This is a genomic window from Pedobacter terrae (assembly GCF_900100705.1).
Lineage (GTDB): Bacteria > Bacteroidota > Bacteroidia > Sphingobacteriales > Sphingobacteriaceae > Pedobacter > Pedobacter terrae.
This window is the reverse complement of record NZ_FNCH01000031.1, coordinates 1-52,809: the sequence shown is the minus strand read 5'-3', so window position 1 is coordinate 52,809 and position 52,809 is coordinate 1. Positions and strand designations below refer to the sequence as shown.

General features: G+C 39.1%; 37 protein-coding genes and 2 tRNA genes. 16 read left to right on the top strand and 23 right to left on the bottom strand.

Features of this window, described 5'->3' with window-relative positions:
- Window positions 1-263 precede the first annotated feature (263 nt).
- Both BLR60_RS23380 and BLR60_RS23375 read left to right on the top strand, forming a co-directional pair.
- Window positions 264-896, top strand: coding sequence for a nitroreductase family protein (locus BLR60_RS23380; RefSeq protein ID WP_090504586.1), 633 nt, complete (start codon window positions 264-266; stop codon window positions 894-896).
- 408 nt (window positions 897-1,304) lie between these two features.
- A complete protein-coding gene (locus BLR60_RS23375; RefSeq protein ID WP_244155735.1) occupies window positions 1,305-4,031 on the top strand; it encodes an alpha-2-macroglobulin family protein in 2,727 nt (908 codons plus the stop codon).
- Window positions 4,032-4,100: 69 nt separating this feature from the next.
- On the opposite strand, the gene BLR60_RS23370 is transcribed toward BLR60_RS23375, so the two are convergent.
- The 11 genes from BLR60_RS23370 to BLR60_RS23315 all read right to left on the bottom strand — a co-directional run bounded on the left by BLR60_RS23370 (window position 4,101) and on the right by BLR60_RS23315 (window position 25,265).
- A complete protein-coding gene (locus tag BLR60_RS23370; RefSeq protein ID WP_090504583.1) occupies window positions 4,101-5,060 on the bottom strand; it encodes a 2-hydroxyacid dehydrogenase in 960 nt (319 codons plus the stop codon).
- Between the two features lie 43 nt (window positions 5,061-5,103).
- The gene (locus BLR60_RS23365; RefSeq protein WP_090504581.1) at window positions 5,104-5,910 is read right to left on the bottom strand and encodes a DUF4249 domain-containing protein; all 807 of its coding nucleotides are present in this window, start codon (window positions 5,908-5,910) and stop codon (window positions 5,104-5,106) included.
- Window positions 5,911-5,914: 4 nt separating this feature from the next.
- Window positions 5,915-8,239: a TonB-dependent receptor gene (locus BLR60_RS23360; RefSeq protein WP_090504577.1), complete on the bottom strand. Its 2,325-nt coding sequence runs from the start codon at window positions 8,237-8,239 to the stop codon at window positions 5,915-5,917.
- A gap of 94 nt (window positions 8,240-8,333) precedes the next feature.
- Window positions 8,334-9,533, bottom strand: a complete 1,200-nt coding sequence (locus BLR60_RS23355) for a multiheme c-type cytochrome (RefSeq protein ID WP_143009138.1) — start codon at window positions 9,531-9,533, stop codon at window positions 8,334-8,336.
- Between the two features lie 13 nt (window positions 9,534-9,546).
- Window positions 9,547-11,298, bottom strand: coding sequence for a cellulase family glycosylhydrolase (locus BLR60_RS23350; protein ID WP_090504571.1), 1,752 nt, complete (start codon window positions 11,296-11,298; stop codon window positions 9,547-9,549).
- Between the two features lie 17 nt (window positions 11,299-11,315).
- On the bottom strand, window positions 11,316-12,713 hold the full coding sequence (locus tag BLR60_RS23345; protein WP_090504568.1) for a glycoside hydrolase family 30 protein: 1,398 nt from the start codon (window positions 12,711-12,713) through the stop codon (window positions 11,316-11,318).
- Between the two features lie 315 nt (window positions 12,714-13,028).
- Window positions 13,029-14,555, bottom strand: a complete 1,527-nt coding sequence (locus BLR60_RS23340; protein ID WP_090504562.1) for a RagB/SusD family nutrient uptake outer membrane protein — start codon at window positions 14,553-14,555, stop codon at window positions 13,029-13,031.
- Window positions 14,556-14,567: 12 nt separating this feature from the next.
- Window positions 14,568-17,711, bottom strand: a complete 3,144-nt coding sequence (locus BLR60_RS23335) for a SusC/RagA family TonB-linked outer membrane protein (RefSeq protein WP_090504594.1) — start codon at window positions 17,709-17,711, stop codon at window positions 14,568-14,570.
- 261 nt (window positions 17,712-17,972) lie between these two features.
- Window positions 17,973-20,891 carry a ligand-binding sensor domain-containing protein gene (locus BLR60_RS23330; RefSeq protein WP_090504559.1) on the bottom strand — a complete coding sequence of 973 codons (2,919 nt, stop codon included), beginning with the start codon at window positions 20,889-20,891 and terminating at the stop codon, window positions 17,973-17,975.
- A gap of 699 nt (window positions 20,892-21,590) precedes the next feature.
- On the bottom strand, window positions 21,591-22,250 hold the full coding sequence (locus BLR60_RS23325; protein ID WP_090504554.1) for a GDSL-type esterase/lipase family protein: 660 nt from the start codon (window positions 22,248-22,250) through the stop codon (window positions 21,591-21,593).
- 933 nt (window positions 22,251-23,183) lie between these two features.
- Window positions 23,184-25,265 (bottom strand): FUSC family protein, encoded by a 2,082-nt coding sequence (locus BLR60_RS23315; RefSeq protein ID WP_090504548.1) that lies wholly within the window; start codon window positions 25,263-25,265, stop codon window positions 23,184-23,186.
- A gap of 269 nt (window positions 25,266-25,534) precedes the next feature.
- On the opposite strand from BLR60_RS23315, the gene BLR60_RS23310 reads away from it, so the two are divergent.
- The 5 genes from BLR60_RS23310 (at window position 25,535) to BLR60_RS23295 (ending at window position 27,790) form a co-directional block, all read left to right on the top strand.
- Complete coding sequence (locus BLR60_RS23310; protein ID WP_244155734.1) at window positions 25,535-26,161, top strand: DUF2310 family Zn-ribbon-containing protein; 627 nt, start codon at window positions 25,535-25,537, stop codon at window positions 26,159-26,161.
- Window positions 26,148-26,306, top strand: coding sequence for a DUF2310 family Zn-ribbon-containing protein (locus tag BLR60_RS25505; RefSeq protein ID WP_394333587.1), 159 nt, complete (start codon window positions 26,148-26,150; stop codon window positions 26,304-26,306). The genes BLR60_RS23310 and BLR60_RS25505 overlap by 14 nt, the downstream gene beginning before the upstream one ends.
- Before the next feature lie 167 nt (window positions 26,307-26,473).
- The gene (locus BLR60_RS23305) at window positions 26,474-26,746 is read left to right on the top strand and encodes a hypothetical protein (protein ID WP_090504544.1); all 273 of its coding nucleotides are present in this window, start codon (window positions 26,474-26,476) and stop codon (window positions 26,744-26,746) included.
- A gap of 125 nt (window positions 26,747-26,871) precedes the next feature.
- Window positions 26,872-27,189 (top strand): hypothetical protein, encoded by a 318-nt coding sequence (locus tag BLR60_RS23300; protein ID WP_090504541.1) that lies wholly within the window; start codon window positions 26,872-26,874, stop codon window positions 27,187-27,189.
- 124 nt (window positions 27,190-27,313) lie between these two features.
- The gene (locus BLR60_RS23295) at window positions 27,314-27,790 is read left to right on the top strand and encodes an SMI1/KNR4 family protein (protein WP_090504538.1); all 477 of its coding nucleotides are present in this window, start codon (window positions 27,314-27,316) and stop codon (window positions 27,788-27,790) included.
- Window positions 27,791-28,048: 258 nt separating this feature from the next.
- Here the strand turns inward: BLR60_RS23295 and BLR60_RS23290 are convergent, their stop codons facing one another.
- Window positions 28,049-28,390, bottom strand: coding sequence for a hypothetical protein (locus BLR60_RS23290; RefSeq protein ID WP_090504535.1), 342 nt, complete (start codon window positions 28,388-28,390; stop codon window positions 28,049-28,051).
- Between the two features lie 1,464 nt (window positions 28,391-29,854).
- On the opposite strand from BLR60_RS23290, the gene BLR60_RS23280 reads away from it, so the two are divergent.
- Both BLR60_RS23280 and BLR60_RS23275 read left to right on the top strand, forming a co-directional pair.
- The gene (locus BLR60_RS23280) at window positions 29,855-30,589 is read left to right on the top strand and encodes a DUF6261 family protein (protein ID WP_090504529.1); all 735 of its coding nucleotides are present in this window, start codon (window positions 29,855-29,857) and stop codon (window positions 30,587-30,589) included.
- An 814-nt stretch (window positions 30,590-31,403) separates the two neighbouring features.
- A complete protein-coding gene (locus BLR60_RS23275) occupies window positions 31,404-31,595 on the top strand; it encodes a hypothetical protein (RefSeq protein WP_090504526.1) in 192 nt (63 codons plus the stop codon).
- 684 nt (window positions 31,596-32,279) lie between these two features.
- Here BLR60_RS23275 and BLR60_RS23270 read toward each other — a convergent pair.
- From BLR60_RS23270 to BLR60_RS23255, 4 genes are all read right to left on the bottom strand, one after another.
- Complete coding sequence (locus BLR60_RS23270) at window positions 32,280-32,642, bottom strand: hypothetical protein (protein ID WP_090504524.1); 363 nt, start codon at window positions 32,640-32,642, stop codon at window positions 32,280-32,282.
- A 137-nt stretch (window positions 32,643-32,779) separates the two neighbouring features.
- The gene (locus BLR60_RS23265; RefSeq protein ID WP_090504521.1) at window positions 32,780-35,233 is read right to left on the bottom strand and encodes an outer membrane beta-barrel family protein; all 2,454 of its coding nucleotides are present in this window, start codon (window positions 35,231-35,233) and stop codon (window positions 32,780-32,782) included.
- A 129-nt stretch (window positions 35,234-35,362) separates the two neighbouring features.
- Window positions 35,363-37,105 carry a PspC domain-containing protein gene (locus BLR60_RS23260; protein WP_090504518.1) on the bottom strand — a complete coding sequence of 581 codons (1,743 nt, stop codon included), beginning with the start codon at window positions 37,103-37,105 and terminating at the stop codon, window positions 35,363-35,365.
- A 14-nt stretch (window positions 37,106-37,119) separates the two neighbouring features.
- A complete protein-coding gene (locus BLR60_RS23255; protein WP_025145298.1) occupies window positions 37,120-37,455 on the bottom strand; it encodes a PadR family transcriptional regulator in 336 nt (111 codons plus the stop codon).
- Between the two features lie 797 nt (window positions 37,456-38,252).
- Here BLR60_RS23255 and BLR60_RS23245 point away from each other — a divergent pair.
- Together BLR60_RS23245 and BLR60_RS24995 are read left to right on the top strand one after the other, a co-directional pair.
- On the top strand, window positions 38,253-39,707 hold the full coding sequence (locus tag BLR60_RS23245) for an amino acid permease (RefSeq protein ID WP_090504512.1): 1,455 nt from the start codon (window positions 38,253-38,255) through the stop codon (window positions 39,705-39,707).
- A gap of 204 nt (window positions 39,708-39,911) precedes the next feature.
- The gene (locus tag BLR60_RS24995) at window positions 39,912-40,076 is read left to right on the top strand and encodes a hypothetical protein (protein WP_167354811.1); all 165 of its coding nucleotides are present in this window, start codon (window positions 39,912-39,914) and stop codon (window positions 40,074-40,076) included.
- Window positions 40,077-40,090: 14 nt separating this feature from the next.
- Here BLR60_RS24995 and BLR60_RS23240 read toward each other — a convergent pair whose 3' ends face one another.
- From BLR60_RS23240 to BLR60_RS23230, 3 genes are all read right to left on the bottom strand, one after another.
- A complete protein-coding gene (locus BLR60_RS23240; protein WP_090504509.1) occupies window positions 40,091-40,987 on the bottom strand; it encodes an NAD(P)/FAD-dependent oxidoreductase in 897 nt (298 codons plus the stop codon).
- A gap of 73 nt (window positions 40,988-41,060) precedes the next feature.
- Window positions 41,061-41,687, bottom strand: a complete 627-nt coding sequence (locus BLR60_RS23235; RefSeq protein ID WP_090504506.1) for a class I SAM-dependent methyltransferase — start codon at window positions 41,685-41,687, stop codon at window positions 41,061-41,063.
- A 92-nt stretch (window positions 41,688-41,779) separates the two neighbouring features.
- Entirely contained in the window at window positions 41,780-42,691 is a 912-nt protein-coding gene (locus BLR60_RS23230; protein WP_090504502.1) for a UbiA prenyltransferase family protein, read from the bottom strand.
- Window positions 42,692-42,814: 123 nt separating this feature from the next.
- Between BLR60_RS23230 and BLR60_RS23225 the strand changes: the two genes are divergently transcribed.
- Window positions 42,815-43,231, top strand: coding sequence for a VOC family protein (locus BLR60_RS23225; protein WP_090504591.1), 417 nt, complete (start codon window positions 42,815-42,817; stop codon window positions 43,229-43,231).
- A gap of 326 nt (window positions 43,232-43,557) precedes the next feature.
- Here BLR60_RS23225 and BLR60_RS23220 read toward each other — a convergent pair.
- The 3 genes from BLR60_RS23220 to recO form a co-directional block, all read right to left on the bottom strand.
- A tRNA-Val gene (locus tag BLR60_RS23220) sits at window positions 43,558-43,635 on the bottom strand.
- 53 nt (window positions 43,636-43,688) lie between these two features.
- A tRNA-Val gene (locus tag BLR60_RS23215) sits at window positions 43,689-43,766 on the bottom strand.
- An 89-nt stretch (window positions 43,767-43,855) separates the two neighbouring features.
- On the bottom strand, window positions 43,856-44,581 hold the full coding sequence (gene recO, locus BLR60_RS23210) for a DNA repair protein RecO (protein WP_090504499.1): 726 nt from the start codon (window positions 44,579-44,581) through the stop codon (window positions 43,856-43,858).
- 119 nt (window positions 44,582-44,700) lie between these two features.
- Here recO and BLR60_RS23205 point away from each other — a divergent pair, with 119 nt between their 5' ends.
- Window positions 44,701-47,052 (top strand): efflux RND transporter permease subunit, encoded by a 2,352-nt coding sequence (locus BLR60_RS23205; RefSeq protein ID WP_244155733.1) that lies wholly within the window; start codon window positions 44,701-44,703, stop codon window positions 47,050-47,052.
- A gap of 272 nt (window positions 47,053-47,324) precedes the next feature.
- Here the strand turns inward: BLR60_RS23205 and BLR60_RS23195 are convergent, their stop codons facing one another.
- Window positions 47,325-47,597: a hypothetical protein gene (locus tag BLR60_RS23195; RefSeq protein WP_090504493.1), complete on the bottom strand. Its 273-nt coding sequence runs from the start codon at window positions 47,595-47,597 to the stop codon at window positions 47,325-47,327.
- A 268-nt stretch (window positions 47,598-47,865) separates the two neighbouring features.
- Here BLR60_RS23195 and ileS point away from each other — a divergent pair, with 268 nt between their 5' ends.
- Genes ileS through BLR60_RS23180 form a run of 3 tightly spaced genes read left to right on the top strand, consistent with a single transcriptional unit; the run spans window position 47,866 to window position 52,504 of the window.
- Complete coding sequence (gene ileS / locus BLR60_RS23190; RefSeq protein ID WP_090504490.1) at window positions 47,866-51,489, top strand: isoleucine--tRNA ligase; 3,624 nt, start codon at window positions 47,866-47,868, stop codon at window positions 51,487-51,489.
- 29 nt (window positions 51,490-51,518) lie between these two features.
- Entirely contained in the window at window positions 51,519-51,902 is a 384-nt protein-coding gene (locus tag BLR60_RS23185; RefSeq protein WP_010600357.1) for a TraR/DksA family transcriptional regulator, read from the top strand.
- Complete coding sequence (locus tag BLR60_RS23180; protein WP_090504486.1) at window positions 51,902-52,504, top strand: lipoprotein signal peptidase; 603 nt, start codon at window positions 51,902-51,904, stop codon at window positions 52,502-52,504. Before BLR60_RS23185 ends, BLR60_RS23180 begins: the two co-directional genes overlap by 1 nt.
- Window positions 52,505-52,809: the final 305 nt, after the last annotated feature.

Genomic DNA, 52,809 nt, shown 5'->3' with positions numbered 1-52,809 from the left:
TAGGTGTGGTAACTCAAATATAACAGCACAAAGGGTAGCTTTTATCGCTACCCTTTTTTTATAAGCAAAAAATATTTTCTCCGGACAACAGTGAAACAAGTTCAGGATGACGGTAACGATGGAATCTGTCAATTATAATAACGGCTTCATCTTTAATAACGACTAGATTACTAGGTATTTTGTTTTCTTACCATACATCAACAATAGGTTTGTTCCTTATTTCCATCTTTGCTTCATAAAATTTAAAAAAAATCTTCAAAAATATGAGCTTAATAGATGCACTAAACTGGCGTTATGCCGTTAAGAAAATGAACGGTCAACCTGTTGAACAGGAAAAAGTTGATAAAATTATTGCAGCGGCACATTTGGCGCCAACATCATCAGGCTTGCAGCCCTTTAAAATAATTGTGGTAACCAACCAGGAATTAAAAGAGAAAATTGCGCCGATTGCTTTTAACCAGGCGCAAGTGATCGACTCTTCCCACCTGTTAATTTTTGCTGCAAACGAAAATTATACAGAAGAAGGTATAGATGAAGTTTTCGACAGAATGAATGCAGAGCGTGGCTTACCATTAGATACTACAGATGCTTACAAGGCACAACTTAAAGGCATGCTTTTATCCAGAACTGCAGAAGAAAACTTTAACCATGCAGCCCATCAGGCTTATATTGCTTTCGGTATTGCGATTGCAGAAGCTGCTGTGTTAAAAGTAGATGCTACACCAATGGAAGGTTTTAACGGACCTGCTTTAGATGAACTTTTAGGTCTAGATAAAAAAGGCTTAAAAAGTGTTACTTTATTGCCTTTAGGATACAGAGACGAAGCTGGTGATTGGTTGGTAAACCTTAAAAAAGTACGTACACCAAAAGAAGAATTCTTAATTGAATTGAAATAACAGGCAAACACCATTATATTGAAAACGGGCCGCTTATTTAGCGGCTTTTTTGATTTAGCACATATTGTGATGATGCCTCCAATATATCGTCCTGCTGAACTTCCGCCCGGCCAGTCGGACGGGTGTTTCAGCATCTTTATCGGTTGTTCTAAGATCCTGAAACAAGGTCAGGATGACGGTACGCAGGGAATGAACAAATGACTATTGCACCAATCTGAGGTTTGGAGTCAATTAACCGGTTTAAACAATTAACTAGGTTAAACTAAAAAGCACTTCATTCGTAGACCTTGAAACAAGTTCAGAATGACAATTAAACATAGAAATTTTTGTAAAAAAATGTTAAACCTCCGTACAATTTAGGACAGCTATTTATAATTGGATATATTTACGAGCTTTAATACCCAATCCATGAAGATTTTTAGATTATCGTTTATCATACTATCGCTCTTATCAATACTCAGTTTTTCTTCTTCGGCCCAAACCGATACCATTAGCATCAACACCATCATCACCAAAACGAATAAGGTATTGAGCGATTACCCTGCTGAAAAGATTTACCTTCATTTTGATAAACCTTATTATGCAGTAGCAGATACGGTTTGGTTTAAAGCTTATGTTACTGAAAATCAGAATTTCTTATCTGGCATCAGTAAAATCATTTATGTTGATGTAATCAATCAGAAAGATTCACTTATCCAAACCTTAAAGTTACCCATAACCGGTGGCCTTGCTTATGGCAGCTTCCCTTTAGATCAAATTAACTATAAACAGGGTAACTACCACATCAGGGCTTATACTTTATGGATGCTCAACAGTGATGACCCCGCTTATTTTAACAAAACTTTTTACGTAGGCGAAGCCATTGATAAAGAGGTAAAAACCCACATTACTTACAAAAATACCTCTACAGATAAATTGGAAAAAATTGATGCGCGTGTACAATTTAAAGATGCCAGTAATAAACCCTACGCCAATAAAAATGTAAGCTGGCAGGTAGTGACCAGTTTTACGGTAATTGCCAAAGGCAGGGGTACAACGGATGCGAATGGTTATTTGACCATCGCGATGAGCAACGCCCAAAAGGCCGAATATCAGTTACAAAAAGGTGAATTAATTACCAGCATTAACACCACTGATAAAGATGTGGCAAGCAGCAGTTTTCTGCTTAAAAATGCAATCGTAAGCAAAGATTTTCAATTTTTCCCTGAGGGTGGAAGTTTAATTGCTGGCCTAAACAATAAGGTAGCCTTTAAAGCGACTAAGAGTGATGGTTTGGGTATTAACTCAAAAGGTACGGTAACCGATAACGATGGCAAAACTGTTGCCACCTTTACTGCTCAGCATTTAGGTATGGGCAGTTTTAACTTATTGGCAGAAGCTGGAAAAACTTATAAAGCAACTGTTACCTATGCCGATGGAACTACTCAAAATTATAATTTGCCAACTGTTGCCGTAAATGGTGTTTCTGTAAGTATAGATAACAGCAGTGCAGATAATATAGCCATCAAAATTTCGGCTAACGATGCCTTCTTCGAGCAAAACCAGGGCAAAAAGCTTTATTTAATAGCACAAAGCAAGGGTGTGATCTGTTATGGTGCACAAACAGCCTTATCAAATAAAGAATACAATACCACTGTACTTAAATCTAAATTCCCAAATGGAATTGCGCAATTTACCCTGTTTAATGAGTTTGGTAAACCACTAAGTGAGCGACTGGTTTTTGTTCAGCACAAAAATACCATGGCAGTAACGTTAACCAGCGCTGCAACTACTTATGGAACAAAGAAAAAAGTGAAGATAAATGTGGCGGCCAAAAAAGATGGCGCTCCTGTAGAAGGTAGTTTTTCTGTAGCGGTTGTGGATGAAACGAAAGTTCCATCTAGCGAAGATGCCACCAGTACAATATTAACAGGCCTGTTATTAAGCAGCGATGTTAAAGGTTATATTGAAAAAGCCAACTACTATTTTAATGCACCCGATGCTAAGAAACATGCAGATTTAGATGTATTGCTTCTTACCCAGGGTTACCGCAGTTTTAAATATACCGATATACTTGCCAATAAATTGCCAAAAATTGATTTCTTACCGGAGCAAGGCATCGAAATTTCTGGTATTTTGCGTCAGAATAATGGTATTCCGGTTAGAAAAGGAGCCTTATTATTAACCATACCTGATAAACGCTTTAACCAGGAAGGTATAACAGATCCGGTAGGAAACTTTAAATTCTCAAACCTGGTATTTAACGATTCATCGAAAGTAACCATTACTGCCAAGTACAATGTAAACTATAAAAACATGACCTTAAGCTTAAATGGTGCACCTATACCAACACTAACCAGAAATTTTAGTGCAGCCGAAGAGGTTTTAAATATAGATAGTACTTTAACCAGTTATTTAGATAACAGTAAAAAACAATATGCTTATTTACATACGCTAAAAGATGTGACCATTAAAGGCGCAGTGGTTCCGAAAGTAAGTCATAAGGATTACCCTGCATTGAGCGGACTAAGCCAAATGGCCGACCATGAAGTTAGTGGCGATCGGTTTAAAGGCTGTGGATTGCTGATTAACTGTCTACAAGGCATGCTGGCGGGGGTTACCTTTGCCGATAATAACTTTTACGTAACCCGCGATTACAACCAGGGTAAAAAAATCCCGATGGGTATTTTCATTAACGGTATGAATGTGGATGTAAACCAGATTAATACGATAGACGTTAATCAACTCGAATCGGTTGAGGTCTTTTTAAGGGATGACTTAGGTTTGGTAAACCGTGCCAACAATGTAAATGGTGTAATTGTATTTAACCAGAAAAAAGCACCAAAAGGCACAAAGATTACAAAGGCTCAGTTGATGGATATGCTTCCTAAATACTATGAGCTTACTTTCTCGCCACAAGGTTATAACAAAGAAAAACAGTTTTACTCACCTAAGTATGATGTTCCTGCCAGCATGAATCGGAATGACTTAAGAACCACTATTTACTGGAACCCTAAAGTAGTTACGGATGCAACAGGTAATGCTTCTTTTGAATATTACAATGCTGATGGTAAAGGACAGTATAAAGTAATTATTGAAGGAATAGATGCCAATGGTAATTTAGGAAGATCGGTATTTAAGTATCTTGTTAAGTAAAATGGAAAATTTGAGATGGATGATGGAATTATTTTCCCCCCATCCATCTCAAATCTCAAATCTTCCATCCTACCACACCTCAAAAGGCAATTGCTCCCCTTTTAATCCCTCAACAATATTCTGTACGATAATTTTAGCCATGGCTGCTCTTGTTTCTTCGGTGGCTGAACCAATATGTGGTAAAACAGCAACATTTTCCATGGCTAACAACGGGTTGTTTTTATCCATTGGTTCAGGGTTTGTTACATCCAAACCTGCTCCCCATATCATTTTCTCTTCCAGGGCTTTGATTAAATCCTTTTCGTTATGAATGCCGCCCCTGGCTGTATTGATGAAAATCGAATTGGGTTTCATCTGCTTAAAAACATCTAGTGTAAATTTATCTTTCGTTTCAGATGTTAGTGCAGTATGCACCGAGAGTACATCGCTTTGTGCCAAAAGTTCTTCAAAGGATACATATTTTGCCCCAATTTCTTTTTCGGCATCTTCGTTACGCGAGCGGTTGTGGTAAATCACCTCCATTTGATAGGCCGCAGCACATTTTTTGGCCATTTCCAAACCAATTTTACCCAGGCCAAAAATACCGAGGGTTTTGCCATTTACTTCAATCCCCAGTTCTGGTGAGGGCTCATAGTTTTTCCAATCTCCCCGAATGATTTTTTTATGCGAGAAAAAAGCCTTTCGCGATACAGCCAGCATCAATAAAAAAGCCGTATCAGCAGTTGCACTGCTCAAAACGCCCGGTGTATTACCAATGGGGATATTTAATTTTTTAGCGGTGTCTAAATCAACCTGATCAAAACCTACTGAATGTAGTGCTATCACCTTTAAATGCTTGCAGGCATTTAAAAACTCGGCGTTCAATTTATTTGGGCCTACGCTAATCAATGCATCCTGGTCTTTACAGGCCTCAATCAGCTCCTCCGCCGTAATCTGCCTGTTTTCTTTCCATTGGGTAATGGTAAGATTATTTTCTTCCAGTTGCTTTAAACCAACCGGAGCAATGGTTCCGCTGATAAATACTTTCATATTCATTTAACAGTTAAATCTGATTATGAGTTTTGATTAATGCTTACTTTACAGTTGTGGTCAGTAACTGGTAAGTGTTTGCACTAAAATAACCCAAGGCATTATTGTTAATGTTTGATGTAGGATTGGCCGGTGTGGCGCCCTGGTTAGGTCCGCGGTCTGACTGTTGGCTTAATGCATACCAATAATTAAAAATATTACTATCAACACATTCCATTTCAACCCTAACTTTATCGTTTGTATTCAATTCATCGCTATCATGATCGTTGTTGGGTTTAAAGAAGAGCTGAACCCGCAACTCGTTACCATTGGTTAACCTATCGTTGTAGGCATAATAGCGTCGCGACAGCACATCGTTTACGTACAAGTTAAAATGATAGAAATTAGCCTCGTTAACCGGATCTTTTAAAAAAGCTGCTGCCGTTTTGCGCTCGCGGCCAAAAAAATTATTTTTAATGATCCCGATAGAATCCATTTTAACCACATTAGGCATTTTAGAACTCGCGGTATAGTTTTGTCCTTCAACAGTAGCATTTAAATCATAGGTAACCCCAGGCTCCCCTTTCATACGGTTAATGTAAGTCCCAGGCTTAGTTCCCTCTTTAAATACAAACGTATTGCCTTTGCTATCGGTTACGGTAACCGTAGCACCTGAAACTTTCGGGAAAACATTTTCCTCAGTGTAACCTATCGTTTTGCTGATTTTAATTTCCTGATCTATCAACTGGTTATTAATAATCCCTTCAATAACAACCTGTGGATCGGCATTTTCCGTATCAATAGAAATAATTTTCTTGCATGAAGAAATGAACAGCGTAAATAAGGCAAAATATATCGTTAGTTTTTTCATGGTATTAAAATTTAAAATCCCAGGTAACAGAAGGAATAAGTCCAAAAAGCGAGGTTTGCTGCGCAGCAGTTTTATTCGGGTTTTGTGGGTCGGTAATAAACTCTATGGAGTAAGGATTTTTTCTGGCCAGCACATTGTAAATGCCGAAATTCCAGCTTGATTGGTATTTACCTTTTTTCTTACCTGCTAACGTTGCACTTACATCTAAACGCATGTTGTAAGGCATACGGCCTGCATTACGCTCGGTATAATAATAAGCTGGTTGCCCACCAACGGTATATTTCCCTGCAGGATAGGTAACGGCATTACCTGTGCTATAAATAAAGCTTGATGAAAATGTCCATCTTGAGGTCATGTTATAAATGCCTACCAATGAAATATCGTGTGTACGATCCTGTCTGGCCGGAAAGTACTTACCATTGTTCAGTTCAGTAAACTTGCGTTCGGTACGCGATAAGGTGTATCCTATCCAGCCGTTCAGTTTGCCAAATTTCTTTTTAAAAAACAGCTCCATCCCGTAAGCACGACCTACACCGTAAATCAACTCTGATTCTACATTCGAATTGGCCAGCAACTGGGCAGCATTTTTATAATCAATCTGGTTTTGCAGCCATTTATAATAAATTTCAGCAGAAAGCTCGTAGGTATTCTCTTTAATGTTTTTAAAATAACCCAGCGCTACCTGATCGGCAATTTCCGGCTTGATGTTATTGCTGCTCAACACATACTGATCGGTTGGCGAACTGGATGTAGCATTGGTTAAAATATGAACATTCTGCGTATTGCGGTTATAAGATGCTTTAATTGAGTTTTGTTCATTGAGCAGGTAACTTACCGAAAAACGAGGTTCCAGGTTCAAATAGTTTTTATAGAATTTACCTTTGGCTACATTTTCTGTAGCGGTAATTTCGCCCGTTGCATTGTAGGCATTAAAATTACCAGGTCCCATTAAAGAGAAAGCAGCCAGCCTTACACCGTATAAAAAGTTGAGGTGCTCGTTTACATTCCACTCATCAGAAATATAAGCAGCAGATTCTATCCCATACCTGCGCTCTTGCGAAAGCGAATTCACCTGCGAAGAAGCATCGCTATCAATATCAATTGGCGAAATACGGTGCTGGGTGGCATTTAGTCCAAACCTCAGAATATGTTTATTGCTGAAATACTGAAAATCTTCTTTAAAATTAAAATCGCGAATCAGCGAAGTGGCTTTAAAATTAGTCGCATCGTTTAATAAACGAACCGTATAATTGTAGTTGTTGTAAATTAATGAAGTATTGGAAAATAAGCGGTCGTTGAAAATGTGGTTTAAACGGAAGGTAGTGGTTACGTTGCCCCAGTTGTTCTCAAACAAATCTTTTACCCCAATATTATCCTTGCCAAAATAGCCCGAAATATAAATGGTATTTTTATCGTTGATTTTATAGTTCGCTTTTGCGTTGATATCATAAAAGTTCAGTGTGCTTCCATTCACCGACGAATCTGGCGAAGCCCTTAAAAACAGATCGATATACGTTCTACGGAAACTTACCATAAATGAGCCTCTATCTTTCACGATAGGGCCTTCTGCTTTTAAACGAGAGGCAATTAAACCAATACCACCCTGAAACTTAAATTCTTTATTGTTTCCGTCATCCATTTTAACATCTAAAACAGATGATAAGCGACCGCCATATTGCGATGGCATGCCACCTTTATACAAACTTACATCCTTAATTGCATCGGCATTAAATGTAGAGAAAAAGCCCAGAAGATGCGAAGAGTTATACACCACAGCCTCATCTAAAATGATTAAATTCTGATCGGCAGCACCACCACGAACATAGAAGCCCGTATTTCCTTCGCCACCAGATTTTACACCTGGCAACAATTGGATGGTTTTTAAAATATCTCTTTCTCCAAGCAATACGGGAATGGAATTGAGCGTTTTCATATCAATTCTTTCCAAACCCATTTGCGCACTTTTAACATTTTCGTTTTTACGGTTATTGGCACTGACATTTACTTCATCTAAATCGTTTGCACTTTTTAATTCCTCATTTAACTTGGTATCTTTTGTTAAATTGATGGTTTTAACGATTGAGGTATAACCGGTATAACTTACTGCCACAGTATAAGTACCTTCAGCCTGTGTTAAAGCAAAATATCCATAATTGTTAGTTAAAGTTGCTGCGTTAGAAGCCCCGGAAATTCTGACCGTTGCACCGATTAAGGTTTCGCCGGTACCTGCATCGCGGATAGTACCGCTCAGGGTAAACTTCTTTTGAGCAAAAATAGAGGTGGAGAAAAAAAGGAGGAAAAATAAAGCTAAGTAGTATTTTATAGACATATCTGCTACTATCTGATTTTTAAGGTAGAAACCAAATGTACGAAATCCAACTCCTATTATTGGATAATGGACGATTTCTTACTGAAAGTTGGCTTTACTTTTTAATATCGGGATAAATGGCAATATGGTGTGAACGTAAAAGGTACGGGCTCGAATGATCCTTACCTGCCTGCTGAAAGGTAATCAATTTAGATGGTTCTTTAGGCATATGGCAATCAATACAATTTGTGCTAAGCGATCCTTTTGCCAAAGTAACCTCACTGTGCTTTATACTTTGGTGACAGCTGATACAGCGTTCCGAGTAAATTTTTAAATTACCTTTAATGTTTTCGTGTGTATTGTGACACGATTGGCAAGTCATATTTTCGCTTTTCCGATAACAATTGCTTCCCATTAACATGTTGGTTTGGTTACCATGTACATCTGGATTGCCACCACCAAAACCCACAAAATCCTGTGCGTAGTAGTCATCTAAATTATCGCCGGGTGTGAAACCAAAAACTGACTTCTGGGCAACCAGGGTATTTCCTGAATGGCAAACGCCGCAGGCATCCATCTTTTGTTTGCGGCTTAATGTTTTATAAATGGTGATAAATTTAGCGGTTTTCTCTTTTGGATTTTCGAGGTGAAAAACCGCATGTTGCCTGCCAGGCCCGTGGCAACGTTCACAATCTATACCATAAAGCAGGGCACCACGCTCCATTTCCTCATCAGTGGTAATGCCCGAAGTTTGGGTTACTTTCTTATCTACGTAAGAAGCATGGCATTCTAAACAACGGCTGCCAATAGGACGGTCATAATAAAAGGTTTGGTTGGTAAAACCCGGACTAATGGCCCAGTTCCGGATTGCCGAGAAATAGGAAAGTGGCAGTTCGTAAAGCTTTTTACCTTTCCAATAGGCATAGGTGTAAGCCTTTTCTCCAGAGCCAAATACCATATCAAACTTTTCGGCGCGTACTTCTTTTCCGTCTACATAAGCGACCTGAAAAATACCACCAGCTCTTTTCTCAATAACCACTTTTTGGTGTGCATCGAAGTTAAAGACATTAGAATCGGGGGCAAAAATCTTTAACAGTTCCTGGTCATACACAGGTTTAGAAGTTAAACCATGTGCATTATGTGCAAAAGATTGCTTAATTTCCTGATGGCATTTTACACAGGTGGCAGCACCGGCGTAAGCTTCACCTCTAATGTCTTTTGGTAAGGCATCGGCCGCATTCATACATCTTGACAGGATAATGATAACGATTGCTATCGCTGCTAAAGTCACCAGGATCCGTTTTATACCTTTCAAAATAATTTTTGGCTTATTTTATAAACTGAATATAGCTAAAATTATAACCACCACTAGCAGCTAACAGCCTGATTTTTTGCCATCCGGTATTTAAAGGCACATTTTTAACTTCGAAAGTGGCAAACTTTTTCATATTGCCGGTATTTGGAACCACTACGTCACTGGCAACCGTTTTACCATCAATTAAAATAGTAATCCGCCCGCCAGGCTGATCGGCCGCTGCATTAATTTTTAAAGTATAGTTACCTTTTTGTGCCACCTTAACGGTGTATTGCAACCACTCTCCTTTTTCGATATGGTTTACATAGTATTTTTCGTATTGAAGAGAATCTTTGGCAATATCGACACCATCATTACGGTAAATACCGCCGCGGTTTCCGACCGACCTTTTATTTGTTGAAGTATGGTAATCCGCTGTATCGTTATCGAAATAGGCAAATCCGTTTTTCCCCAAATCATAATCAACGGCATAAATGATGCTTTTATTCCGAATTAGATTGGCTTTAAAAGGTTTGGTTTCATTAGTAAAGGGCTGACGGATCATCGCATCAATTACATCACGGTGAATAATGGTATTTTCTAACCTCGAATAAATAGCCAGTTCCATCAGACCACTGTATACGTTACTATCTTTAGGTTTATTGCCACCATTATTCAGATATTTTACCAGCGCATCATAGTTAGGGTTCGATTTAATTTCCATCGGGTTATTGAACCCGATTTTTTTCAAAGGCCACCATGACCAGCCGATATTGTTTTTTTCTAATAGGTGGATGGCGTCGGTAAACCAAACATTAGAGTTCTCGCCTGTTTCGCCCAGCCAAACGGGTACATTTTGCTCATCGCGGGCTTTGATGATGTGTGCTATAGAAGCCTGATCGTTATAATTCCAGTATTTGTGAAAACTTAAGGCCATGTTTTTATCCCATAGCGGGAAAATACCATTGTAGTTATTGCCCCAGCCATTACCTTCAATAATAATGAGATGTTGCTGATCTACCTCGCGGATGGCTTTGGTAATATCAACCATCAGTTTTCTTAAGGGAGCGTTTACTTTTTCTTTGGTTCCGTTTTTATCTTCCTCGGGATTACTGAAACCATAGTTGGGTTCGTTTATAATATCATAAGCGCCGATGTAGGACTCATTTTTATAACGTTCGGCCAGTTTTCGCCATAGGGCGATGGTTTTCTCCTGGTTGGCTTCGCTATTCCATAAGTAGGGTTTTGACGGATCGCGGTCGGCAATGTTTACATCGTTCCCTTGTCCGCCGGGCGCAGCGTGTAAATCTAAAATGAGGTACATTTTATTCGCTTTACACCAGTTGAGCAAACTATCGGTTAAGGCAAAACCTTTTTCAAGCCAGGTATTTTTACCAGCCACAGGTTCCTGCTCAACAGGCAATGTATAAAGATTATAATGCATGGGCAGGCGGATGGAATTAAAGCCCCAGCGTTTCATAGAGTCCACATCTATTTTACGCATGTGGTTAGCCAACCATGCATCGTAAAATTCTTGTGTTTGCTTCGGCCCCATCAAGTCTGCAATCCTTTCGCGGATGCGGTACTGTTGTGCCTCTTTATTAATTTTAAGCATATAGCCTTCCTGCAACATCCAGCCGCCCAGGCCAATGCCACGCAATAATACGTTTTGGCCCTGGCCATCAATAATTTTTGTGCCTGATGCTTTTAAAAAACCTTGACCAAAACCAGCAAACGAAATGCTACTAAACAGAAAAACAGATAAGAGTGATTTTTTAAAAAACATAGTTAAATGATTGAAAGTTACCAGATATAGGTGGCTACAGCACCCTTATCAAGCGCCGCAGCATAGGTTTTACCCTTTAGGCTAATGTTAAATGCTGCAGTTGCTTTACCGGTATTGGCCACAATAAGTACATATTTCCCTGCTGGCGTTTTAAATGCAACATTGGCTAAACCATCTGGCTCGTTAGAAGCAATCCGTACAGCGCCCGGCCTTACAAACTTAGCGGCATGGGCAATGGAAAAGTAAGCCAGGTTGCGGCTATAATCATTGCCGTTAATGGTAACTGCTCCCTGGCACATGGAGCAACCACCCCTATCGGTATAAGGTTTATTTTCCGGATCTGCAGCAAGGTTCCACTCCAATACATTTCTGGCCCAGTTACGTGTGGCGCCGATAATTAAACGCGATACCGGATTAATGATATTAATGGTCGTGGCATCAGGTTGTTCTACCACCATTTGCTCAGAGAAATAAATATTTTTATCGGGATGGGCGTTATGTACATCGGTTAACGCTTCAATCTTTCCACCGTACAGGTGAAAAGCAGACCCATCAATATATTTTTTGGCTTCCTGATCATCCAAAATACTGATCGGATAATCGGGCCGATCGGCATTGTGATCGTAACTAATAATTTTGGTTTTAATATGGTCTTTTGCAAAAGCGGGGCCTAGAAACTGCTTTACAAATAGTGCCTGATCGGGTGCTGCCATAAACAAACTCGGGTTATTCCCCGGATGTAAAGGTTCGTTTTGTACCGTGATGGCATCAATAGGGATCCCCTCCTTTTTCATTTCCTGTACATAACGCACAAAATATTTGGCGTAAGCTGCATAGTATTCAGGTTTGAGCATCCCTCCGCGGGCATCATATGTTGTTTTCATCCATAAGGGAGGAGACCATGGCGAGCCCATAATTTTAATTTTAGGGTTAATGGCCAGGATTTCCTTCATTACCGGAATAACATCTGCCTGATCAGGGCCTAAATCAAATTTAGCTTGTTCCAAATCGGTTTGCCCTTCTGGAAGATCGTTGTAAGAAAATACTTTTTCATTTAAATCAGACGCACCAATGCTCAACCGGATGTAACTTACACCAATATGATTACCGTTGGTTGCAAAAAGTTCGTTAAGCAAAGCGGCCCTTGCAGGCGCCGACATTTTTACAATATGCTGCGCACTACCCCCTGTTAAAGCGTAGCCAAAACCATCTATGCTTTGAAAAGTTTTTTTATCGTTGATTACAATTACAGGTTGTTTGTTTTTGGCTGTAGACAGTCTTAAACCTGTAGTCTGACGGGTAAAAAGGGCTGTACGATCGGCTTTGGTTAGCCATACCTGTGGCTCGCTTTGTGCCATAAGCGAAAAAGTAAAAGCACAACCCATTAAGAGTCCAATGGACTTGGTAACTAGCATATAAGGGAAATAATCAGATAAAAAACAGGAAGAAAGACTTCGCTCTCTCCCTGTAACAATTAAACTTTAAACGTATAACCTGAACTAGGTAATTATTTAATTAAAATACCGTCTTATAAACGACCCATCCCTGACCGATTCGTCATGCTGAACTTGTTTCAGCATCTTTTTAGCAGGAAAGACCCTGAAATAAATTACCTTCGGTGAGCTTGCCAAGGCTCGGTTCAGGGTGACGGCCGCTTAATCAAAAAGCCGATATGAGCAACCTAGAGGCAATATTACTAATCGAACTCAGTTTTTTAAGATGATGAACAATTATTTAGTGCCACCCCATTCTTTACTTTGGAGAATTTTAGTATTGTTTAACTCCGCTTGCGGGATAGGCAAGGTTTCATTTTTATTGGCCTGAAATCCTTTAAAAGCCAGTTTAGTAGGCGCAAGTCCCCATCTCACCAAATCAAACCATCTTTGCCCTTCGGCTACCAGTTCCAGGCGTCTTTCTTTCATGATATTATCCATAGTTACCTCAACAGGATTTAATCCTACGCGGGCTCTTACAGCATTAAAGAAAATATATGCTCTGGAACCTGCACCAACAGCAGCACCGCTTCTTAACAAGGCTTCGGCTTCCATCAAATAGGTATCAGCTAAACGGATTTCATACATATTCTGACCAAAGTTTAATTCCAGCTGGCCAACAGCAGCTTTGGTAGAAACCCTGCCCGCATATTTTTCAACAAAATATCCGGTATTATCATTAGCATGTTTATAGGTTACAATACCTGCTTTTTCCAAACTATCTAAATTGGCAACCGTAGGTTTGTTACGTGGATCGTAATGGATTAAATCAAATAATTCTTTTGTTATTGGCATCACACTCCAACCCGACACATAATCTGGTGCTTGTGCAGCAATTACAGGCACATAATTACGTGGCCCTACCAAAATACCCATCACATTACCTTCACGGCTGCCAACATTACTCCAGCCCATGTTAGAGGTGGTATTGTAACTCAGTTCTAAAACAGACTCTGAATTGAATTTATTTTTCCAGTTCCATAAATCGGCAAATTTTGGCAATAATTTATAGCCATAGGTACTTGCTCCAGGTGCTGTTCCATTCACCGCGGCGAACTCTGCTGCTGCCAGCGCCCATTTTTCCTGCCATAAATAAACCTTACCTAAAACCGCATGTGCTGCACCTTGATTTAAGCGTCCTGCATCTGCAGTAGGGATCGTTACCGGAAGAGCAGATAATGATTCTTTTAAATCCTGTTCTATCTGTTTGTATACATCTGCCGGAGCAACCTGCGTAACATCGAACATACCAGCAGGCTCTATCGGTGCCAGGATTAACGGTATATTTTTAAAAATGCGTAACAAATCAAAATAAAATATAGCCCGCAATGCTTTAGCTTCAGCAATATACCTTGCCTTGGTTGAAGCATCCATGTTAATGCCTTCTATTTTTTTCAATAGCACATTTGCACGATAAACACCAGTAAAGCCTTTACTCCATAAATAACTTGGCGCACCCGATAAAGAGTTCACGGTATAATTATTCATGGCCTGCATATCTCCCAAATCTGATGGAGAATCGGCACCAGCATAATGATCATCTGATGCAGAGCAGAATAAATTAAGTTTAGTAAGGTAACCGCTGGATTGGTTACCCAATTGATCATAAACCGCTACCAACCCCGTAAATGCCTGTTGCTGATTTTGATAATAGTTTGTCTCCAATATGCGTTCGCGTGGATTTACCTCCAGCTGTTTTTGACAAGAAACGATAAGCTGAGAAGCGGTTAAAAGGGCTGCAATAGCTAAAATATTCTTTTTCATTTTTAATTTTTTTTAGAATCCAACATTTAAACCTACCATAAACGAACGTGCCTGCGGATAAACGCCACGATCTACGCCCAATACAGTTCCACCGATTTCAGGGTCGTAACCTGTATATTTTGTAATGGTCCACAGGTTTTCACTCATTAGATATACCCTAACTTTTTGTGCGCCAATTTTTTTAATCACATCGTTCGGAAGATTATAACCTACCTGAAGGGTTTTTAAACGGAAGTAATCACCTTTTTCTAAATAATTTTTAGAGAATTTAGTATAGTTTCCATTCAGATCTTTGTCTGCAACGCGAGGAATATCGGTTGAAGTATTGGTTGGTGTCCACCTGTCCAGAATTGATTGTTGCCAGTTTCCGTAAGTTACATCTAAACGTCTTAATCCCTGGAAAATCATGTTTCCACCAACACCATTTCCGAAGGCAACAAAATCAAAGTTTTTATAAGCCAGGTTAATGGTAATACCGTAGGTATATTTTGGAAGTGGACTACCTAAATAAGTACGATCGCTACCATTTATGGTTTCATTTCCATCCAGGTTAGCAAATTTAACATCGCCTGGTTTTGCATTTGGTTGCAATATGGTACCACCCGGACCTCTGTAAGCGTTAACCTCTGCTTGTGATTGGAAAAGGCCAAGCGCTTCATACCCATAAAATTCATTAAATGCACGCCCGAGTCCGGTGCGGGTAAAGTTGCCCATCCCCTGGAAGCTTTGTGCGTTATCTTCAATAAATTCTCTTCCAGGCAATAACTTGGTTACCTTATTTTTCAAGGTAGAGATATTGGCATTAATCCCTAAATTAAGTTCTCCGATTTTTTTCCGATAACCCAATTCGAATTCTATACCAGTATTCTGCATATCGCCAACATTTTCTGCCGCACCACCTGCTGCTCCCAAATAAAGTGGAATTGATGGGGTTTGCAATACGCCAATGGTTTTCTTTTTGAAGTAAGAAGCGCTCAGGCTAAAATCATTAAATAAGGTGGCATCTAAACCGATATCTGTCTGGTGGGTTTCTTCCCATTTCAGATTAGGATTTGATAAAGCAGCCGGACTCCATCCAATAGTACTTACATCGGTAGTACCAAAAGTATAGTTACGTCCGCTATTTACTAATGATATGTAACTGAAATCGCCAATGGCGTCATTTCCGGTAATACCATAACTACCACGTAATTTTAAGAAGTTAACCATCTTATTTTCTTTCCAGAAAGCTTCTTTTGAAGGCACCCAGCCTACTGATGCTGAAGGGAAATAACCAAAGCGGTTGTTGGTACCGAAACGTGAAGAACCATCACGACGGATAATACCCGTAAATAGATATTTTTCATCGTAATCATAAGTTACACGGGTAAATAAAGAGTTAACAACGTGCAAGGTAGCATCACTACCATCACCCTGAATATCGGCAGTTGCCGGCTTATAGTTTAAATTCGCCTGATAAAAATCCTGAGCAATGATGTTATTAAACCTTACGTTTAAACCACGGTTATTGTTGTCCATATAATAACCCTGACCGAAAATAGCGTACGCATGGTGTTTACCAAAACTTTTAGAATAGCTAATGGTATTCTCCCAGTTGTAATTCAGGGTCATGTTCATCTCGCGATAGAAGTTCGTCTTCGAATTCGTATTAGCTGGACTTAACCAGTATAGCGGGGTATAAGATTCTGAACCATAAAAAGCAAGTTTAGTGCCCAGCGATGACCTGAATTTTAAATTTTCGATAGGTTCAATCTCTAAGAAAGCATTACCAACAATGTTATGATCCCAGCCATAATTACCTAATCTGGTTTGATTATAGGCTAAAGGATTACTCATTTCCTGACCAACAGGGCCAGATATACCATAAGGAAATCCTGTTGCAGGGTCTCTTATAATATTGGCAATGGTATAAGGAGATTTATTAATGATGTTTGGATCTGTTTGAATAACCGGAGTTATGGGATCTAAATGAATGGCCGAACTTAGCGGACCACCAAATTCGCTATTGGTATTACCTAACGACTTATTAACCGAATGGCTATAACCTAAATTCTCGCCGAAGGTAATCCATTTGGCAGGTTTAAATGTAGAGTTAAGACGGATGTTAGCACGGTTAAAACTAGAAATAGGTGTAGATACAATACCATCCTGATCGATATATCCAAAGGAAGTATAAAAGGTAGATTTGTTGGTTCCGCCTGAAACGCTAAACTCATGGGTCTGTCTGCGGGCATCATCATTAAAAACAACAGATTGCCAGTCAGTACCTTCTCCATAAGCAGATGGATTTGCATACGGAGGCGTAAAGGTGCCATCGGTTGCAGCATTGTAGCTATTAGCATACGCTTCATTCCTGATGGTAGCATATTCAGTGGCATTTAACAGTTTCAACTTTTTAGCCGGTGCCTGTGTACCATAAAATCCATTGTAATTAATAGATAATCTTCCTTCTCTACCTTTTTTGGTAGACACGATAATTACACCGTTTGCCGCTCTGGCACCATAAATGGCTTGCGAAGCTGCATCTTTTAAAACCTCAATAGATTCTATATCTGATTGGTTTAGATAACCAATACCGCCATTATCTACAATTACACCATCCACTACCCAAAGCGGATCGTTATTACCTGAAGATGCAAAAGACGTAAAACCCCTTACCCTTACTGTTGAAGCAGATCCAGGTTGTCCGTTACCACTGGCAATTGTTAAACCAGATGTTCTTCCTTGTAAGGCTTGTTCTACTCTGTTAATTGGCATCGATTCCAGATCTTTTGCCTTAACGCTAGAGATAGACCCGGTTACGAGTGCTTTTTTCTGTGTACCGTAACCCACAACCACTACCTCTGTTAAATCTTTGGAGTTGGCAGATAGCGATACATTAATACGGCCACCAGCCGGAACGGTTACCGTTTGTGTAGTCATACCGATTAAACTGATGTTTAGTTTTCCACCAACAGGCGCCTGAATACTGAAAACACCATTGGCATCAGTAGATGCAGCTTTGGTTGTGCCTTCCAGCCGAACGGTTACACCCGGCAACGGACTACCATTTTGTTCTGTTACTTTTCCTGTAACGGGAATGTCTTGTGCCAATAAGGCCAGCGGGAATGCCAAGATACAGTAAACGAAGAATACGAATGTAAATCTTCTTCTCATAGAAATTACTTTTAAGTTAATGAATTTGGTTAGCTCATGATACAGTCTTACTGGTTGCTGTTTCATGAATCAAATCTATACACGGGTTGGGCAATAGCAGAATTTATGACTACTACACCAACCATACAGCGGCCCTAAAAAGGGCTAAATAAAGGAGAAAGCAGGCCTACATAAGCCCTACAGAAGCAATATAAAAACCTATATTACAGCCATTTAAACATTTAAACTAAAAATAAATGCTTTTGTAACAAAAACATGCGTTTAAAGCATTTTTTGTCGTGCTATTTCAATCAGGAATTCGTACAAATTGGTTTCCGGCTTTAGCTGAAGTTTTTTCCGAAGGCGATAACGGCCTACTTCAATCGCTTTAATCGTCACATTCATAAGTTGCGCCATTTCTTTTGAAGAAAGGTTCATAGAAAGGTAAGCACAGAACTTCAAATCATTCTGGCTAAGGTCTGGATAAAGGTCTTTTAGCCGGGTAAAAAATTCGGTATTTACATGGTTAAAGTGTACACTCATGTGATCCAGTTCCTGGTCTTTTTTCTCTACATCCTTAATCAGCCTGATCAGGTGCCTGAAACTTGGCGAACTTTCGTTAAGGTCGTGGTTTTTAATTACAGCAGATATCACTTCCTTTATTTTGGCCAGCACCTTACCACGTTGCACCAGGTGCATGGTCATGGTAGAAAGTTCTTTGTTTTTATAATTTACATAAGCTTCGAGCTTTTCGTTCTGCAGCCGCACAATTTCTTTTTCATTTCGATCAAGCTCCAGCTGGTGCAGGTAACTCATGCGTTCCTGTTCTTTAATGTGTTTCCTTTTTTGCCACCTGATCATTAACCTCAAGACCATCACAATTAAGATGAGATAAAAAATCCGCATCCAAATGGTATTGTACCAGGCCGGCAGTACCACAAAAGTATAACTGACCACCTCCGATTCGTTATTGATACCCGTACTTGCCTTTACATTAAACGTATATTTTCCGGCGGGTAAGTTGGTATAATCTTTTTCGCTTTTAGTACCCCATGCAGACCATTCGCTATCAAAGCCTGTAAGCTGATAACTGAATTTAATGTTCTTATCATGCTCAAAAAGTGTAGAGGCATATTCGAAATGGATCGAATTCAGGCTGTTTACATACTCGGGTATTTCACTCAGCTCCTGTTTAGGTAGAATATTTCCCTTATGTACAAAATAGCCGCCAAAAACCACACTATCTTTATTGCCCATTAATTTTACGGTGCCCAATACTACGTTAGGCCGGGTGATATTCTGAATGTATTTTTTGTAATTGATATGATAAGCGCCTTTGTTGGCTCCGATAAATATATTCTGATTATCGGGTGCATATATCGATTCGAAACCACCAACCACTTTGCCATTCAGCTCGGGCAGGTATAAAATACTGAAGGGAGTTTTCCCGTTTGGCCTATGGAAATCGATAACGCCCACTTTTTTGTTGGTGACAAACCAGATATTACCATCATTATCTTCTTTTAGGTATTGAATAGGAATTCCGTTAAGGGCTGAGCCGAACAATTTAAAGCGGACAAACTTTTTGCTTGCAACATGGTATTCAAAAATTCCGCTTGTAGTGGCAATAACTACCCTGTTTTTAATATGAAACACGTAATTATAAAGCTTTGTTGGTAAACCATCCCGATCAGAAAATAAGGTAGTGCGGAGAATACTTTTATGATCGGGCTGGAGTTCTATTTTATATACGCCATGATAAGGATGCGAAGCCCAAATCTGGTCGGGATTATTATCATCGGCAACTATAAAACGCAGCGTTTCGTTAATACCGGCAATTTTACCACCATTTTTAAAACGGTTTCCATCGTAAGTGAGTTCCTGTAGTCCGGCATAAGTACCTGCTATTACCTCTTTGCTCGGATAAACATTATCTATGGTTTGGTACATCCAGGTACCAATTGAGCTATACAGTGGGGTGGCGGTATTATCTTTCACCAGCAGGGTTCCGTCTTCATGTGCCATTAGCAGCTGGTTATTAATTTCATCCAATCCCCATACCTGCCCTTTACTGTTCTTTACTTCTTCAAAATTAGCTGGAGAATAGCTTAAATCGGGCATTGCCGAATTAATTTTGGCCTGGTACAAACCGTTAGAGGTACCCATATAAATTGATTGTCCGTATTTACGGAAAGCGTAACTGGTAATCTGTTTATTCCGATCGGGAGAAATACTTTTTACTGCACTATTAATGGCCACATAGGCAATCCCATCATCGAGGGCCAGCCACATGTTTTTATCCTTATCCAGCAGTATACCCCGTACATTGTTGTTCTGTAAGCCCTCCTGATAGTTATATTTCTGCACTAAATTGCCCTTTTTATTCATAATATACACCCCACCAGAAGTGGTGGCCACCCCGTATAAATCTGCACTGATCTGCATGGCGAAATAAATCCGTTCGTTTAAAAAAACCTGGTTTAAACGGCTACTTAAAGGTTTTAGTTGGTGGTTAATAAGCAAAAACAATCCTTTTTTTAACATGGAAACCAATAAAGTATCGCCATTGTAAGGCAATACAGCGGTAATGCCTGATCGATTTAAGATACTGTCCTTGCAAAATGGTTTCCACATGCCATGATCGTAAACCATCAGGCCCGAATCAGACGACTGCGAAAAGATTTTGCCTTTTGCAGTCCCCATAAACATCCAGTTGGTATTGGTTTTATAACTCTTAATTACGCCATCTTTATAATGCAAAATAGCATGTATCGACCTAAAAAACACCTCATCACGAACGACTGAGACGCCCCAGATATCGGCCAGTTTCCGCATATTTTCGGGCAATAGGTTTAACAACGAGGTATATTTTAAAACACCCTGCGCATTCGGATAGAAATAACCAAACTCATCTTGCCCGCCTACATAAATGCGGTTTTTGGAATCGATCCCCACCGAACGTACCGAAGTGAAGTTGGGTAATTTGAACAGGTTCCAATAGCGGCCGTTAAAAGTAAGCAGCCCTTCATTGTTACCAAAATACAGGATACCATTTTTATCCTGCTCTACATCCCAGTTCTGAATGCCGCCATTATACTGCTCATTATTGTAGTTTACCACCTGCGGAATTCCCAATAAAACCTGTGCATGGGTAGAATAAGTAATTAAGAGAAATAAGATAGCCAGTAAAAGTCTCTTCATTTGGTTAGGGAGGAGTTAAAACGCAATAATAAATATATAATTTTAATTCTGGTTAACCGCGCTTACAATTTCACTGGCTTGCGCGCGTTTCTAACGCGTGCATAAATAGTTTAACGATTGTATCGTTTAATGCGCACCATTTATAAAGACATCTTTAAACATCTAACTTTTTGCTTTGGTCTTTCCGCTTTAGTCTTCCTATTATTTTGAAGCGCACTACCTGTGGTTAGTAGGTTAGGTTCGGTCCCGCTTTCTCTGCAAGTCCTCGCTGCGCTCCGGGCTTTTCGTTCTATCGGGGCTAGTTTATTGGAGACCGTGGTTTATTTGTACTGAACAACCTCGTGAAATTTCTAAACATATAAGAAATTTCAGGTCATGTAAGCTGACGCGTCCTTATATATCTTACATGGTAAAACCCTAGTTACCAAGCTTGCGCTCGCTTCTAACGCGCGAAGAAATGAGGCTTTCTCAAAAGTAAAATCTAGTATTTAAGCCCAAAATTTAATTTTGTTTTTCGTCATTCTCGCGCAGGCGGGAATCTTAAAGCGCTTTGCAATAGCATTAAGATTCCCAATTAAATTGGGAATGACGACGTATCAAAATATAATTTGATTAGTGAGCCATCATTGCACTCCGGTCGAAATGACGGAATTTATGTTTGGTATTCAACTTTAGTCTTCGGACTTCCGACTCTAAAATCTACTTCAACAAATGCGGTTCAACCGCTTTTTTCCAGATGGCATAACCTTTAGCATTCATATGCAACATATCTTCCACAAAAAGTTCGGGTCTTAATTTTCCATCTTTTGTTAACATTAAAGAATAAACATTAACAAAGGTTGTATTCGCTTCTCCGGCAAGAAACTTTTTAATTAATGCGTTAGATGCTACTGCTTTCTCCTTAAATTTATCCCTGCTTGGGCTCGGTTTAATAGAAATATACACAATAGGGACAGTTGGAAGTTTGGCCCTAATGGCTTTATATAGTTTAAGGGTACGGTTCAGTACGGTGTCAGGTGTTACCGTATCATTAGGCAGGTCGTTCTCACCTACATAAAGTACAATTTGTTTGGGATGGTAAGGAAAAACAACATCATTTAAATAATAAGTAATATCGTTAATAACGGCACCGCCAATCCCCCTGTTTAAGGCATTGTATTTGGCAAAAATCTGTGTACAATCGTCCCATTTACGGATAGATGAGCTCCCCACAAACAGCACCGGGTTTACGGGTGGTTTATACATCTGATCGTACTTTTTAATTACCTGTACATCATCCCAAAAGTTGGGTTTCTTTTGGGCAAAAGTGGTTATGGTTAAAAGAGAGAGGATAAGCAGAACAAAGGATGATTTTTTCATATAAGCATGTTTAAAACGGGCACAATATAGTAATATACAATTGGCGGCGGGTAAATCAAACAAATTTATTACCGCTGGTTTACGATTTGATTGCTAAGGAGGCAGAGAATACAGAGATGGTGGCTAAATCTGTCCTGAAGCATCGTCATTTCGAGAGAAACGCAGCGCAGTCGAGAAATCTTTTAAAGTAGATTTTAATAACCAGGTTCAAAGATCTCTCCCCGCCTGTACGGGCAGGCCTGTCCTCACAGGCGGGCATTCCGCTGCGCTACAGTCGAGATGATGACGACCAGTACAAACGACTCCCAAGCATCGTCATTTCGAGCGAAACGCAGTGCAGTCGAGAAATCTTTTAAACCAGATTTCAATAACCAGGTTCAAAGATCTCTCCCCGCCTGTACGGGCAGGCCTGTCCGCACAGGCGGGCATTCCGCTGCGCTACAATCGAGATGATGACGACCAGTACAAACGACTCCCAAGCATCGTCATTTCAATTTTCCTTTGTCCTACGGTTCAGTCTTGCCTCGGCTCGCCGCCGCCGAAGGGCTCTTACTTTTTGGCATCAAAAAGTAACAAAAAATGCCGGCTGAAAATTTTTCTTTCAAAGTCAGTGGTAGGGCTTGGCCAATGGAGTCCGAAAAATTTGTTAGGCCGGATTTAAGTAGAACGGAGATACAGTGCCAAGGCCTGGCTAGATGGAAATACATAATGTCGCAATACATTCATAAACAATTAACTGTAACCCCCAGAACCAGCGCTGAACTTCGTGAATAAACCTGATTGGAATGGAAAGCCCACAGCGCAGCGAGGACTTGGAATGGAAAGCAGGACTACAATCCGCCAAGATATACTGCCCTTTCATTTCCAAAAAAACAACTAAATTGAGCTATTAACGAGGTCTTCGACTCCGCTCAGACTGACAAGCAATCAAGCTCACCCCAAAAAACCAGCACTAAACCGCTTAAATTCGAACGATAAAGCAGCAATGTGTACCAACTTCTGACTGGTAGAATGATCGTCATGATTTAAATCCATAACATCAACACTCGGTACTGCATCGCTTTTTAATTCAGTTCCATTACTCAGGTTACTTACAATTTGTTTAACCAGCAACGCATTGGCCTGCCCCGATTGATGATGACCCGAAAGGTATATAGAAGTGATGATGGCATTAATCTGGTAAATAATAGCCTGTACATCATAAAGTCCATTAAAATCGATGTGTTTCCGCATCGGTTCCTGGTTGGCGGAATCAATCGCTTCGCTTAAGCCAGACAAACTTAAATTGGCATTTTTTCGTGCCATACGCGATTGATTCTCATCCCGTTCGGCGTGGTTTTGAATGGCCACCTCGAGGTAACGGATACTGGCTTTAACTGCATCTGTAATTTTTGCCCTTAGCTGCTGGCTATCCCAAATTGGGAACAAATAGGTGGCAAAAATGGCAATTACACAGCCCAGTACGGTGAAGATAATCCGATCGTGCACCAGGTGATCGAAATGCCCCTGATAACTGCCCAGTGTTAAAATAACCGCAGGTGTAATACACAGTACACTTACCGTATAATTTAAGCGGTTAAAGGCATAAAAACCAAGTAAGAAAACCACTGAAAAAGAAAGCAGCACCGCCGGACTTTTCACAAAATAGATAATGATCAGTCCGATAGCCACCCCGCCCATACTGCCTTTTAAACGCTGTAAATTCCTTTTCCAGGTAATCGAAAATTTTGGTCGCGCGACTATAACCAGTGTTAAGAAAAGCCAATAGCTGTATTTGCTCGGCTCCAACTGCCAGATGAGCAGGAAACCAAACACGAAACAGATAGCCAGCCGCAGCGAAAACCTGAATATGGGTGATTTTAGTGTCAGGTGTTCCTGAATGGAAAAACGATCGCCGGTAATAAACAGTGGGTAAGAAATCTTTCCGCTCAGTTCCTGCAGGTGTTTTTCGGTGGTGCGCTCATTCCCCCTGATCATCTCGATAATCCGCACAATATCGTTCATGTTCGAAACCACCTTCAGCACAATTTTACGCTGGCTTTCGTTTAAACGTTCCATCTCCTGCAATAACATGATGCGTTGCTGCTGATATTCGATGTTGGTGGCTACCTCTCCTTTATATGCCTTTGCCGAACGCACGTGCCTGCCCAACTGCTCCAGTTCTTTAGCCAGTAATCTAATCAAACCGGCAATCAGTTTTAAACTCGTGCCAGTATCCAAAGTTTTTCGTACCAAAGCATAATCGTAATGTACGGCATTCAACTGCTCATATAAATCAATCAGTAACCTGGCCCGTTCCAGCAACAACCGGCCTTTGGGGTTGTCGGGATTCATGGCGTATTTATCGGTAAGCAACAGGTTGCGGATCAGCTCGTGTTTCTGGTTTACCTTAATGTGCAGTTTAATGGCTTCTTTCTGTTGCGGATCGAGCGGCACATCCACATCATAATTTTTAGCCTTTGCATTTAAAAATGAGGCACTGCTCATCAGGCATTCGAAAATAGCGTGGTGCAGCGAACGGTAAGGCCGTATCAAAATCTGGATCAGGCTGATGACATAATACCATACACCACCCACCAAAATATAACTACTAAAGTACAGCGGCCTGGCCGGATGGAGCCCCATTACAAAGGTGCATACAATCAGGGCCATGGTGCCAATCAACGAGAGTTTTTGCCCATATACCGCAAACATGGAACAGCCAAAAGCCGCCATAACCACCACTGCCGTGGTAAGGTATGGACTGTACAATACGGATGAAACCACCCATGTGGCCAGGAAAAATACGATGATACTGGATAAGGCCGTTTTCAGTTTATTCAATCGGTTATCGGGCAAATCGGTCAGGCTGATTAATAAAGCACCAACCCCTATTCCTTTTGCTGCCTCGGCATTGCCCAGGTAAAAGAATAAAATAATGGGTAACACCACGGTAATGGTGGTGCGCAGGGCATCAGAAAAGTACTCTCCCAAAAAGAAATACGAAATGGTAGAGCCAATGCTGTTTTTGCCCATGTATATGTTAACGAATGCTGATAATTGGTAAATGCTGCAAAGATAACAGATTTATAATGCATGCATAGTAAATGGTGATAGAAAACCAGATACCGATTTGTTCTTTGGGTTTTAGGGAACTATCGTAGCGCAAGTATTAGTACTTGAGGACGGCGCAAAAGACTGAATGTGTTTAAAATAATATCTAAAGCAGAATGATTTTGAGCCAACCGATACGTTCTTTTTATTATACTTAAATTAGAACATTCCCCGTAATTATAAAAGATACCATGTATATTCAAGAAATATCAATTGATATAAAGACAAAAAAATTGGATAAAGATGAACTTATTGATGAGTTTAATGTACTGATGTCTTTTTATCGTGGAAATGGACAGACACAAGGAAGAATAGAATCTCAGTATATTAAAAACGACAAAATAGTTTGTTTACCCTTCACGCTTGAGAAAAATTCTCTCCATAAGAAATTTAATAACTTCTATGTAAATAGACAAACAAAAAAAATTGAGGATATCTGTAATGCTAAGCTGAAATATAAAACTATCGGAAAGTCGTATGATAGTTATAAATCTCCTTGCAAATGTAAAAAGCCTGATTTCTATATTCTGATTACAAATTATATTACAATCAAATCTCCGTTAACTTGTGGGACTTGCTTTAAATCAGTTCCACTCTATAGATTACCAATTTATTACGATCATGGCTATATGCCTATTTTAAGTTGGGAAACAAATTATATTTCGTGCGACAGTTTGCAAATGAATTGTGAAGTTGGAGAACGTTGGGCTTTAAACCAAATGCAAGCAATTGATTCTGAACTATCCAAACAGGGACTCGAAATTTGCAAGAAAATAGCAGAGCTGACCTCTATTCCCACTTTTTATTATTTTACATAACTACAAGAAGCATAAAGGAGCTGAGCTGACAAGGCCTTGTCCGGGTTGTAATCAGAAATGGGATTTAAAAACACAACTTAACAACCAGTATGACTTTAAATGTGATGCGTGTAAAATAATATCAACGGTATCAATGAACAGTTAATGAGTTTATCTATCTAAATTATGAAAAGCACAAGTCATCACCGCCCCGCCCTACCCACTAAGATTTGCGCTAGTAAGGGCAGTAATATTCCCCTTTGTTATTTAATCTAAACTTCCGCCTTTTCTCGATATCCTCCAAATAATAGCTGTGATTTGTTATATTTGAATATGAATGATCTAAAGAAAGCGCTCTTCTCTCAGGAAGGACTAGATAAAGAAACATTGTTTGAAGCTAAATTAAATGCTATAGAACTAAAATATGAAAATTGGTTTTCTAATAGAGAAGATATTATCTCTGGAAAGAAGCCAGATAGATTACATAATTATTGGATAACCTATCAATCTGGTAATAATTTATCTTTTAAGATTAAAGATGAATTACCTGTAGAAATTAGGAACGAATGCTTACAAGCATTTGCAGATATTTATCAAAAAGACTAATTCAATTTCTAAAAACTAGCCTTTTGGTTTAGAGCAGAATAGTAAGTTAACTTCCTTAATTCCAAAAACAAAAGTAATAGCACCTACACACAATTAAAATGTTTATTAACCTCTCAGAATGGAAAATGATCAAAGTATTTAGTACTGTTGATTGTATTGAGCCTAAAAATCTGGCAAAATCATTTAATAATTTCAGTGATGATAATTTGAAGAAAACTTTAGACTCACTAATAAATAAGGACATTGTAAATTATTTTTGGATAGGTGGAGGATATAATGATTATAGCTCATATAACATCAAATCATTAGGAATGAAAATTGCCAAACGCGGTTATTTAAAACATAATGTCATTGAATTTTTCGTCTTACTGGACAAACATAAGGCTTGGATTCCTATTGTAGTTGGAATTATTGGGTTATCTATAGCCCTTCAGAAATGCTAAAACAACTCTCTGATTCTCTGCAAGGGTAATTTGCTATATTGAAGCCAAAAAATTAATCTCTTTCTTAATCAAATTAACCCCGCTAGCGCACGCGTTGCCGCGTGTGAAATTTGACGCTATCCCCATGAACAAATTCAAACAACTTTTTGAAAACAAAAAAGGTATCATTAAAAAACTGGGTATTATCTTTAATAAGCCATGCAGCGAACAAGATATTACAGATTTACAATCAAAACTTAGTTGCCCGCTACCGTCTGATCTTATCGAATTCTACACCTTTTGCGATGGAATAGAAACAGAAGATTTTATGTTTAGGATAGTTCAGATATCAGAGGTAATTGATTACCTAAATGAGTTGAAAAGCAATATGCTTCATTTTGCTGAATATATGATTTACAGTGATCAATGGTTAATCCAGCTAAATGAAGGAGGAAGTTATGAAATTCTTAATAATGATCATGAAACTAAAGAAATGACCGTCCAAAGCAATTCGATATTCGAATTTCTGGAAATTTACCTTACAGGTGGGCTCTTTAGCAAATTGAATAATAATAATAATAATAATAGCTTTTGGGACAGGTTAAATAAGAACCTTGGTTAACCAATAATTTTTCGGCAAATTAGCGCTTTAGAAGATTGCTTCACGCCACCACAATAACCCTCACCCTTCGGTTCGCAATGACGAAGCGGCCTACTAATAACTATTAAAACTAACATATATGCACTGGGCTGCCTTTCAACAGCCCAGTAATTTTTTAATCCCTATACCCATCCCTAAAACTATAATGCGTTTGCGCATTACAGATTACATAATCGATAATTTCGATGTTTAGCTTTGCGCAGGTATTAAAACAGGTGCTTACAAAAAGTTCGTCGAGGGGGTTAACCTTAATGCTTTCACATCGCAATAGTTTACCACCAGTACACCATAAGCATTACAGGCAACAGCCAAGCCCGCCAGTTGCTGTATGCAGTTAATTGGTTTGGCCTGTTGCTTTAGCTTGTGCCAGCAAAAAACCTCGTGGTTTCGATTTACAAACAGCACATACCAATCGCATTCTTTACCAGATGATGGTTTGCCGCGGAGCTGTTTTAAAAATTGAATTGAATTTTGGACCAGGTTTACATTAAAAGGCCTTTTGAGTGTGCGATAACTAAACTCCAGTTTAGCTAAAGTAATTTGATTTTTTGTTAGGTGCATTTTAAAAAAATTAAATAAATGCCTAACTGTGTTCGCGACATAAATATAGCAAAAATTTATAATTAAGCTGCTAAAAAACAAACTAAAAGAAGAATTAAATTTGTATACAGATATATTAATTACCGGATAGACCCTGAAATAAATTTACTGCGTAGCTTTCCGCTGCGCTACAGGTCAGGGTGACGATCATCTTCAATATACTACTTCTTCTTTCTGCGCCTGCCCAAGCATTATTTTTGTCACGGATGCACGAAGAACACGGAAAAACTTTAGTTTCCTCCGTGATTTCTGTGTTTCCGTGGCTAATTAATTTTTGCACATGTTATAAAAGCAGACTTCCCTGCCACCACAACTGCCCTGCCCTTAAGTTCGCAATGATATGCCTGGAAATTTCTCCATCCGATTATCCGTCATTTCGAGCGGAGCACAGCGAAGCCCAGAACCCGAAGGCTCAGCGAAGCTAAATCTTTTAAAGTTGCATGTAAAACCCAGTTCAAAGATTTCTCCGCTACGGTCGAAATGACGATACGCCTAGAGATTTGCTGTGGAAATTTCTCCATTCGATCATCCGTCATTTCGAGCGGAGCGCAGCGAAGTCGAGAAATCTTTTAACATAGTCCAAAGATCTCTCCCCACTTGTCCAGGCAGGCCTGTCCGCACAGGCGGGCATTCCGCTGCGCTACAGGAGATGACGACCAATTTTTTATACATAAATATCTACTAAAAGATTGCTTCACGCCACTACAACAGCCCTTCACTTCAGTTCGCAATGACGACACCAAACCTCAGTCCTCGGTCTTTCCGACTTCTGACTATAACTTTGTGTCCTTTGCGCCTTTTCTCTGTGACCTTTGTGGTTAAAAAATCCGCAATGACGAAGCAGAGCATTTAATTATCAATAACCAAACTTCAATGAACAGGCAGCGACTGTATATTAAACGATCGCGGTAAAGCACCAAACCTCGGTTCTCCGACTCCGGACTACCGACTCTAGACTAAAACTTTCTCAAAATCTCCTTGCCAGTAACTAACCTTTTCGTTATCTTAGTCATATCCCTTTAAACCGGGCGGCAGTTTTTCTACCTCCACGGTTATAAAAAAATCATCCCAACATTTTATTAACGGGTTTTATGCCCATTAAATTAACAGGTTATGAAAATAACGGGAATGATTAGGGAACCTCCGCGTTCTGCAACAAGCTGCTACCGCAGCACAAAACATTTAAAAAACCATCTCTTTTATTTAAAAGAGGCAAATTACTTTGAAACTTTGCTGCAGTGTGCAGCGACCGATTAAAGTTTCTTTGAAATGCTCCTGCAGTGTGCAGCAAACAATTAAAGTTGTTTTGAAACCTTCCTGCAATGTGCAGTGGCCAATTAAAGTTACTTTGAAACCCTCCTGCAGGGCGCAGCAGTAAATCAAAGTAAAAAACACGAAATAACATCAACTATTAAATTAGACCTTATGATTAACTCCATCGTATTACAACCGCTCAGAAACAGCGAGTATATTCAGTTTTTAACCGATACCTTAAACATTGTATTGAAAAATGATCCGAAAGCGCTTAATGTTAGTGCGCAGTATGATGCATTGCGCACCGCAACCGACAATGTGGAGAAGCTGTTCAAAATTAGTCAGGCCAGTTTGGTAACGGCCGAGATAGAGGCTTTAGATAAACGGCGCGATGATGCCATAAACGGTATTAGCCTGCAGGTACAAAGTTTAGTTTACAGTGCAGATCCGGTAATAAACCAGCATGGCAAAACACTAAGTGCCCATTTGGCGCTATTTGGCAGCAGCATAGCCAGAGAGAATTACCAGAGCGAAACCACCATATTGCGCAACATTGTTAACGATTGGAAAAACAAACCCGAACTGCAAGAGGCGGTAAAGGCTTTAAACCTGGGCAACTGGCTAAACGAATTAGAATCAGCCAATAACGATTTTAACCAGGCCTATATTAAACGGAATGAAGAACTAGCTGCTGCACCTACCGAAAAGCTACGCGAGTTACGCAATACTACCAATAATTTATATTATAAACTGCGTACACGGATTAACTCTAACTTCGATATTAATGATGGTGCAGAACCCTGGGCCAGTACCGTAAACCTGATTAACCAGCATATTGGCAACTATGCCCTGCTGCAAAACCGCCGTGCCACTACAACAGGAGTAGAACCACCGGTGGTAAGCTAAGTGTTTTCAACTTTAAAATGCACACGGATAATCAGCTATCTGTGTGCATTTTTCATGTGTTATCGGTGATATTGAGGGATAATTTATTGTTTGAATTGATATGAGCGGACGTTTTTTCCTTCGCACAAATCTTGCCTCGGCTCACCGCCGCCGAAGGGCTCTTACTTTTTGGCATCAAAAAGTAACAAAAAATGCCGGCTGAAAATTTTTCTTTGAAAGGCAGTAGAATGGCCAGGTCAGTGCAGCCCGAAAAATTTATTAGGCCGGTTTTAAGTAGAACGGGAGATACTGTGCTATGGCCTTACAAGTGGCAGACTTGTGCTTTATAAATAATTTAAGGTAAAATTATCTATCAAAATTTCAAAAAGCACAAGTCAACCCATCCCAACAATCCCGCCCGTTAAGACTCGCGCTAGAATAGGTCTCAAAGCATCGTCATTTCGACCGCAGTGCCTGCCCGTACAGGCGGGGAGAGATCTTTTAACATAGTCGAAAGATCTCTCCATTCCGCTGCGCTACAGTCGAGATGAAGACCAACTTTTGATACCTAGAATATTCTGCTAAAAAGATTGCTTTACGCCACTACAACAGCCCTCGGCCTCAGTTCGCAATGACGGCACCAAACCTCAGTCCTCGGTCTTTACGACTCTGACTATAACTTTGTGTCCTCTGTGCTTCTTTTCTTCGCGACCTTTGCGGTTAAAAAATTGCGCCTAAGCTTCTGTCTCTGTCATCCAACTCCCTACTAATTTAATCATTATCAAAACAATTGCCTTTTAAAACGGATTATATAAATACACCAATAACATTTGATATGAAAACGAAAATAATAATTTTAGTAGCCGCATTTGGTTTAGCATTTTCAGCATGTAGTGGTAAAAAGGCCGATCAGGAAAATGCTGATAGTATGTATAAATACACTGATACCAATAAAGTAGTTGATAGTACAAGTACCGATTCTGTAGCAGATTCGACCACCAATGCCCCTGCTGATGTAAAACATTAAAGACAATAAACAAGCAACTAGCGCTCATGCCGAAAAGTATGGGCGTTTTTTATGATTCAACAACTGAAAGTCCGGAAGTCAGGAGACCGGAAGTCCGAAGATCATGTTGCTAAGCGACAATCGCCTAGCTTTGTGTACGCTGTGTTTCTCTTTGTGTTCTCTGTGGTTTAATAAAGACTCTTCAATGCGTTCAGAATGACAGTATTTAATTTCTACAGATCAAACAGATAAATATAAAAGTCCGAAGACCGGAGTTCGAAGATCATGTTGCTAAACGACAATCGCCTAGCTTTGTGTACGCTGTGTTTCTCTTTGTGTTCTCTGTGGTTTAATAAAGATATTCGCAGATTTTTCTCCATAAATTGCCAGTCTGAGAATAAATTAATAGGATTAACAGATAAATTATATTGGTTAATATCCCTTGAGAGATCGTCATTCCCAACTTGATCCGATGGCTCGGATGGGAATCGTAATGCAAGCGCTTTAAGATTCCCGCATGCGCGAGGATGACGACCAAACTTGTAGATAGTGTCAATAGTAGCAGAGTCGAAGACCATATACCTTTCCGTCCTTTGCGCTTTTTTTCTGTACGATCTCTTTGGTTAAAGGTGAAAGTCGGGAAACCGATGATCATATTGAAAAGGATAATGGCCAAACGCGCTACGCCATGCGCTTAACTTACAATTATTCCATCAACTTGCTCTTAATCCCTTCAGTCAGTTTTTTCACTTTCTTATAACCTGCAGCTGTACTATTCCTTTTATCGAAGCTGATTTCGAGCCAGCCCTTTTTGGCTTTAAGGTTAAACTTATCGCTGCCATTTAAATTCACTAAAAGATCGATATGCTGATCCAGTGGAAGTTCATTATTTAAAGCACTGTCCAGGTATTTTTCCAGTTTATCCGTTTTACTTTCGGCATACTTTGCTTCAAATTTAAAGTCAGACTGGTTGTCTATCGTGCTTACTGATAAATGTCCTTCTCCATTGTGGCAACCAAAACTTAAGCCGACAACTAAAATCGCGATACTGTAAAAGATATTTTTCATATTGAAATGGTTAACTGGTTTAAAGATGGTTAACTGGTTAATTGTTTAAATTGGTTAATTGAAGCGAAAATTGACTCTGGACTGAGGACTCAAGACTTTGGACTCCAAACGCCAAACGCCAAACTCCCAACTTAAAACTACCCACCCGCTCTATTCTTAACATCATCCGCAGCTGTTTTACGGTTTTGGTTCGATTTTAAATTCTGGTTACCGAAATTATAACTTACACTGAAGGTAGCCCTTCTACTGATGTAATTGTTCTGAATCCTTAAGTTTACATTTTGATAATCCAGCGTTCCTTTCCAATAGTTGGTCTGGAAGATATCATCAACATTCAATCTAAATTTTAAAGCTTTGTTTAGGAAGCTTTTTTGCACGCCCATATTTAAAGCGTACTGGTAAATAGTGGTCCGCTCTATACCACGCACTCGCGGAGAATTCAACCAGAAATTGGTTTCTAAAGTCCAGTTATGAGGCAAGGTTATAGAACTGTTAATGTTAAAGTTATACATTACTTTACTCAACACAAATGGAGCCCCTTCCAGGTTATCATCCTTAAATTTATTGTAAAATAAGCTAAAGTTGTTCTGCAAGCTCCACCATTTGGTAATATTTACCGGAAAATATAAGCTAGCGGTATAATATGCTCCGCTCCCAATATTGCCTTGTCCAACGGTAACAATCCTGGTGCTGTCATTCTGTGCCGTTTTACTATCTAAAATAAGATCTTTTGTTTTCGAATAACTCAAAGAAAATGATAATCCACTTTTATAATTATAGCTTACTTCAAAATTATTGGTAAACTGTGGCTTTAAATATGGATTACCCTGCTGAATGGTATAAGGATCCATGTAAAAATTAAAAGGATTTAACTGCTGGTAATTAGGGCGATCGATCCGCCTGCCGTATGCATAACGTAAATTACTGCTCTCCGAAATTTTCTGACTGACAAAAACCGTTGGAAACAATGATAAATAATGCTGCTTCACCTGAGTATTATTGGTTACCGATGTACCGGTAGATTGTGTATACTCTGCCCGTAAACCAGCCTGAAGCTGCCATTTACCCCAATCTTTAGCTACATTGGCATAAGCTGCATTTACATTTTCCTTATAGATAAAGTTATTGCTCTGTCCTACAATATTCTGCCATTCATTGTTGATCAGCGCTGAGGAAAGAAAATCGTTATTGGTTTTGACATAAGCGCTTTTCAGGCCAGTTTCCAGCTTGGTCGTTTTTGATAATGGCCAGGTAAAGTCGGTTTTTGCTGCATAAATATCAATCGCTGTTTTACTATCATTTTTAATGATAGTATTGTTATATACTACACCTTTATCATTATAAAAATTAGTATTAAAGTTTTCCAGGCCCGAATAATCAAAACCAGAGAAATCGGCATCGAAATTTAAACTCGCCCCCTCCTTTTTAAAATCGTGTTTGATATTAAAATTTGCGCTATAATTTTTGTTTGGTGTATTGGCATTAGAATATTGGATCAATGAATTTTTGTTCATTGTACCGGCCTGCGTTTCATTGATAAAGGTTTGAGAGAAATTATCGAGTTTACGCGTACTGCTACTGCCATCAAACATCACTCCGATCGTTGTTTTTTCATTCACAAAATAATCAGCACCCAATTTTGCAGCCAGGCGAGATCCGGTATATACTTTTTGAAAATTTTGATTAAATACACTCTGCAAACCATTGGCATTGGTACTTCGATCTAAAAATAAACTGGAGAAGTTATTGTTTTTAGAGGCATTTGCGTTGGTAAAAAAGTTCCACTTTTCTACGCGGTGATTTAAGTTGAAGTTCAACTCCGATCCATAAATATTGGTAGGCAGATTAGCCCTTATCGCATTACGATAGGTTGATGAGACATTACCATTGGTACCAAATGCCTTATTCTTTTTTAGCCTGATGTTGATGATCCCTGAATTACCTGCAGCATCATATTTGGCTGATGGATTGGTAATAATTTCAATGGTAGCGATCTGACTGCTGCTTAAGTTATTTAAGTAGGTAGTTAAATCAGCAGCTGATAAAAAATTGTTTTTTCCATCAATCATCACCGTCACCCCTGATTTATTATTCAATAAAACCTGTTCATTTTGCCTGTCGATTTGCACACCAGGCGCTTTCTCTAAAATTTCGAGTGCCGTACTACCTGTGGATGTAATACTATTCTCTACATTCAGTACCGTTTTGTCAATCTGGTGTTCAATAAATGGTTTTTTTCCCTGAACGCTCACTTCTTTTAACTGTTTGGTTAAGCTTTCTATGCTGATGGCTGGTAGATTTAGATCTCCGTTGATGGTAAAACGTTCTGTCTTTTTACTTTTAAAACCCACTATAGAAACCGACAGCACATATTCGCCATTTTTTAACTGATCGATGCTAAACTCACCATCTATATTGGTCGATACACTTTTTACAAAGCTCGTATCCGGATAATTCAGCACCCGAACAATGGCAAACGGCACGGGAGCAGTTTTTTCATCCACAATTTTGCCGGTAAGTTTATTTAATTTTTGGGCAAAAGAAGCCCCACATGCCATTAAGCATGCAATTAGCGTAAATAATGTTTTCATGGTTTCTTCTTTTTAGGTGTGATTGTCATCCCGGCCTCGCTAATCGTCATCTCGACTGGAACGCAGTGGAATGCCTGCCCGTACAGGCGGGGAGAGATCTATTTTAGTAGGTTTATGTTCTTTAAATTGCTATTGCTCAGGCTCAATCCCCAACTCTTCTTTAACCTCCCTAATCCGGTTTGAAACAGAATCCTGGTAAAGGGTATCCGTAGGTTTACTCTTTTTCAACTGTTCCAAATCAAATAGTTCTCCTTTTAGCTTTTGTTTTTTTAGCGCCTCTTCTTTTAATTTGGCTACGCATTTCAAACCGTCGTCTGTCATCACCCAAACACTGTAATCATTGTGGTCATTTTCACTGTCATTACATTCCCAGGTCCAATAATTATTAACGTAACGGTAAGCATCCTGCTTCAAAATTAACCTGGTTCCCACCGGGATTTCAAGGTTTAACCTTACTTCCTGGTTTCTCCAGATGCTTCCCTTTCTCAATTGAAACCGCGGACTAAAAATCAGTTCCGAATCTTTCATTACATAGTTGTAGCTAATGTTCTGCGCATTTTGCAAGGCACTTTGAAAGGTTTTACCTTGCGATTCATACTTTTGTGTTAAGCGTGTAACACCCGTTTCGCTTTTATTAATATCAATACGGATCCGGTTCGGAGACACAAATGGTCCGTCTTCAAAATCATCAACTACAATCTGATGGCGGTTGTTCGCATCAATGTGGTAAGCTACGCTATCTTCTTTACTGAAGTATTTACTTTTATCAATATTGATGGTATAAACCGGATAAGCTTTTAAATCAGTTGTTTGCGTTAACTCTGCATGTTGCTTAAATTCCGATGAAATCTTTGCCGCCTGATAACCCGTAACGGCCACACCTGCCAACCAGATGATTAACAGTGCGAAAGAAAGTGTTTTATTAATGGCCTGTTTATTAAAGGCTACCCTGATGGAGAATAATACCAAAGCCAAAACCGGTACAAAGCAAACCATAAATGCACCAAATAAAATGGCGCCCCTATTACCTTCATTAACAATAGAGAAGGGAAAATATTCATAAATGCTGGCATCCCAAAACCCCTGAAAAGCAGCTGTACCAATAATTAAAGTAAGTAAAAAGAGTACGCCAAAAACGATAATGAAACCTGCAATTACTTTAAAAATAACCTTACCAGTGCCCGAAATAAAGCGACCAAGCCATTCAAAAAACTCACCAATAAAAATCCCCAGTCGGGCAAATATGGGTTGCGCATGTTTATTTACTTCGCCTAAGCGTTCTTTAACTGCTTGTAATTCTTCATCCAGGTTCTTTTGAAACCCCTGAAGGTTTGCAGGCTCACCTTTCATCTCCATGCGTTCGATCCGGGATTTTGCTTTCGGCATGATGATCCAGAGTATCGCATATACCAATATTCCAAATCCACCTGCAAAACTGATCAGTAACGTTGCCAACCTGATCCATTTAGGATCGGCATTTACAAAATGTGCAATACCGGCACAAACACCTGCAACCACACGGTCGTCCATATCGCGGTATAATTTTTTCTCTACATACTGGTGTTGGTAGGTACTGTTAATCACAGGTTCTTCCTCACTTTCTTCAGCTGTATCGAAATCCTGTACCCTACCCATTTGTGCAATCACCGAGTTTACGTTTGCCGAATCTACCACTTGTTTTTTTTGCTCATCCAATTGCTCGGTAAGCAACTCTGCAATCCGGTTTTCAATGTCCGTTACAATTTCAAGGTCATCTGCATGGTTGGCAAAATATTGTTTTACTTCGTTCAAGTAGGCTTTTAAGAGCTCGTAAGCACTTTCTTCAATGTGAATAATCGTGTTTCCTATATTAATGATGATGGTCTTTTCCATTTCTTTTTAACTAATTATGAATTGGCTCCTTTTTGTGAAATACCTACAGCATAAGCCAGCTCCTGCCAGGTTTGATCTAATTGTGATAAAATGCCCCGACCATCTTCGGTTAAGGTATAATATTTACGCGGTGGGCCTGAGGTAGATTCTACCCAGTTGTAGCTTAACAAACCATTGTTTTTAAGCCTGGTTAATAATGGATATAATGTACCCTCAACCACCAGCAGCTTTGCCGATCTTAACTCGGCAATAATATCCGAAGCATAAATTTCGCCCCGTGAGATGATTGATAAAACACAGTATTCCAGAATTCCCTTCCGCATTTGCGTTTGCGTATTTTCTGCTATCATATAACAAAGATATATGTTTTATATACTACCATGCAATACATAGTACTAAAATAAATTAAAGTAAAATTACAAATAACTGATTATCAGATAAATAATTTTAATTAAAATTTCGTGTTTTAGAAAAAATTCATTAAAAGATAGAAATTTTATCTGTTTTTTAGAAAAGCAAGGCCTTGTAATGCTTCGGTTTTTGCAGTCCTGCTATCACCTATAGTCCCGATTTAGATAGTTCTTAAATACAAACATTTACTTAAATCGGGAGCTATCTGGTTCTATCAGGTTTATTTGAGAGTGCGTTGGTGGTACTATTTATGGTTTTGGAATAATGCCAGAACGGTATATTCTGCATCCCTATTTTTCATTCAACCAGATAGAAACATCTTTTAATAATAATTCAGGCATTTTGCTAACAGACTTTAACAGAGCACAAGTTTCAGCGAAGGACGCCGTCAATCCCAAGTGGCAGAAGGATCAAAAAAACAGGTGCTCTACAGAACAAAAAGGCACTAACAAACCTGGAACGCAGTGGTTTTGTGTTCATAAACGAGGGTTTGATATTATGAATAGTCTGAACACAAAACAAAGTGCCGCTGTTTTTTTGATGAGCTTGGGCCAGTGTGAAGCCACCTTGTTGGATTGACAGAGCGCTTTGGGTACTTTGGCGCTCCAAAGTACCATGCCCCTGCGGCATAGAGCAGTAAAAGAATTCAAACTGCATAAATTACCATCTTATTAAATATATAAACACGATAGATTTAATATATTTTAATAATTTTGCAGCTTCTTACCTTATTTTCATGAAGAAATCTATTGCCAGCATTGTTGCCGAGGCAAACGAAAGCGGCGAAGGAACACTCAAAAGAACCTTAGGCCCTATAAACCTAATTTTAATTGGCGTAGGCTTAACGCTTGGTGCCGGTTTATTTTCGATTACAGGTTTGGCAGCAGCCAATCACTCCGGGCCTGCAGTTACCTTATCATTTGTAATTGCAGCATTGGGTTGCGGTTTTGCAGCCTTATGTTATGCAGAATTCGCCTCTATGATTCCTGTTGCAGGTAGTGCTTATACCTACTCTTATGCCACCATGGGCGAACTTTTCGCCTGGATTATAGGCTGGGATCTGGTATTGGAATACTCTGTGGGTTGTGCCACTGTAGCCATCAGCTGGTCGCAGTATTTAACCCGGTTTTTAGCCAGCTTACACATTTATCTCCCTCCGCAGCTCACCCTATCTCCTTTTGAAACCGCTAAACTGGCAGATGGTTCTGCTGTTCACGGCATCATTAATATCCCCGCAGCATTGGTTGTGGTATTGATGACGGCTATATTGATCCGAGGTACAAAAGGCTCGGCCATTGTAAACGGAATTATTGTATTTCTGAAAGTAGGCGTAGTTTTGGTATTTATCGCACTTGGCTGGCAATATATCGATCCCGCAAACTATCATCCATATATCCCCGAAAATACCGGAACATTTGGTCAGTTTGGATGGAGCGGTGTATTACGAGGTGCAGGTTTAGTCTTCTTTGTATTTATTGGTTTTGATGCCGTAGCCGCCTCCGCACAGGAAACCAAAAACCCGGCGAGAGATTTACCCATCGGCATTATTGGATCTCTGGTGGTTTGTACGGTTTTATTCGGATTGTTCGGGCACGTTATGACTGGTCTGGCCAATTATAAGGAGTTTGCCAATAGCGGCGCCCCTGTAGCCATTGCCATCGAAAAAACACCTTACGCCTGGTTGAGTCAGGCCATTATTCTGGCCATTCTGATCGGTTATACATCTGTAATCCTGATCGATTTAATGGCACAATCGCGGATGTTTTACTCCATCAGTAAAGATGGGCTATTGCCAAAGATGTTTTCTGATGTGCATTCAAAATTTAAAACACCATATAAGTCGAACATTATCCTTTGTTTATTTATTGGTCTTTTTGCGGCATTTGTCCCCATGAATGTGGTGGGCGAAATGACCAGCATTGGCACCTTACTGGCCTTTTTAATGGTATGTGTAGGTATCCTGATTTTAAGAAAAACAAACCCTGAAGCCAAACGCCCGTTTAGGGTTCCTTTGGTACCATTAATCCCAATCTTGGGTATTTTAACCTGCATTGCCATGATGGCATTTTTACCCTGGGAAACCTGGTTAAGGCTTGCAGTTTGGCTGGTAATTGGCTTAGCCATTTACTTCGGATATGGCAAAAAGAACAGTAAATTAAATACCATGGAAAAACAGTCCGACAATCCGTAATAAACTTTTACTATACACATTGGTCAAACGGGTTGTTGATGTTCCATACAACCCATTTGCGTTTTCTGAATAACTACTGTAATTACAACCATATAAATATCAATTAATTAAGAAAAAAAATTAGTTATCCACAATTTAACATTTTTCTTAAATATTGGCTTGGGATTTGCCCTAGTAAAATCGACCCTATTAAAACATCATCCTATGATTATTAAATTAGACACATCGATTTTCAGGCTTTCGAGGCATAAAGCTGAAACCATAAAAAAAGTTGCAAAACCACTTACCAGAGACCAATGGATTACAGCCGATAGAATTGTTATTGCAGCAATGTTTATTGTCACTATTATTGGTGCCATCTTATTTTAATTTCTGATGATTGATCAAAAATCTTCAGAAATCAACTCCTTATTAATCATTACTGCAGCCATTGTTCCGGCAGCTGTAATGAAAGACAACGACCTGAACAAGGTTGCACAATCTCCTGCAGCGTAAACGCCTTCGGCAGTAGTTTGCTGCTGTTCATTAACTTTTATGGTTTTCAGCTCTGTTAGTTCAAACCCCAATTGCTCGTTAAAGTTTATATGTTGCTCTATTTCAGGTTTAACATATATTGCCTTAAAATTTAATCTTTCTCCGTTTTTAAAAACAACATTATCGAGCTGACCATTTTGGTGTTCCATTTCAACAATTTCTTCTTCTAAAATAGTAATCGATTCAGATTTCAGCTTTTTGGTCTGCTCTGCATTTAATTCTGATTTTCCGTTGGTTAAAATGGTTAGATCCTTATTCCAGAGCTGAAGGTTTTTGGCCATTTCAAAGGCATGCTCACCATTCATCAACAGAGCGATTTTTTCATTTTTTACCTCATACCCATGGCAATAAGGACAGTGTATTGCAGAAATGGCCCAACATGCTGCCAATCCTTTAATATCGGGCAGCACATCTTTTAAACCTGTGGCCAATAAAATTTTCCTGGCCGTAAAACTACCAGCATTTTCTACGGCAACACTAAAACCTGCATCAATCCGCTCAGCTGAAATAGCTTTTCCTTCCAAAAACCTAACGGTTGAATATTTTAGCACTTCTTCTTTTGCAGCTTTGGCAATATCAGCGGGCCGATGGCCATCGTGTGTTAAAAAATTATGTGAATGCGGCGTCTGTCGGTTGCAAGGTTTACCAGAATCGATTATTAAAACGTTGCGGGTTGAACGGCCAAGGGTTAATGCGGCAGACAAACCTGCATAGCTGCCGCCAATTATAATTACATCAAAATCCATATCCTTATCTTTTGATACAAAGATCTGAATTGATATTTCAAATGCAACACGGATGCATTAAATGAATGTCATTTTATTTTTTGAAAATTACCGCCTTAATGAAGTTCCCATAATATAAACGTTGTTCTAAGATCTGATAACCTGCATTTAGAAAATAAGGACTCATGTCAATTAATTGATTGGCCTCTACAATTCCCAGTAATTTAAAAAAGCTATACATCGATTTAAGCAGTAGCCATTTCCACCAGTTTCCATTGACTTTATTAAGGGAAAAATCAACTATAAACCAAAGGCCCTTTCTCTTTAAACAGCGATTTAACTGCTCAAACACTTTTGCAGCCCGTTGTTCAGCGAAATTATCGAAAAGGAATGGCGTTAAAATAACGTCAAATAAAATGTCAGTTCCGAAATCCTCTATACCAAGATTAACAAATTCGACCTGATTATTTCTATAGTTTCGCTTCTGAGAAAGTGCCAGCATTTTAGCCGAGATCTCCACGTAAACAATCTTCAAGCCGCCTGGATTTATTTTGGCAATTTCTTCCAAAATCCATCCTGTTCCACCACCTACAATTAAAACTGAACTATTTTTTTGAATATGATGAAGTTGATCAATCTGAGCATTAACCTGCGATTTAAAAAACACCAACCGGCTTAAAGTATCGTAATGATTCGCTATTTTATCATAGTTGTTGTTCATTTTTGTAGTAGTATCAAGTATTGAGAATCAAGTATCAAGATAAATTTCTCGATTGTAAATACGCTTTGGTCTTTCCGCTTTAGTCTTTCAGCTTAATGTACAAACTGCATTCCTATTATCCCGCATATTGCCTTAAATAAAATCAGTCCATCAATCACCATCAGGTAATACAGGATATTTTTTCTTTTATGCATGGAATAAGCGATATAAATCGTCAAAACAAATGGCAGAACATTGAATAGAACCTGCGGTATCCCGAAGCCTTTGTAACTGGCAAATATGCCTAATGAGATTAAACCTATAATTAAAAGCGGAATCAAAATATTGAAAATGGTTCTTCGCAAACCATAACGTACCACAAAAGTGCGCAGGTGTTTATTCGCATCTGTAGGATAATCTTTAATATCGAAAATGATGGCGTTTACGGTGCAGAACATCCAGTTTTTTACAAATAACCAAGTCCACAATACCGAATCGTGATAGCCCACCCCCGTTTCAATTTTAAGCATAATTAAGGGTAACACATTGGCACAACAGGCCCAAACAAAACCGATAACGAAAGCTTTAAACCACCCGGTGTTACGGAGATTGAATTTAATGAAGGATTTGGGGAGTAAGCCGTAATATAAACCGCCTGCGATAATAATAATGACTATGGCTAGCCAATAACTAATCGGGAGCGCCAGAATGTGATGAAAGTTTTGATACAGCAGATTAATGGCCAACAGCATGCAACTGATAAATAGCACAGCCTGACTCCAATTAATAAACGTTTTATGTTTAAAATACCATTGATTACGCGGATTAGTAGTGGATGGTACAGTAGAAACTTTATTGTAGGCGTAGGTATAATAAATGGTAGGCGCCAGAAACAACAACAGGTAATAATTGAGGGAGTTAAATGGGACCTTCAATTGAAGAGTAGCCTCAACCGTAAGGGCTACTGCCAGAATCCCTACAAAATAGTTCCCAAAGAAAATGAACCTGATTATTTTACCGAGCATTTACAGTTTTTTTTCGTCAGCAATTTCGGATATATTATTGAATATGGTAAATAATAAAGTTGATTTTCTACTATCTTGGGGTTAGAAAGAAAATTAACTAAAAAAATCTCAATCAACAATAATATGGAAGACACAAAAAGTTCAACTTCAGCTAATGATAACACACCAAAGGTGACGGGGATTGGCGGCATTTTCTTTTTTTCAGATAACCCGAAGGAAACAAAAGATTGGTATGCCAAAAATTTAGGGGTCGAAATCAATGCGTGGGGTGCTGTGAGTTTCGATTACCGGAACATCAATAACCCCGATGAAGTGGAATCACTTCAATGGAGTCCGTTTAAAAAAGGTGATGAATATTTTTCCCCTTCGAAAAAGGAATTCATGATTAATTATCGTGTTCAAAATCTTGAAGCGCTAGTGGAAAAATTAAGAGAAAATGGTGTAACGATACTTGATGAAATTGCCACTTATGATTATGGAAAATTTATTCACATTATGGATGCTGAAGGCAATAAGATTGAGTTATGGGAACCTAGCTAAATCTCGAGTTGGCGTCATTTCGAGCGGAGTGCAACGCAGTCGAGAAATCTAACTAAATAGATCTCTCCCCGCCTGTACGGGCAGGCCTGTCCGCAAAGGCGGGCATTTCGCTGCGCTACAGTCGAGATGACGGCCGAACTAGTGGATCCTGTCAATAGCAGCACAGCGAAAGATCTTTACGAAATAAACTATCATCGTTTAAAATATTTGATGTTAATCAAATCCTTTTAGATATACGTTAAGAAAACAATTTACTTCCGATGAAAGATTCTTTACTGCGTTCAGAATGACAGCATAAAAAAAGCCTTCCAGTTTCCTGAAAGGCTTGGTGGGAAATGAGGGGTTCGAACCCCCGACCCCCTCGGTGTAAACGAGGTGCTCTGAACCAGCTGAGCTAATTTCCCTTATTTGTATGCGTTAAATTTGATAAAAAAGCCTTCCAGTTTCCTGAAAGGCTTGGTGGGAAATGAGGGGTTCGAACCCCCGACCCCCTCGGTGTAAACGAGGTGCTCTGAACCAGCTGAGCTAATTTCCCTTATTTGTCAAATTTAATGTCCCACTCTCCGTTTGGGAATGCAAATATAGCGCTATAAAACTGTTCTGCAAATCTTTTTTTCTTTTTTTTCAACTCAACAAAGTTTCAAGGATTTTATGCGATTGCACTGTTCCGAATGAAGCTGTATGTAAGGTATAGAAAACCAATATCTTATCCAGCAAAAATCGCCGTTGCGCATTACTCATTTTTATTTCAGAAATTTTTTCGAGTGGCGAATTAAACAGTGAAATAAAGCCAATCGCATCATCCAATTGGAGGTAATTGGAATGAATCGGTGGCCGGGATGTAAATTCTCCCTCCTGCAGATCGAAATAGATTTGATCACTTCTTCTTTTCTCATTGGGAGAAAAACCTAAAAAACGGGTAAGTTTTAATAAAAACGATAGATGGAAGTTTGGATTGATCTCTTCCACTTCATCAAACCAGGCAATCGAATTAAAAATATAATCGAATAAACTTTCATCAGCCGACTGCTGACGGATGCTCTTATACAGTACTTCATTTAAAAAAATAACAATACTGGTTTTAATCATATCATAAGGGATACTTTTAAAAACCGGCGTTTGCCGAACTTCCGATATCCTTTGTATATTGGTATTTACCTTATGATAAACCACCATATCCAACAAATGGAGCGATTGCAGCATATTCATCTTAATCTTCGCCTTTGGTTTTTTAACACCATTGATCAGGTAAGACTGCATGCCAAATTTATCGGTAAGCACCTGTACTACCACACTGCTTTCGCTGTAGTTTGTAGTCTTTAAAACAATGCCCCTGACTTTGTGCAACATCCGGTTAAAACAATTTTTTCAAAAGTATGTTATTTGTGCAAATTTAATTGTGCGAAAAGTAATCCCATTTTATAAATAAGATTAGTTTTGCCTTTAATATTATTAAAACTAAGCTGCACATGTGGGTTAAGCTATCGAGATTTATTCTTCAGAACCGTATCGCAATCATCGTATTTTTTGTATTAGGAACAATTTTTATGGCTTACCAGGCCAAAAATGTAAAGCTCTCTTACACGGGGAGTAAAATCCTTCCTGTTACCGATAGTGCATTTGTAAAATACAATGCTTTTAAAAAGACTTTTGGTGAAGATGGGAGTGTAATGGTGGTGGGGATACAATCGCCCGATATTTTTAAAAAAGAAGTATACAACCGATGGGTTCAGCTTTCTAATGATATTCAGAAATTAAAGGGTATTAAACAGGTCTTATCTTCAGGACGCATTTTTCAACTCGAAAAAGATACTGTAAATCAAAAATTTGTTTTAAAACCGCTTCCTGGCGGTTTGATTAAAACTGACACCGAAATGGATTCAATCAGGAATACCATTTATAGCAACCCGTTTTTCGAAGGGCTGATTTACAACCGTCAGAATGCCACCTTAATGGCCATTACTTTCGATACCAAAATCTTAAATACCGCCGAACGTAATCCCATTTTAAGGGAAATTGAAGCTAAAGCAAAAGCTTTTCAGGCATCTACCAAAATTCAGGTGCACATTTCCGGTTTGCCTTATATCCGTACCGCGGTAAGTAAACTGGTCAGCAATGAATTTGTATTGTTCCTGGGTTTATCCATCCTGGTTTCGGCTTTAATCTTATTGATTTTCTTCAAAAAATTCTACGCCGTGTTCTTTCCTATTTTAGTGGTTATAATGGGTGTAATCTGGAGTATAGGCACATTGGTTTTATTCGGCTTCGAACTGACTATTTTAACGGGATTAATTCCACCACTAATTGTAATTATCGGCATTCCTAACAGTATTTTGCTGTTGAACAAATATCAGAATGAACTGAGAAAGCATGGCGATAAACAAAAAGCTTTAAGCATTACCATTGAGCGGATTGCCATTACCACCCTAATTGCAAACATTACCGCAGCCATTGGTTTTGGGGTGCTTTATTTTACTGGAAGTGAGCTACTGATGCAATTTGGGAGCGTAGCCTCTATTAACGTAATGGTTACCTGGTTAATGTGCCTATGTTTAATCCCGATTATTTTCAGCTACCTGCCGGTACCTAAACTTAAAGCACAAAACCACGTTGAAGAAGCCTTTTTGCATAAGTTGTTAGTGAAAACAGATTTACTTGTTCAGCAAAAAAGTGGATTGATCTATGTGGGTACAGTTATCATCTCCATCATTGCCTTTATTGGTGTAATGAAAATAAATGTTAATGGCTATGTGGTGGATGACCTGCCTAAAAATTCTGAAATTTTAACCGATTTAAAGTTTTTTGAGAAAAATTTTGAGGGCATTTTACCATTAGAAGTAAGCGTAGATACCAAGAAAAAGAATGGTGTTTTCAATTTAACCAACCTAAAAAGAATGGAGAAATTGGAAAAAATGATTTCGGCTTACCCGGAGTTTTCGCGGTCTATTTCGGTAAACATGGGCTTAAAATATGCTACCCAGGCATTTTACAATAACGACTCTACCTTTTTCCGTTTGCCAGACAATTTAGAAAAGAATTTCATACTGGCCTACATTGCCAACGGCGGTAAAGGAAATGCAAGTCTGTTGACGAACTTTATCAGTAAGGGAAATCAGAGTACAAGGATTAGTTTTCAAATGGCTGATGTAGGTTCGAAGCGTTTAGACGCCATTATGGCTGAATTAAAACCACGTATAGACAGCATTTTGCCTCCATCCAAATTTGATGTTGAACTTACAGGTTCGAGCATTATCTTTTCTAAAGGAACGGATTATATGTTAAGGCACCTGGTAGAAAGTATCGGCCTTGCTATTATATTGATTTCTCTTTTAAGACTGGCGCAGTTTAAAAGTTTGGGCATTATGTTCATTTCGCTGTTGCCCAACATTGTTCCGCTCATTATTACCGCTGGCATTATGGGTTATTTTGGAATTTCCTTAAAGCCTTCTACCATTTTAATTTTTACCATCGCTTTTGGTTTAGCATCCGATCAGACCATTTATTTTTTAACGCGTTACCAGCAGGAATTAAACCTGACGAACTTTAGCATACCAAAAGTAATTAGCGATACCATCACCGAAACGGGGGTAAGTATGACACATATCGCGTTAATCTTATTCTTTGGCTTTGGAATATTCACTGCTTCTACCTTCGGTGGAACAGTCGTATTGGGTTTGCTCCTATCGATAACCTTACTGGTGGCCTTAATTTTCAACTTAACTTTATTGCCTGCACTGGTTTTGTGGTTAGATAAAAAGAAAGTAAGAAAAGTAGTTTCTGACGAGGAATCGGCGAAAAACGCTGGTGAGTTTGATCATTAGGAGATTTTTGGATTTAATAATCTAATCCAAAAAACCTCTCCCCGCCTGCACGGGCAGACACTACGCTTTGCTTCGGTCGAATACGATTTATGCTCAGGCGCAGGTTATCTAAACCTGATGGCAGCGGCAGCCCCGAAGCATGAGGGCTATAGCGTACAGCAGGGCTGACATTAAAATGAAATGCAGGTCTTGCTTTCCAAAAAGCCTTTTTAAACCACATAAGGCATTTAAGAACACGTAAGTTCAAACAGATCTTTGGTCATTTAAGACGATTATTCTGTTGCAGGTTTTTTCTCCTCTTCATCAGCCGGAACCTCAACAGTAGGATCGGTAATAATTTCGGCATTGCCATCTTTATCTCTTTTGGCAAATAAAATTGGATAGAGTAGCCAAAGCGCACCAATCATGATGAGTACGCCTGCAAGCATTTGAAAATAGATGCTCCCCTTAACCTCATTAGCATCCAGAATTTTATAAGCGATAAAAGAAAGCAGCCCTGCAGCAATCACAAAAACGGCCTTCTGCAATTTTAATAGCTTAATCATAGGGTCTTTCTTTTTAGTGTTACCATATGGATTAAAACAAAAATAAGTCCTATAAGTTCTAGCAGACCGCAGAAATAAAAAGCATATAGCACAAAATCCCGGTCAGATGGGCTTACTACCGCAATAATTGGCAAAACAATTATGGCAACAATCATCAATGTTAGCCCAATATTAAATAATTTCACGTTAAAAGTATTTACACCAAAACTACCAAAATTCAGCCAATTCTGTTAACTTTGCATCCTTAATTTTTTGAGGTACTTAATTGATGTATAGCGAATTTAAACAACTGGAACTTGCCAAAATAGGGCAGGAAATATTAGATTTTTGGAAAAAGGAAAACATCTTTGAAAAAAGTATTTCTTCGCGCCCTAAATCTAATCCGTTTACTTTTTACGAAGGTCCACCGTCTGCCAATGGCATGCCAGGGATTCACCATGTAATGGCGCGTGCAATTAAGGATATTTTTTGCCGCTATAAAACTTTAAAAGGTTACCAGGTTAAACGTAAAGGTGGTTGGGATACTCATGGTCTTCCGATTGAACTTGCCGTGGAGAAAAAACTGGGCATTACCAAAGAGGATATCGGTAAAAAAATCAGCGTTGACGAATATAACGAAGCCTGCCGTACGGAGGTAATGCGTTATACGGATGTTTGGAACGACCTGACCGAGAAAATGGGTTACTGGGTTGATCTTGAAAATCCGTACATCACTTACGAAAATGAATATATTGAAACCCTTTGGTGGATCTTAAAACAGCTTTACGATAAAGGATTTTTATATAAAGGCTATACCGTTCAACCTTATTCGCCTGCAGCAGGTACCGGTTTAAGTTCGCATGAGCTGAACCAACCAGGCACTTACAAAGATGTAAGCGACACCACGATTGTTGCGCAGTTTAAAGCCATCAACGAAACTTTGCCTGATGCGCTAAAATCATTTGGTACTGTTCATTTCTTAGCCTGGACAACCACCCCTTGGACTTTGCCAAGTAACACCGCTTTAACCGTAGGTCCTAAGATCGATTATGTACTGGTTAAAACCTTTAATCAATATACTTTCGAGCCAATCCAGGTGGTATTAGCGAAGGCTTTAGTGGGTAAACAATTTGCCGGAAAATACATTTTAGCCGAAAGCGACGAAGCTTTTGCAAATTACAAAGCTGAAGATAAAAAAATCCCATATACTGTTTTAGCAGAATTTGTGGGTGCAGATTTAGTAGGCATAAGATACGAGCAATTATTGCCTTATGCATTGCCTTACCAAAATGCTGAAAATGCTTTTAGGATCATTTCCGGAGACTTTGTAACCACTGAAGATGGTACAGGTATTGTACACACCGCGCCTACTTTTGGTGCTGATGATGCCAGGGTGGCTAAATTGGCTACACCTGAAGTACCGCCAATGCTTGTTTTGGATGAAAAAGGCAACGCCGTTCCACTGGTAGACCTGCAAGGAAAATTCATTGCATCACTAGGCGGAAACTATGGTGGCAAGTACGTAAAGAATGAATATTATAAAGATGGCGGAGCACCAGAAAAATCTGTTGATGTTGAATTGGCCATCCAATTAAAAGAAGAGAACAAAGCCTTTAAGGTTGAAAAATATGTCCACACCTATCCACACTGCTGGAGAACTGATAAGCCTGTTTTATACTATCCATTAGATAGCTGGTTTATCAAAACTACAGCCGTTAAGGATAAAATGGTGGAATTAAACAAAGGAATTAACTGGAAGCCGGAATCGACAGGCATAGGCCGTTTTGGTAACTGGTTAGAAAATCTGGTTGACTGGAATTTATCGCGTTCGCGTTATTGGGGAACACCATTGCCCATCTGGAAAAATCCAACTTATATTGATGAGAAGTGTGTAGGAAGCAGAGAAGACTTTTTAAATAAGGGTTGGTACATATTAAATAGAGAAAAAGCTAAAGATTTACAAAATCTTGCAATAAATAATACTATTGATTTGCAAAGATCTTTTGAAAGGATAAATAAACATAGAATTGAAGATCCATTAAAAGTTTTAGAGCAAGAAATCCCTATTAATACTGCTATAAGTGCTCTTAAATCAAGAGTATTCTTTCCCGCTGATTTTCTTTTATATAATATACCTTTTTCATTTTTCGAGAGTTATTGTGACAAAATTTCAAAGGAAATAATTTATAATCTTGATTTACATAGACCATTTATTGATTATATCTTTTTCAGAGAAGACAATGATGTTCTTTACTATAGAGAACCCGACTTAATTGATGTTTGGTTTGATAGCGGTGCCATGCCTTACGCACAATGGCACTTTCCGTTTGAGAATAAGGAAGAGTTTGAAAATGCTTATGCGGCTGATTTTATTGCAGAAGGTGTAGACCAGACCCGTGGGTGGTTCTTTACCTTACATGCCATTGCGGTAATGTTGAGCGAAGCCAGCGATGAAATTAAAGCGGTAAATGCAAAAGTGGGCAACCCTGGTGTAGCTTTTAAAAATGTAGTTTCGAACGGTCTGGTATTGGATAAAAACGGCAACAAAATGTCTAAACGCTTAGGCAATGCGGTTGATCCTTTTAGCACGATTGAAACCTATAGCGCAGATGCTACGCGTTGGTACATGATCAGCAATGCATCTCCATGGGACAACCTTAAATTTAGTTTGGATGGCTTAGACGAAGTACGTCGTAAATTCTTTGGAACACTTTACAATACCTACGCTTTTTTTGCCTTATATGCCAATATCGATAAATTTGAGATCGACAAAAACAACCTAAGCAAAGTTGAAGAGAGGACAGAATTAGACCGTTGGATTTTATCGTTGTTGCAGAATTTAATCAGCGAAGTTGATGAAAGCTACAATACTTATGAGCCAACTAAAGCAACCCGTGCCATCCAGACTTTTGTTGATGAACATCTAAGTAACTGGTACATCAGATTAAGCCGCCGCCGTTTCTGGAAAGGCGAAATGACTGATGATAAACGCGCTGCTTACGAAACACTTTATACCTGTTTAGAAACCCTGGCACAACTGATGAGTCCTGTAGCACCTTTCTTTGCCGATTGGTTGTACAGAAACTTAACTGTAACCGATGCCTCTGCTGCAGAATCGGTTCACTTAACGTTGTGGAAAGAAGCTGATCAAAGTTTAATAGATAGCGCTTTGAACGAGAGAATGGTTTATGCCCAGGATATCTCTTCAATGGTTTTATCATTGCGTAAAAAATCAAGTATTAACGTACGCCAGCCTTTGGCAAAAATCTTAATCCCTTCTTTAAACGGCGATTTTGAACAAAAGATTTCTAAAGTTGCCGATTATATCCTTTCTGAAACCAATGTGAAACATATCGAATTTATAACCGATACGCATGGCATTGTAAAGAAAAAGCTGAAACCAAACTTTAAATCGTTGGGTAAAAAAGTGGGCAAAGATATGAGCATCGTAAAAGAAGCTTTAGAGAACATGACACAAGACGACATCCAACGTTTGGAAGTTGATGGTTACATCAATGTTTTCGGCACCGATAACATTCAACATGCTATTGATCTGAATGATGATGTGGAGGTTTTTGCAGAAGACATACCAGGATGGCAGGTAACCAACATAGGCAGCTTAACTGTTGCTTTGGATGTGACCATTTCGGAAGAGCTGAAACAGGAAGGAATCTCTCGCGAATTGGTTAACCGCATCCAAAATCTGCGAAAAGAACTAAATTTTGAAGTAACCGACAGGATTAAAGTTTCGTTACAAAATGATAACCTGGTAAGCAGCGCAGTTGCTAAAAACAAGGATTACATTTGTGCCGAAATCTTGGCCGATGAATTTGAATTAACTGATGATGTAAATAATGCAAACAAAATCGTGATAGATGATGTTGAGTTAAGCATTTCAGTAACTAAAATATAAATCCATATATTAGAAAATTAGAAAAGACCATGGAAAACAGCAACAAAACACGCTACTCAGACAGTGAATTACAAGAGTTTAAAGAATTAATTCAAGATAAATTACGTATGGCAAAAGAGGAACTTAATGCGCTTACCTCATCATTAAGTAATCCTAACGCTAACGGTACTGAAGATACTTCAGGTGCTTACAAAACACTGGAAGATGGTTCAGCAACGATGGAGAAAGAGCAGATCAATCAATTGGCTGCGCGTCAGAAAAAATTTATCGATAACCTGGAGAACGCATTGGTGCGTATCGAGAACAAAACTTATGGTATTTGCCGCGAAACGGGTAAATTAATTCAAAAAGAGCGTTTACGCGCTGTTCCTCACGCTACTTTAAGCATGGAAGCTAAATTAAAACAGAGTTAATGAAAGGCTATACAAAACCTTTAATTGTTATCTTTTTGGTTTTACTGGCCGACCAGCTCGTTAAAACCTGGGTTAAAACAAACATGTACCTTGGGCAGGAGTTCCACATTATTGGTAAGTGGTTTATTATCCATTTTACGGAGAATAACGGAATGGCCTTTGGAATGGAGTTTGGTGGTGAATTTGGCAAATTAGCCTTATCACTTTTCCGTATTGCTGCTGTTGCAGGAATCGGTTACGGCCTACATTATCTTATTAAGCATAAATATCACCGCGGTTTAATTCTAAATGTTGCCCTGATTTTTTCTGGTGCATTAGGGAACATTATCGATTCTGTATTTTATGGAAAGATTTATGGTTACGAAAGCTGGTTTCATGGTCGCGTAGTTGATATGTTCTACTTTCCAATTGCCGAAGGCCACTTCCCTACCTGGTTTCCGATTTGGGGAGGAGAGGAATTTGTTTTCTTCAGACCCGTTTTTAACCTTGCAGACGCCGCAATTTCGGTTGGGGTGATACTTATCCTGATCTTCCAGAAAAACTACTTTAAAGAAGATGTAAAAGACGATGTAAGCTTAAACAGTGAAATTGTAGAAGATTAGATTTCAATACGTCATGCTGAACTTGTTTCACTGTTGTCCGGTTAAAATTTACAAAGAAGGAAATACTTTGTTTTTAGGCTAATTGAGTTAGGTTATGTTTTAAAATCAATTTCCAAGGCCCCTCTTTTTAGACCGCTGTTATCTCTCCGTCCAATATTTAGCTTTTCAGGGTTGTTGAGAAACTGATATAGACTGATGTAACTCATGATGTGCAGCCTGATGATCGACCTCAAGTTTGAGAATGCCCACTTCTTTTTGAGCTGTACCTGAACGATCTTTATCAGCAAATCGGATATAAAGGCACA

Coding starts and splice junctions, on each gene's coding strand:
- BLR60_RS23380 (WP_090504586.1), top strand. CDS start 264: ATGAGCTTAATAGATGCACTAAACTGGCGTTATGCCGTTAAGAAAATG.
- BLR60_RS23375 (WP_244155735.1), top strand. CDS start 1,305: ATGAAGATTTTTAGATTATCGTTTATCATACTATCGCTCTTATCAATA.
- BLR60_RS23370 (WP_090504583.1), bottom strand. CDS start 5,060: ATGAAAGTATTTATCAGCGGAACCATTGCTCCGGTTGGTTTAAAGCAA.
- BLR60_RS23365 (WP_090504581.1), bottom strand. CDS start 5,910: ATGAAAAAACTAACGATATATTTTGCCTTATTTACGCTGTTCATTTCT.
- BLR60_RS23360 (WP_090504577.1), bottom strand. CDS start 8,239: ATGTCTATAAAATACTACTTAGCTTTATTTTTCCTCCTTTTTTTCTCC.
- BLR60_RS23350 (WP_090504571.1), bottom strand. CDS start 11,298: ATGTTTTTTAAAAAATCACTCTTATCTGTTTTTCTGTTTAGTAGCATT.
- BLR60_RS23345 (WP_090504568.1), bottom strand. CDS start 12,713: ATGCTAGTTACCAAGTCCATTGGACTCTTAATGGGTTGTGCTTTTACT.
- BLR60_RS23340 (WP_090504562.1), bottom strand. CDS start 14,555: ATGAAAAAGAATATTTTAGCTATTGCAGCCCTTTTAACCGCTTCTCAG.
- BLR60_RS23335 (WP_090504594.1), bottom strand. CDS start 17,711: ATGAGAAGAAGATTTACATTCGTATTCTTCGTTTACTGTATCTTGGCA.
- BLR60_RS23330 (WP_090504559.1), bottom strand. CDS start 20,891: ATGAAGAGACTTTTACTGGCTATCTTATTTCTCTTAATTACTTATTCT.
- BLR60_RS23325 (WP_090504554.1), bottom strand. CDS start 22,250: ATGAAAAAATCATCCTTTGTTCTGCTTATCCTCTCTCTTTTAACCATA.
- BLR60_RS23315 (WP_090504548.1), bottom strand. CDS start 25,265: ATGGGCAAAAACAGCATTGGCTCTACCATTTCGTATTTCTTTTTGGGA.
- BLR60_RS23310 (WP_244155734.1), top strand. CDS start 25,535: ATGTATATTCAAGAAATATCAATTGATATAAAGACAAAAAAATTGGAT.
- BLR60_RS23305 (WP_090504544.1), top strand. CDS start 26,474: ATGAATGATCTAAAGAAAGCGCTCTTCTCTCAGGAAGGACTAGATAAA.
- BLR60_RS23300 (WP_090504541.1), top strand. CDS start 26,872: ATGATCAAAGTATTTAGTACTGTTGATTGTATTGAGCCTAAAAATCTG.
- BLR60_RS23295 (WP_090504538.1), top strand. CDS start 27,314: ATGAACAAATTCAAACAACTTTTTGAAAACAAAAAAGGTATCATTAAA.
- BLR60_RS23290 (WP_090504535.1), bottom strand. CDS start 28,390: ATGCACCTAACAAAAAATCAAATTACTTTAGCTAAACTGGAGTTTAGT.
- BLR60_RS23280 (WP_090504529.1), top strand. CDS start 29,855: ATGATTAACTCCATCGTATTACAACCGCTCAGAAACAGCGAGTATATT.
- BLR60_RS23275 (WP_090504526.1), top strand. CDS start 31,404: ATGAAAACGAAAATAATAATTTTAGTAGCCGCATTTGGTTTAGCATTT.
- BLR60_RS23270 (WP_090504524.1), bottom strand. CDS start 32,642: ATGAAAAATATCTTTTACAGTATCGCGATTTTAGTTGTCGGCTTAAGT.
- BLR60_RS23265 (WP_090504521.1), bottom strand. CDS start 35,233: ATGAAAACATTATTTACGCTAATTGCATGCTTAATGGCATGTGGGGCT.
- BLR60_RS23260 (WP_090504518.1), bottom strand. CDS start 37,105: ATGGAAAAGACCATCATCATTAATATAGGAAACACGATTATTCACATT.
- BLR60_RS23255 (WP_025145298.1), bottom strand. CDS start 37,455: ATGATAGCAGAAAATACGCAAACGCAAATGCGGAAGGGAATTCTGGAA.
- BLR60_RS23245 (WP_090504512.1), top strand. CDS start 38,253: ATGAAGAAATCTATTGCCAGCATTGTTGCCGAGGCAAACGAAAGCGGC.
- BLR60_RS24995 (WP_167354811.1), top strand. CDS start 39,912: ATGATTATTAAATTAGACACATCGATTTTCAGGCTTTCGAGGCATAAA.
- BLR60_RS23240 (WP_090504509.1), bottom strand. CDS start 40,987: ATGGATTTTGATGTAATTATAATTGGCGGCAGCTATGCAGGTTTGTCT.
- BLR60_RS23235 (WP_090504506.1), bottom strand. CDS start 41,687: ATGAACAACAACTATGATAAAATAGCGAATCATTACGATACTTTAAGC.
- BLR60_RS23230 (WP_090504502.1), bottom strand. CDS start 42,691: ATGCTCGGTAAAATAATCAGGTTCATTTTCTTTGGGAACTATTTTGTA.
- BLR60_RS23225 (WP_090504591.1), top strand. CDS start 42,815: ATGGAAGACACAAAAAGTTCAACTTCAGCTAATGATAACACACCAAAG.
- recO (WP_090504499.1), bottom strand. CDS start 44,581: ATGTTGCACAAAGTCAGGGGCATTGTTTTAAAGACTACAAACTACAGC.
- BLR60_RS23205 (WP_244155733.1), top strand. CDS start 44,701: ATGTGGGTTAAGCTATCGAGATTTATTCTTCAGAACCGTATCGCAATC.
- BLR60_RS23195 (WP_090504493.1), bottom strand. CDS start 47,597: ATGATTAAGCTATTAAAATTGCAGAAGGCCGTTTTTGTGATTGCTGCA.
- ileS (WP_090504490.1), top strand. CDS start 47,866: ATGTATAGCGAATTTAAACAACTGGAACTTGCCAAAATAGGGCAGGAA.
- BLR60_RS23185 (WP_010600357.1), top strand. CDS start 51,519: ATGGAAAACAGCAACAAAACACGCTACTCAGACAGTGAATTACAAGAG.
- BLR60_RS23180 (WP_090504486.1), top strand. CDS start 51,902: ATGAAAGGCTATACAAAACCTTTAATTGTTATCTTTTTGGTTTTACTG.